Origin of the sequence: Streptomyces erythrochromogenes, assembly GCF_040684695.1 — a bacterium.
GTDB lineage: Bacteria > Actinomycetota > Actinomycetes > Streptomycetales > Streptomycetaceae > Streptomyces > Streptomyces erythrochromogenes_C.
The window spans coordinates 1-57413 of sequence record NZ_JBFBGM010000010.1 but is presented as its reverse complement, the minus strand read 5'-3'; the positions used below and the strand labels follow the sequence as shown (position 1 = coordinate 57413).

The 57413-nt window shown below is 69.3% G+C and carries 54 protein-coding genes and 2 pseudogenes (1 of these 56 running past the window's edge); 41 read left to right on the top strand and 15 right to left on the bottom strand.

Going from position 1 to position 57413, the window contains the following annotated elements; translation table 11 throughout:
* The 26 genes and pseudogenes from AB0O53_RS17185 to AB0O53_RS17060 all read left to right on the top strand — a co-directional run.
* On the top strand, positions 1–548 hold the 3' portion of the coding sequence (locus tag AB0O53_RS17185; protein ID WP_365196401.1) for a phage portal protein. Its footprint begins 871 nt before the window's first position; 548 of the gene's 1419 nt are visible here — the last part of the coding sequence; the start codon falls outside the window, past its left edge; it ends in the stop codon at positions 546–548.
* 122 nt (positions 549–670) lie between these two features.
* Positions 671–1528 (top strand): VG15 protein, encoded by an 858-nt coding sequence (locus AB0O53_RS17180; protein WP_365196398.1) that lies wholly within the window; start codon positions 671–673, stop codon positions 1526–1528.
* Between the two features lie 14 nt (positions 1529–1542).
* Complete coding sequence (locus AB0O53_RS17175; RefSeq protein ID WP_365196395.1) at positions 1543–2115, top strand: hypothetical protein; 573 nt, start codon at positions 1543–1545, stop codon at positions 2113–2115.
* A 99-nt stretch (positions 2116–2214) separates the two neighbouring features.
* A complete protein-coding gene (locus AB0O53_RS17170) occupies positions 2215–3171 on the top strand; it encodes a major capsid protein (RefSeq protein WP_365196392.1) in 957 nt (318 codons plus the stop codon).
* Positions 3172–3346: 175 nt separating this feature from the next.
* A complete protein-coding gene (locus AB0O53_RS17165; protein ID WP_365196390.1) occupies positions 3347–3904 on the top strand; it encodes a hypothetical protein in 558 nt (185 codons plus the stop codon).
* Positions 3901–4245 (top strand): hypothetical protein, encoded by a 345-nt coding sequence (locus AB0O53_RS17160; RefSeq protein WP_365196387.1) that lies wholly within the window; start codon positions 3901–3903, stop codon positions 4243–4245. The genes AB0O53_RS17165 and AB0O53_RS17160 overlap by 4 nt, the downstream gene beginning before the upstream one ends.
* On the top strand, positions 4242–4490 hold the full coding sequence (locus AB0O53_RS17155) for a hypothetical protein (RefSeq protein WP_365196384.1): 249 nt from the start codon (positions 4242–4244) through the stop codon (positions 4488–4490). The genes AB0O53_RS17160 and AB0O53_RS17155 overlap by 4 nt, the downstream gene beginning before the upstream one ends.
* A gap of 453 nt (positions 4491–4943) precedes the next feature.
* On the top strand, positions 4944–5498 hold the full coding sequence (locus AB0O53_RS17150; RefSeq protein WP_365196381.1) for a phage tail tube protein: 555 nt from the start codon (positions 4944–4946) through the stop codon (positions 5496–5498).
* A gap of 56 nt (positions 5499–5554) precedes the next feature.
* Positions 5555–5866: a hypothetical protein gene (locus AB0O53_RS17145; protein ID WP_365196379.1), complete on the top strand. Its 312-nt coding sequence runs from the start codon at positions 5555–5557 to the stop codon at positions 5864–5866.
* Between the two features lie 385 nt (positions 5867–6251).
* A complete protein-coding gene (locus tag AB0O53_RS17140) occupies positions 6252–8645 on the top strand; it encodes a phage tail tape measure protein (RefSeq protein ID WP_365196376.1) in 2394 nt (797 codons plus the stop codon).
* Positions 8646–8649: 4 nt separating this feature from the next.
* Positions 8650–9885, top strand: coding sequence for a hypothetical protein (locus tag AB0O53_RS17135; RefSeq protein ID WP_365196373.1), 1236 nt, complete (start codon positions 8650–8652; stop codon positions 9883–9885).
* Positions 9886–10262: 377 nt separating this feature from the next.
* Positions 10263–12119 carry a hypothetical protein gene (locus AB0O53_RS17130; RefSeq protein ID WP_365196370.1) on the top strand — a complete coding sequence of 619 codons (1857 nt, stop codon included), beginning with the start codon at positions 10263–10265 and terminating at the stop codon, positions 12117–12119.
* 14 nt (positions 12120–12133) lie between these two features.
* Positions 12134–12388 carry a hypothetical protein gene (locus tag AB0O53_RS17125; RefSeq protein ID WP_365196367.1) on the top strand — a complete coding sequence of 85 codons (255 nt, stop codon included), beginning with the start codon at positions 12134–12136 and terminating at the stop codon, positions 12386–12388.
* Between the two features lie 88 nt (positions 12389–12476).
* A complete protein-coding gene (locus AB0O53_RS17120) occupies positions 12477–13187 on the top strand; it encodes a peptidoglycan-binding protein (RefSeq protein WP_365196364.1) in 711 nt (236 codons plus the stop codon).
* A gap of 81 nt (positions 13188–13268) precedes the next feature.
* Positions 13269–13511 (top strand): hypothetical protein, encoded by a 243-nt coding sequence (locus AB0O53_RS17115; RefSeq protein WP_365196362.1) that lies wholly within the window; start codon positions 13269–13271, stop codon positions 13509–13511.
* Positions 13508–14083, top strand: coding sequence for a deoxynucleotide monophosphate kinase family protein (locus tag AB0O53_RS17110; RefSeq protein ID WP_365196360.1), 576 nt, complete (start codon positions 13508–13510; stop codon positions 14081–14083). The genes AB0O53_RS17115 and AB0O53_RS17110 overlap by 4 nt, the downstream gene beginning before the upstream one ends.
* Positions 14084–14217: 134 nt before the next feature.
* Positions 14218–15054, top strand: a complete 837-nt coding sequence (locus AB0O53_RS17105; protein WP_365196357.1) for a hypothetical protein — start codon at positions 14218–14220, stop codon at positions 15052–15054.
* A gap of 78 nt (positions 15055–15132) precedes the next feature.
* The gene (locus AB0O53_RS17100) at positions 15133–15828 is read left to right on the top strand and encodes a recombination directionality factor (protein ID WP_365196354.1); all 696 of its coding nucleotides are present in this window, start codon (positions 15133–15135) and stop codon (positions 15826–15828) included.
* A complete protein-coding gene (locus AB0O53_RS17095) occupies positions 15809–16408 on the top strand; it encodes a DNA cytosine methyltransferase (RefSeq protein ID WP_365196351.1) in 600 nt (199 codons plus the stop codon). The genes AB0O53_RS17100 and AB0O53_RS17095 overlap by 20 nt, the downstream gene beginning before the upstream one ends.
* A gap of 283 nt (positions 16409–16691) precedes the next feature.
* Positions 16692–16943, top strand: a complete 252-nt coding sequence (locus tag AB0O53_RS17090) for a hypothetical protein (RefSeq protein ID WP_365196348.1) — start codon at positions 16692–16694, stop codon at positions 16941–16943.
* A gap of 512 nt (positions 16944–17455) precedes the next feature.
* Positions 17456–17986, top strand: coding sequence for a hypothetical protein (locus tag AB0O53_RS17085; RefSeq protein WP_365196346.1), 531 nt, complete (start codon positions 17456–17458; stop codon positions 17984–17986).
* The gene (locus tag AB0O53_RS17080) at positions 17973–20408 is read left to right on the top strand and encodes a phage/plasmid primase, P4 family (RefSeq protein ID WP_365196343.1); all 2436 of its coding nucleotides are present in this window, start codon (positions 17973–17975) and stop codon (positions 20406–20408) included. The genes AB0O53_RS17085 and AB0O53_RS17080 overlap by 14 nt, the downstream gene beginning before the upstream one ends.
* Before the next feature lie 182 nt (positions 20409–20590).
* Positions 20591–21100, top strand: a pseudogene (locus AB0O53_RS17075) (3'-5' exonuclease family protein); the annotation flags it as partial.
* A gap of 78 nt (positions 21101–21178) precedes the next feature.
* Positions 21179–22333, top strand: coding sequence for a DNA polymerase (locus AB0O53_RS17070; RefSeq protein ID WP_365196599.1), 1155 nt, complete (start codon positions 21179–21181; stop codon positions 22331–22333).
* 429 nt (positions 22334–22762) lie between these two features.
* Positions 22763–23569, top strand: a complete 807-nt coding sequence (locus tag AB0O53_RS17065) for a sigma-70 family RNA polymerase sigma factor (RefSeq protein ID WP_365196341.1) — start codon at positions 22763–22765, stop codon at positions 23567–23569.
* Positions 23566–23757, top strand: coding sequence for a hypothetical protein (locus AB0O53_RS17060; RefSeq protein WP_365196338.1), 192 nt, complete (start codon positions 23566–23568; stop codon positions 23755–23757). Before AB0O53_RS17065 ends, AB0O53_RS17060 begins: the two co-directional genes overlap by 4 nt.
* Positions 23758–24738: 981 nt before the next feature.
* Here AB0O53_RS17060 and AB0O53_RS17055 read toward each other — a convergent pair.
* Together AB0O53_RS17055 and AB0O53_RS17050 are read right to left on the bottom strand one after the other, a co-directional pair.
* A complete protein-coding gene (locus AB0O53_RS17055; RefSeq protein WP_365196335.1) occupies positions 24739–24954 on the bottom strand; it encodes a DUF397 domain-containing protein in 216 nt (71 codons plus the stop codon).
* Positions 24951–25784, bottom strand: a complete 834-nt coding sequence (locus AB0O53_RS17050; protein ID WP_365196332.1) for a helix-turn-helix domain-containing protein — start codon at positions 25782–25784, stop codon at positions 24951–24953. Before AB0O53_RS17050 ends, AB0O53_RS17055 begins: the two co-directional genes overlap by 4 nt.
* A 103-nt stretch (positions 25785–25887) precedes the next feature.
* Between AB0O53_RS17050 and AB0O53_RS38405 the strand changes: the two genes are divergently transcribed.
* The 6 genes from AB0O53_RS38405 to AB0O53_RS17025 all read left to right on the top strand — a co-directional run bounded on the left by AB0O53_RS38405 (position 25888) and on the right by AB0O53_RS17025 (position 29770).
* The gene (locus AB0O53_RS38405) at positions 25888–26112 is read left to right on the top strand and encodes a DUF7848 domain-containing protein (protein ID WP_494517993.1); all 225 of its coding nucleotides are present in this window, start codon (positions 25888–25890) and stop codon (positions 26110–26112) included.
* Between the two features lie 58 nt (positions 26113–26170).
* Positions 26171–26593, top strand: coding sequence for a hypothetical protein (locus AB0O53_RS17045; protein WP_365196330.1), 423 nt, complete (start codon positions 26171–26173; stop codon positions 26591–26593).
* Positions 26594–26673: 80 nt separating this feature from the next.
* Complete coding sequence (locus AB0O53_RS17040) at positions 26674–26808, top strand: albusnodin family lasso peptide (RefSeq protein ID WP_365196327.1); 135 nt, start codon at positions 26674–26676, stop codon at positions 26806–26808.
* 76 nt (positions 26809–26884) lie between these two features.
* Positions 26885–28588 carry an albusnodin/ikarugamycin family macrolactam cyclase gene (locus AB0O53_RS17035; protein WP_365196324.1) on the top strand — a complete coding sequence of 568 codons (1704 nt, stop codon included), beginning with the start codon at positions 26885–26887 and terminating at the stop codon, positions 28586–28588.
* Entirely contained in the window at positions 28477–29211 is a 735-nt protein-coding gene (locus AB0O53_RS17030; protein WP_365196321.1) for a lasso peptide biosynthesis B2 protein, read from the top strand. Before AB0O53_RS17035 ends, AB0O53_RS17030 begins: the two co-directional genes overlap by 112 nt.
* The gene (locus tag AB0O53_RS17025; RefSeq protein ID WP_365196318.1) at positions 29204–29770 is read left to right on the top strand and encodes a GNAT family N-acetyltransferase; all 567 of its coding nucleotides are present in this window, start codon (positions 29204–29206) and stop codon (positions 29768–29770) included. Before AB0O53_RS17030 ends, AB0O53_RS17025 begins: the two co-directional genes overlap by 8 nt.
* A 55-nt stretch (positions 29771–29825) precedes the next feature.
* Here the strand turns inward: AB0O53_RS17025 and AB0O53_RS17020 are convergent, their stop codons facing one another.
* The 3 genes from AB0O53_RS17020 to lpdA all read right to left on the bottom strand — a co-directional run bounded on the left by AB0O53_RS17020 (position 29826) and on the right by lpdA (position 34038).
* Positions 29826–30083, bottom strand: a complete 258-nt coding sequence (locus AB0O53_RS17020) for a GntR family transcriptional regulator (RefSeq protein ID WP_365196315.1) — start codon at positions 30081–30083, stop codon at positions 29826–29828.
* A 922-nt stretch (positions 30084–31005) separates the two neighbouring features.
* Positions 31006–32469 carry a M14 family zinc carboxypeptidase gene (locus AB0O53_RS17015; protein WP_365196313.1) on the bottom strand — a complete coding sequence of 488 codons (1464 nt, stop codon included), beginning with the start codon at positions 32467–32469 and terminating at the stop codon, positions 31006–31008.
* 156 nt (positions 32470–32625) lie between these two features.
* Positions 32626–34038: a dihydrolipoyl dehydrogenase gene (lpdA, locus tag AB0O53_RS17010; protein ID WP_365196310.1), complete on the bottom strand. Its 1413-nt coding sequence runs from the start codon at positions 34036–34038 to the stop codon at positions 32626–32628.
* 84 nt (positions 34039–34122) lie between these two features.
* Here lpdA and AB0O53_RS17005 point away from each other — a divergent pair, with 84 nt between their 5' ends.
* The gene (locus AB0O53_RS17005) at positions 34123–35127 is read left to right on the top strand and encodes a LysR family transcriptional regulator (protein WP_365196307.1); all 1005 of its coding nucleotides are present in this window, start codon (positions 34123–34125) and stop codon (positions 35125–35127) included.
* Here the strand turns inward: AB0O53_RS17005 and treY are convergent.
* On the bottom strand, positions 35068–37341 hold the full coding sequence (treY, locus tag AB0O53_RS17000; protein WP_350993832.1) for a malto-oligosyltrehalose synthase: 2274 nt from the start codon (positions 37339–37341) through the stop codon (positions 35068–35070). The genes AB0O53_RS17005 and treY overlap by 60 nt on opposite strands.
* Positions 37342–37423: 82 nt before the next feature.
* Here treY and AB0O53_RS16995 point away from each other — a divergent pair, with 82 nt between their 5' ends.
* Positions 37424–38698: an MFS transporter gene (locus tag AB0O53_RS16995; RefSeq protein ID WP_350993830.1), complete on the top strand. Its 1275-nt coding sequence runs from the start codon at positions 37424–37426 to the stop codon at positions 38696–38698.
* Here AB0O53_RS16995 and glgX read toward each other — a convergent pair.
* Positions 38683–40797: a glycogen debranching protein GlgX gene (gene glgX / locus AB0O53_RS16990; protein WP_350994159.1), complete on the bottom strand. Its 2115-nt coding sequence runs from the start codon at positions 40795–40797 to the stop codon at positions 38683–38685. The genes AB0O53_RS16995 and glgX overlap by 16 nt on opposite strands.
* Before the next feature lie 285 nt (positions 40798–41082).
* On the opposite strand from glgX, the gene AB0O53_RS16985 reads away from it, so the two are divergent.
* From AB0O53_RS16985 to AB0O53_RS16975, 3 genes are all read left to right on the top strand, one after another.
* Positions 41083–42360 (top strand): DUF5919 domain-containing protein, encoded by a 1278-nt coding sequence (locus AB0O53_RS16985; RefSeq protein ID WP_136229580.1) that lies wholly within the window; start codon positions 41083–41085, stop codon positions 42358–42360.
* Positions 42361–42452: 92 nt separating this feature from the next.
* Positions 42453–43190 carry a 3'-5' exonuclease gene (locus tag AB0O53_RS16980; protein WP_350993827.1) on the top strand — a complete coding sequence of 246 codons (738 nt, stop codon included), beginning with the start codon at positions 42453–42455 and terminating at the stop codon, positions 43188–43190.
* A gap of 175 nt (positions 43191–43365) precedes the next feature.
* Positions 43366–46182, top strand: a complete 2817-nt coding sequence (locus tag AB0O53_RS16975; RefSeq protein ID WP_365196302.1) for a hypothetical protein — start codon at positions 43366–43368, stop codon at positions 46180–46182.
* Positions 46183–46239: 57 nt separating this feature from the next.
* Here AB0O53_RS16975 and AB0O53_RS16970 read toward each other — a convergent pair whose 3' ends face one another.
* From AB0O53_RS16970 to AB0O53_RS16955, 4 genes are read right to left on the bottom strand one after another with little or no spacing between them, the layout of a single operon-like run.
* Entirely contained in the window at positions 46240–47025 is a 786-nt protein-coding gene (locus AB0O53_RS16970; RefSeq protein ID WP_365196299.1) for an alpha/beta fold hydrolase, read from the bottom strand.
* Between the two features lie 46 nt (positions 47026–47071).
* On the bottom strand, positions 47072–47941 hold the full coding sequence (locus AB0O53_RS16965) for a phosphotransferase enzyme family protein (protein WP_350993821.1): 870 nt from the start codon (positions 47939–47941) through the stop codon (positions 47072–47074).
* Between the two features lie 23 nt (positions 47942–47964).
* Positions 47965–48876: an SDR family oxidoreductase gene (locus AB0O53_RS16960; protein WP_365196296.1), complete on the bottom strand. Its 912-nt coding sequence runs from the start codon at positions 48874–48876 to the stop codon at positions 47965–47967.
* The gene (locus tag AB0O53_RS16955) at positions 48873–49505 is read right to left on the bottom strand and encodes a TetR/AcrR family transcriptional regulator (RefSeq protein WP_365196293.1); all 633 of its coding nucleotides are present in this window, start codon (positions 49503–49505) and stop codon (positions 48873–48875) included. The genes AB0O53_RS16960 and AB0O53_RS16955 overlap by 4 nt, the downstream gene beginning before the upstream one ends.
* 118 nt (positions 49506–49623) lie before the next feature.
* Between AB0O53_RS16955 and AB0O53_RS16950 the strand changes: the two genes are divergently transcribed.
* The 3 genes and pseudogenes from AB0O53_RS16950 (at position 49624) to AB0O53_RS16940 (ending at position 53719) form a co-directional block, all read left to right on the top strand.
* The gene (locus tag AB0O53_RS16950; protein WP_365196291.1) at positions 49624–51888 is read left to right on the top strand and encodes an FUSC family protein; all 2265 of its coding nucleotides are present in this window, start codon (positions 49624–49626) and stop codon (positions 51886–51888) included.
* Between the two features lie 6 nt (positions 51889–51894).
* Positions 51895–53132 (top strand): annotated as a pseudogene (gene mgt, locus AB0O53_RS16945) (macrolide-inactivating glycosyltransferase).
* A 20-nt stretch (positions 53133–53152) separates the two neighbouring features.
* On the top strand, positions 53153–53719 hold the full coding sequence (locus AB0O53_RS16940; protein WP_350993812.1) for a DUF1697 domain-containing protein: 567 nt from the start codon (positions 53153–53155) through the stop codon (positions 53717–53719).
* A gap of 21 nt (positions 53720–53740) precedes the next feature.
* On the opposite strand, the gene AB0O53_RS16935 is transcribed toward AB0O53_RS16940, so the two are convergent.
* A complete protein-coding gene (locus tag AB0O53_RS16935; protein WP_350993810.1) occupies positions 53741–54121 on the bottom strand; it encodes a nuclear transport factor 2 family protein in 381 nt (126 codons plus the stop codon).
* A 62-nt stretch (positions 54122–54183) separates the two neighbouring features.
* Between AB0O53_RS16935 and AB0O53_RS16930 the strand changes: the two genes are divergently transcribed.
* Entirely contained in the window at positions 54184–55185 is a 1002-nt protein-coding gene (locus AB0O53_RS16930; protein WP_365196284.1) for a ketopantoate reductase family protein, read from the top strand.
* 13 nt (positions 55186–55198) lie between these two features.
* Here AB0O53_RS16930 and AB0O53_RS16925 read toward each other — a convergent pair whose 3' ends face one another.
* The 3 genes from AB0O53_RS16925 to AB0O53_RS16915 all read right to left on the bottom strand — a co-directional run.
* Positions 55199–55954 carry a sirohydrochlorin chelatase gene (locus AB0O53_RS16925; protein WP_350993806.1) on the bottom strand — a complete coding sequence of 252 codons (756 nt, stop codon included), beginning with the start codon at positions 55952–55954 and terminating at the stop codon, positions 55199–55201.
* Between the two features lie 14 nt (positions 55955–55968).
* Entirely contained in the window at positions 55969–56853 is an 885-nt protein-coding gene (locus AB0O53_RS16920) for an ABC transporter permease (protein WP_350993804.1), read from the bottom strand.
* Positions 56840–57413 (bottom strand): ABC transporter ATP-binding protein (locus AB0O53_RS16915; RefSeq protein WP_365196281.1); only part of this gene is annotated, 574 nt, incomplete at its 5' end. The genes AB0O53_RS16915 and AB0O53_RS16920, both read right to left, overlap by 14 nt.

Below are 57413 nucleotides of genomic sequence, written 5' to 3'. Positions count from 1 at the left end.
AGAAGCCCGGGGCGCAGATCGCTGAATTCACAGGGGCCAATCTCGGCGGATTCCTGGACGTGATTGGCACTCTGGTCGAGCACATCGCCGCGCAGACCCGAACCCCGAGTCGCTATCTGGTGGGGCGGTTGGCCAATATCGCAGCCGATACGCTCGATGCCGATGAAGCCGGACTAGTCGCCAAGGTGCGGGAGCGTCACCGGTACACGGGGGCAGCGCTCCGCGAGATCATGCGGATTGAAGCGCTTGCAGCGGGTGAGCCGGCACGCGCCGAATCGCTGCGGCTCGGTGAAGTCGTTTGGCGTGACCCGCAGTTCCGGAGTGACGCGCAGTACGCTGACGCGCTCACGAAACTAAAGGCGATCAACGTTCCCGATGAAGCCCTTTGGGAGCGGATCCCCGGAGTGACCCCGGACGAAATCGAGCGATGGAAGCAGATGCGCACGGATGCTGCGGGGGCGATTCTCGGGGGCAATGTGGCTGCCCTATTCGGCCCTAAGCCTGACGTGGCCGAGGATCCTGCGGACGAGCTGCCCGAGGCTGCCTGATGCCCGCTGCAAGCGAGTTGGCAGCGGATCGGTACACCGAAGTGCAGACAGTGTCCCGGGGCGTTCTGGAGGCGATACAGGGTCTTTGGCGGGATGTTCCCGCAGACCGGATTCTCTCCGCGATGCAGGGTGAGACAGGGCGGGCGATCCTCGCCGCGGTGACCGCTGGTCAGCTGTCGGTCGTGCAAGGGGCTCAGGCTTTCGTCGGGGCCGCCATGGCCCTACAGGGTGCCGCTGCGGCCCCTCTCGGGCTGCTCGACCCCGCGGCCCTGGTCGGTATCGCTGCGGACGGTCGGCCCCTCGCCACTCTGCTGCAACTGCCCGCCATCACAACGGCTCGGGCACTGGTAGCCGGCGAGAGCGCCGAACTTGCGGCAGCCCGGGGGCTTACCCAAATGGCCATGATGGCGAGCACGCAGATAGTCGATGCGTCCCGTGCTGCTACTTCCATCGGCATGGCAGCACACCCGCGCTGCATTTCGTACGTACGAGTGGTGCGGCTGCCTGCGTGTGCACGGTGCATCATCCTGGCCGGTCGTCAGTATTCCTACTCTACGGGCTTCAAGAGGCACCCCCGCTGTGACTGCGGCATGGAGCCGATGACCGATGCCGAGTGGAAGGCGAGCAAATCGCCCGAGGACCTTTTCCGCGAGATGAGCCCCGAGGAGCAACACAGGAGGCTCGGCGCGGCAGGGGTCAAGGCCCTTGAATCCGGCGCTGATCTAGGGCAGATCATCAACTCTCGCCGGGGAATCGCCACGGCTACCACGGGGCGGGGCCCGATGGCTGTTACTACCGAGGGCACCACGAAACGCGGGCTTGGCGGTCAGGTACTCAATGCCGGGTTTGAAAAGAGGCCCGGACAGCGATACGAGCGGGCGAAGGAAGCCCGCTTGATGCCCGAGACGATTTTCCGGCTCGCTGGAGACAACCGCGAGCACCAAATAGCGATGCTCAAGAAACATGGCTACATCGTTTAACAGGGGGATTACCGATGGCAGATGACCCGCAGAACACCCCGGACAACGATCCCGAGGTCAAGCCCGAGGGGGCGCCCGGTACGGCTACCGGCAGTGAACGGCAGCGCGAGGCGGGCAAGGGCGCCGAGGGCGACCAGGCCGACGCGGTGAAGACCGCCGAGACTGCCCGAGCGGCTGCCGAGAAGCGCGCGAGCGAGGCAGAGCAGGAAGCGGCACGGCTCCGCCGGTCGAATGCGGCAACCCGGGGCACCGACCTTGACGCACTGCGCGCCGAGGTGCGGGCCGAGTTCACGGAAGCACTCGTTCGCGCCGAGCTGCGCGCGGCTGCTGCGGGCAAGCTGCGTGATCCTGCGGACGCTCTTGCGCTGCTGGACGTGGCCTCGCTTGCCGGCTCCGGGGGCGATATCGACGCTGCCGCGGTGGCTGCTGCCGTGGACCAGCTCGTCAAGGACAAGCCCTATCTTGCGGTCGCCGACCAGAATGGCCCCGCCCCGATGTGGGGCGACGTGGGCGCCGGTCAGCGAGAGACCGCGGAGCCCGAGCCGGCGACCCCGCTTGACCGTCTGCGGCGCGCGTACACCGCTTAACCGCACCACCGCAGGAACGATCCTGCCACCCATTCCAGGGGACGCACCTAATTGGTGCCTCCCCTTTTTTCATGCCCAAAATCAGGGGGAAATAAGCAAATGGCACTTACTCTTCCCGAGGCTGCCAAGCTCAGCACGACCGATCTTCAGCGGGGCGTGATTGAGACTTTCGTACAGGAATCCAGCATCCTTGACCGGCTGCCGCTGCTCACCATCGAGGGCAATTCCTACGCTTACAACGAGGAAGCGACTCTGCCCGGCGTGCAGTTCCGAGCGGTAAACGAGTCGTACGCCGAGAGCACCGGCACCGTGAACCAGAAGTCGGAAAGCCTGGTCATCCTCGGTGGCGACGCCGACGTTGACAAGTTCATCGTCCGCACCCGGGGCAATCTCAATGATCAGCGTGCGATTCAGACCCGCATGAAGATCAAGGCTGCTGCCTACAAGTTCCAGGATTCCTTTTTCAACGGTGACGTTGCGACCGAGCCCAAGGGCTTTGACGGTCTGCGTAAGCGTCTCACCGGTGGTCAGGTGATTTCGGCGGGCACGAATGGTGCTCCGATCGTGGGTGATTCCGCGAACGACAGTCACGCGTTCTTCGACCGACTCGATGAGCTGGTGGCCACTGTGCCGGGTCTGACCAGCGCGAACGGTGCGATCTACGCCAACCGCAAGGTAATCAGCAAGATCAAGAGCGCTGCCCGCCGGCTCGGCGGTTATGAAATGGTCAACGAATCGCTTACGGGCAAGTGGATTCCCACCTACAACGGCATTCCACTGCTCGACCCGGGTCAGACTGCCGCGGGCGCTGACATTCTCCCGCAGACAGAGACTCAGGGCACCGCAACCGACGCGTCGTCCGTTTACGCGGTGCGGTTCGGCCAGGCCGAGGACGACCGCGCGGTGACCGGTCTCACGAACGGCGGAATTCAGGTGACGGACCTCGGCGAGCTGGAGTCCAAGCCGAGTTACCGCACGCGGATTGAGTTCTACACCGGTCTTGCTGTGTTCGGTGGCCGTGGTGCTGCTCGCCTTAACGGCGTCCTCGCCAAGTAATCCAGGGGGTTAGCATGCCGCCGCGTAAGCGCGCAGTGTCCACGCCCCGGATTCCGCACACGGATTCCTGCGGTGCCCCGGAACGGGTCGAGTCCTTCCCGGTTCTCGATTCCTCCGGGGCCCCACGGACCGTGCGGCGCTGTCTGGAGTGCGGCACTCAGGAAATTGAATAGGGGTGCCCGTGGTACTTCCCGCACTGGCCACCGTGAACGAACTTGCGGCGTGGATGCAGCGGGAACCGGCCGAGCTGCCCGAGGGGGCCGCCCTGCTGCTCGACACCGCGTCCGCGATCGTTCGCGCCGAGGCGCGGCAGCGGTTCACCCGGGGGACGACGACGGTTGCTCTCGCCCCGCAGGACCAGGTGGTCACCCTGCCCCAACGGCCGGTCGTGGCGGTCGAGTTGGTTCGCGCCGGGGGGCGCGTGCTGCGTCCGGATGAGTTCCGGGTGTGGCGCGATGAACTGTGGCTCGCCGGGCGGTTCGGCTCCGTGGTGGTCACGTACTCCCACGGATACGTGACCGTCCCGGCGGACGTACGGGCCATCGTGCTCACGCTCGCCAGCCGGGTGCTAACCAACCCGAGCGACTTGCGGCAAGAGAGCGTCGGCAGCGTGAGCGTGACCTACGCGGCCGAGACGATCGGCGCGAGCCTCGCCCCCATCGAGCGGGACCAGCTCGCCCGGTATCGCCCTCGGGCTGCCGTGGTGCAGCTCGGGAAGGGGCGGCACTGGTGACGCTCCACTACACACAGACGGTCGTGATCCTCCGAGCCCCGCACGTCACCGACCGGTATGGCAACGCCACGTCGGAACGCGACTGGTCGAGCGCCACCAGGACGACCGTCCGCAGGGTGTCCGTCCAGCCCGACACGTCCACCGAGGACGGTGGGGACCGCCCTGCGGTGACCACGGGCCTACGGCTGACCACGCGCCGAGGGGTCGATATCGACCTGACCCCCGGGGATCGGGTGGTTGCCGTGGGCCGGCTGCTGGAGACCGACGGGGACGTTGCGCGGTGGGTCGTCGGGGGGCGACTGCACCACATCGAGGCGAGGCTAAAGGAGGTGGTCGGATGACGCGCTTCCGGCCGAACCGAGCGGCCATTGCCGCACTGATGAAGTCCGACCAGGCGCGAGCTGCCGTGGTCGCACATGCCGAACGTATCGCGGAAGCGGCAGCCGGCGAGGGCGACGACTTCCGCACTGACTCGGGCATGACCGGGGCTCGGTGGCGAGCCGCTGTGATCGGCAACTACGCCAAGCACCGCGACGCCGAGGGGACGCGCGCAAAGCTGCTTCGCGGGCTGGACAGTGCCAAGTGAACCGCCCCGTAGTCGTCATGCCGGACGCTGTGGCCGTAGTGACCGCCTATCTCCGCGGAGCCCTCAAAATGCACGGGAGGGCCGTCCCGGTCGTCTCCCGAGTTCCGTCCCCGCGGCCCCGTGAATTCGTCCGGGTGCAGCGCGTCGGGGGCACGCAGCAAACCCCCGTGTCGGACCGCCCACGGCTGGATATTCACTGCTGGGCCGAGAGTGAGTCCAGCGCGTCAGACCTTGCCGCGCTCTCCCGCGGGCTGGTCGGCGCCATGCCGGGTGTCCGCGGCGGGGTCACGGTTTACCGAGTGCAGGAAGTCGGGGGCCCGATGTGGCTGCCCGATGAAAAGAGCAGCGCGGCACGGTTCGCATTCGCCGTGGAAATCCACATGCGCGGGCGGGTGCTCGACACCCCCGAGCCTGCTGCGTAAAACCCACTCAATTACTTACAGGGGGATACCCATGCCTCTTTCCGCTAATGCGGTCCGAGTCGCAATTACCGGAGCCGCGTATGTCGGCCCCTACAAGACCACAGGTCTACCGACCGATGCCACGACCGCTTGGCCGGCTGCCGTCAAGGATATCGGCTGGATTTCCGACGACGGCATTACCGAATCCAACTCGACGGATACGAACGAGATCAAGGGTTGGCAGGGCGGGCAGACCGTCCGGAAGGTGATTTCGTCCAGCGAGGTCACGTTCTCCTTTACTGCGATCGAGACCAGCAAGTCCGTTCTTGAGCTGTACCACAAGGGCTCCAAGGTCACGTCTGCTTCCGGCAAGTCCGTTCTGAATATCAAGGCTCCGGGACCGGACCGGCGTGTATTTGGCTTCGATGTCGTGGACGGCGATTCCCTGATCAGAATTGTCGTTCCGGACGGCGAGGTCACCGAGACCGGCGATATCACGTACAAGGGCGATGAGGCCATTGCCTACGAGCTGACCGTGACCGCCTATCCAGGTGCGGACGGAACCGTTGCGATCAAGTACAGCAATGATCCTGCTTGGGCCGCCTAGCAGAAACGTTCCACCAGCACGGCACGGCACAGCACAGTTCCACGGGGGATAGTTCCATGAGCACGACTTTTAATCTTGATGTTTGGGTGCGCGAGGCCAAGCGGGAGCCTTTCCGATTTACTCTTGCCGACCACGAATACAGTATGCCGGCTGCGGGCGAGCTGGATAAGGCGATCCTGTCCAAGGTCAACCTTTCCAGTCCTTCCGCGGCGGATATCGAGACCCTGCTGAAGGCCGGTCTCAATTCTCAGTGGGCACGCTTCAACGAAGAGCCCGCACCGATCGCCGCTCTCGGTGAGCTGTTCCGCCAGTGGCAGGCACACGAGGGCGCTCCGCTGGGGGAACATTCGGCCTCTGCCGACTCCTGAGTGAGCACGGGGAGGCCATAGAAAGCGATCTCCAACGCTACTACGGCACCGATATCCGGGACCTTTACCGCCCCGGTTCCGATCTCACGTGGCGCCGCCTGCGGGTCCTGGTTGCCTACCTGCCCGCGGATTCCGCCCTTGCCCGCTCGATGGCCGGTGAGGATGCGGGCTGGTCGCTGGAAACACACCTGCTCGCGGCACTTCACGACCGCCTCGCCGAGGCAAATTGGCAGCGCGGAAATACGGGGGCGAAAACACCGACTAGGCGCCCGACACCGATTCCCCGTCCTGGGCACAGACCCGAACGGATCGGAGGAACCCGCCGGAACCCGCAGGAAGTCGCCGCGGTTCTTGCACGCCTACAGCCCTCCGGGGGTGAGGCGTAATGGCTGCCGTAGAAGTTGGCATGGGCTATGTGTCTGTAGTTCCCGAGGTTCAGGGCTTTGCCGCTGAGCTTGACCGCCAGGTCACGGGGCCCGCGGACGCTGTGGGACAGAATGCCGGACAGGCAGCCGGCCAGGGATTCACCGGCAAGATGGGCGGAATCCTTAAAGGTGGGTTGGCTGCTGTCGGCATTGCCGCTGCGGCCGTCCTCGCCAAGGGATTCACGGACGCCCTGGATCAGACCCGCATTGACGGAAAAATTCAGGCGCAGCTCGGAACTACCCCAGCCGAAGCAAAACGTTACGGCGAGGTAGCCGGGCAGCTCTATGCGCACGGAGTCGGTGAGAGCGTCCAGGATGCCGCGGACGCAATTGCGGGGGTTATGCGTTCCGGCATCCTTCCGCCGGATGCGACCAACGCGCAGATCGAATCCATAACGGGGAAGGTCAAAAACCTCTCCGATACGTTCGAGCTTGACCTAGGCCAGACCAGTAACGCAGTCGGTCAGATCCTAAAAAATGGTCTGGCCAAGGACGGTACGGTTGCTCTCGACATCCTCACCGCTGGAATGCAGCGGATGGGTCCGAGGGCCGACGATATGGCGGATACGTTCAACGAGTATTCGACCAAGTTCCGCGACCTCGGTTTGTCCGCCGAGGAGGCCATGGGGCTGATGTCCCAGGGTATGCAGGCAGGTGCTCGCGACACGGACACCATGGCCGATGCCCTGAAGGAATTTCAGATCCGGGCCACGGATGGCAGTAAGTCGAGTGCCGACGCGTACCAGGCTATTGGCCTGAACGCGCAGGAAATGACCCGCAAGATTGCGGGTGGTGGGGCAGGTGCGAAGCAGGGCCTACAGCAGGTTCTCGATGGCATCAAGGCCATTAAGGATCCTGCCGAGCAGAACGCGGTGGCGGTCGGGCTCTTCGGTACTAAAGCCGAAGACCTCGGACGCGCGCTTTTTGCAATGGACCCCAGCACGGCCGTAAAGGCTCTGGGGGATACCGCGGGTGCGGCAAACCGTATGGGTGACGCGCTGCACAACAATGCGTCAGCCCGGCTGGAGCAGTTCAAGCGGACCGCGCAAGTAGCAATTTCCAACTTCATCGGTAATCAGGTCTTGCCGCCGATGATCTCGCTGGCATCCACGGCAAAAAACGTGCTCGCGCCGGCACTGGGCACCGCAAAGGATTTTGTAGGCGGGTTCCTGTCGTCTTTCTCTTCTGGCTCCGGAGGGGCGGCCGTAGTTTCGTTCGGGCAAACCTTGCTCGGACTCGGCGCCACGGTACGAGACGATCTTTCACCGAGTCTTTCCGCGCTCGGCCAGCAATTCCGAACGAATGTCCTGCCCGCCCTGCAAGGGGTCTGGTCGGTTGTCTCCGGACAACTCGTTCCGGCGTTCATGTCGTTCTATTCGACTCTCTATAGCGCGCTCGCTCCTGTTCTGACGCGCATTGCGTTGATTTTCACGGAAACCGTGCTGCCCGCGGTAATGCGGATCTACACAGCGATTTACGAGAACGTGACGCCCATCCTGGCGGCTCTCGCGCAGTTCATTACGACGCGGGTGAATCCCGCCGTTCAGATGATCGGTGAAAAGCTCCGTCAGCTGGTGGAGAAAGCGCAGCCGGTTATCTCGGTTGTCGTGACCCTGATTGAGTGGCTGGCACGTCTGGCCGCGAACGTTCTCGGCGCGGTAATACCGGTCGTGATCCGGCTCGCGGGTCCCGTGTTCTCGCTGCTGTTCTCAGCCGTAGGAACTGCGATTGGCTGGCTCGGCAACATCATCGGGTGGATAGGATCCCTCGGAACTGCCTTTGTCAACGGAGCCCGATGGGTGGGCGAGTTCGCCCGCAACTCCATTGGAAAAGTCGGCGAGTTCACAGATTGGATGCGTGGCCTGCCGGGCCGGATCCGGGATTCTCTGGGGGATTTTGGACGCCTGCTCTACAACAAGGGGCGGGATCTGGTATTTGGCCTCTGGGAGGGTGTGAAATCCCTCGGAGGCTGGTTGCGGGACACGCTTGTTGGCTGGGCGAAGTCAGCAATTCCCGGGCCCATTGCCGACGCGCTCGGAATCCACTCGCCCTCGCGGCTGATGCGGGACGAGATCGGACGTTGGATTCCGGGCGGTGTCGTAGAGGGAATCGACGACGAACAACCGGCACTCGATGCACGGATCAGGTCCATGGTGACGGTGCCGGACATCGGCTCGGTGCGGGCAGCCGGCCCGGTCCGCCTCGCTCGCGAATCCAGTGCGAAGGATCGGGCCCTTGCGGCAGTGCTGCGGGCCCTGGAGGCCGACCAGGGGCGAGAGATCGTTCTCAGGGTCGGCGAGCAGGAGATAGCCCGCGCGGTGGCATCAGGGCAACGTCAGCTAGCAAGGAGGTGAAACCTTGAATCTGTGGATCGGGCGCGCTGGTGCCATGCGCGAAATCGCCGACGGGGCCGCGGAGTTCGACCGCTCGCCGGATCTCGGCGTGCAGGAATTCCGCTCGCTTGGCGGTGGCGTGACTACCTGGGCACCCCCCGCAGCACCCCGCCGGCTGTCCCTCTCCTGGGAGTCCATGCAGGCGGAGGACGCGTACCACCTTGACCGTTTGGCGCGACGGGTGGACGGTCCGGGGCCTATTCACGTGATTGACCCCGGTTCGGAGAATTGGCTTTCCTCCTCGCTCGGTGCGGGAAGGATTTCCCTTGCGGACTACAGCGAGTGGGTAGCCGACGCGACGATGATTCTTGATCCGGCACCGGTCGATTACGACGTCATGCGGGTCTCGTTGCAAGCAACTAGCGGCAATCGCCGCATCATCTTTCGGCGCCCCGATGGATCCGCGTACCCGGTTACTCCGGGAATGCGGGTCGCATGGTGGGTGCCGGGGATGGTGGGTGCTCTCAACGATATTCGAATCTACACCTACACATCGGCGAAGCAGGCGGGTTCGGTCGGATCGTTCGGGGCGGGCCCCGCCAACATTGACCGGCCTTTCATTTTCACGGTCCCACAGGGAATTTCACACATCGTGCCTGTGATGTGGTTCGGCAAGCTCTTTGCCAACCTGCCAATGTCCGGCGCCTACCTTCGACAGGCACGGCCCGAGGACAGCACCAGCCGCACCAGCACCCGGCAAGCGTTCAACGCTGCTGTGCAAGGGGGCACCGCGGCCGTTTCCGCGTACACCGCGGGAACCGGGGTCACGCTCTCGGTGAGTGGCGGTAAGGCCATGCTCACGAGTACGGGTGTGGCCGGCTCCGCGTTGAACTTCGGCGGGGCCAAAACCTACGGGGTGACCCCCGGAGAGATCGTTTCTCTGACGCACGCGGTTCCTGGTGCTGTGACTCCGGTCCTGGTGTGGACGGACAGCGAGGGCGAGACCGTGTCTCAGTCCCGCGACACCCTGATTGGTCGCGCTCCCGAGGGGGCCGCCTACGTCTGGCCTCGCGTGGAAGTGGGGGCGGTAGCGACCGCTACGGCGATCGGTGCTGCCTCGCTGGAGATCACGAGTGCACCTGAAATCCCACCAGGCGAGGGCACCAGGCCGTACAGCATCACGGGCTACTCGGTGGCCCCTGCCCCCGGACGGGTCCGCGAGCGGGATGTGTCCCTAGAACTGGTGGAGGTGACCGAATGAAGTTGCTTATGCCCGGGGCCGCACAGTGGCTCACACGCGGAGAGCGGTACGCCTCGCACACCTCCCGGCTCGCAGGGCGGGTCCTCGGGGCTCAGGTGCAGAGCTGGTCTCTAGACCGGGCGTACGCCACCGACCTGCCCGACGCGATGCGCGCGTTTTCCGGCAGCTCCGCGGCACAGCTTGACCTTCGGGTCTCGGGGACGGGCGGGAAGACCGCTCCGGCCCTCTACGGCCCTTGGGCCCCTCGGGCCACAGGGGATATCGCGAGGCCGGGACAGAGCGTCGTGCATGACTGGGGAATTGGGCCCCACCCGATCCCGCAGTTCCGCGGGACGGTCCGGGCCCGGTCTGCTGTCTCAGGGGAAGACACGGTGCGGGTGTCCGCGCTGGACGGAGCCGAGCGGCTGCGGCAGCCGGCCCGACTGCCCCGCCCTGATGGGGTGCTGGACAACAACCTTGGCTTCGGACAGGTCACGTCGTGGGTGGCCTCACCCGTGTGGACCGTGGACCACCTGCTACGGCTCGGCGGGATCCACACCTGTCCGCCCCCGAGGTCGTCGGCGATCTTGTACGCCTCGCTTCACGGTGGACTCGCCGCCAACATCGGCTATCTACACACCCACACCGGGACGTGGACCGATTGGCAAAAAAAGGATTCTCCGTTTGAGTCTGCCGCGGAAGCTGAGACCACCCCGCAGAGCGTGACCTATATCCCGCGACTGAAACCCGTTAACCGGCGCACTGACGGTCTGTGGCTCGAATTCTGGGCTAACACGCAGGGCCACATGGTGACGGACTCAATTGTCCGGCTTAGTATCACGTGGCTGGCAAATGGCGGGACACGCCACTTCACCATCATGGAAGTGAACTTCACGACGGGGAAACTGACCGCGTGGAACGGCACCAATATCGATCACACGAAGAACCAGGCTCTCCAGTGGACGCATACACCGCTTCAAACTTGGGGAACTTTCCATGTCGGCTGGTGGCTCACGTGGTCTACCAGCGGTGTCCCGACCATTGCGCCGGTGATCACTGACAGCAGCAACAAACCGGTTGTCTTTTCTGACGCTGTGCTGTCCACGACCCCCTGCCCGCCGGGCAACTTCGAAGATGTCCGGCTGACGCTTCAAAATCTGCGGGCAGAGGCTTATCAGATTTCACAACTCGCATCCAAGCCGAGCGGATACGCAGCCGTCACGCAGACCGGGAGTTGGAAGCGCGGGGCCACCCTCGATATCCCGACGCTGCCCATGGAGACGATCCCACAGGCTCAAGGAAGCGCATGGGAGATGATCACACAGATTGCGAGGGCCACCCTTGCCACAGCCGAGTTCGACAGCAACGGCTACTTCCGATGGCGGGACTACAGCCGATGGGCCACGCCACCGACACAACCGAATCTGACGGTCTCCTCGGTTCGCGAACTCGCAGGGCTGGAGCTATCCGAGGAAATCGACGCATGCCGTAATCACGTCGCAGTCAAGTGGGCGAATTGGTCTCGTGTGGTAGGCGACAACGTTGCGACGGTCGGCGAGAACCGACCAGGCACAGCGATTGCGGCCGGGGCCACACTCACCCGGACGTTCACCATCGGAGAAGATCAGTGGGACCCCCGCACGCCGAACACTTACGTGGACCCCATGACGGACTGCGTGTCCATCCGAGCCACAGCCGACAGTGCGTCCGCAGGGGTCTACGGCGCCGTTGAAGTCACTCTGTTGCGGGACGGGGGCACGGTCACGCTGACCATGCGCAACAGGGCTTCCACCACGGTCTACTACCACGGGGTTACGGCCCTTGCGCGGACCACAGCGTCCGGCAGCCCGTCCGGCCCCGCTGATGCCCTTGCGACAGTGCAGAACCGCACTTCGCAGACTGCCCACGGCGTGCAGACCTACGAGCACCAGGGAGCCGGCTGGATCCAGTACCGGGAAACCGCCCTCGAATTGGCCAACGCAATTCTGTCGGCGGGAGCGTACCCGATTCCGGCGCTGCAATCGGTCGAGATTCTTCCCGATCCGCGGCTAGAACTTGGGGACGTGGTACGCGTCGTGGACACCACGGGGGCAGCACTCGACACCCTCGCATGGGTGGTCGGAATCAAGGCAAGCGGGGAAGGGGGGCGCATTGTGCAGAGCTTGGCGCTCCGCGGAACGCGGGCAAACGGAGTTCCGGCAGACACAGGGCTGACCCCCGATCCGCCGGTTAACCCGGACGCGCCCCCGCCATGAACGAGGGGGACTTGATGACAGAGCGAGAGCAGGAAAACCGGCTCGGCGTGGTTGAGATCGGCGCACGCGAAATCTATGACGAAGTGGTCGGACTCCGAACCGACATGCGGTCCGTCGCCGAAAAGGGCGAGGAGCTACGGGCGGACGTGGACGACCACGAATCCCGAATCCGCGACCTAGAGCGGTGGCGGTACGCGCTACCGGTGGCCGCAGTTACAGGAGTTGTAGCCGCAGGGGTCACCGTAGCGAAAGCGACCGGCAAGGCATAGCAGAACAGGCAGCACAGAAGACGAGCCCCGTTCCGGAACACCGGGTGGGGCTTTTTCATGCCCAAAATCAGGGGGAATAGTGGGAACCGTGGACGCAATGATCAGCGCTGCCACAGCGGCACTCGGGTACAAGGAAGGTCGGAACAACAGCACGACGTACGGGAAGTGGTACGGGCTGAACTACAACCCGTGGTGCGATATGGCGGTCAGCAAGTGGGCCGAGGACAGCGGCAATGGGGCCGCAGTCGGACGGTTCGCTTATTGTCCCTCGCACGTGAATTGGTTCAAGGCGCGCCGACAGTGGATCGGCAGGAACAGCCCGGCGAAGCGCGGGGACATCGTGTTCTTTTCCTGGGACGGGGGTCCGATCGCCGATCACGTCGGCATCGTGACCGAGGACTCCGCCCCGGGCTCGCCCGTCCGCACTATCGAAGGCAACACCAGTTCCGGCGCCGCGGGCTCTCAGGACAACGGGGACGGGGTGTACCGGCGGAGCCGTCCTCGGTCCGTGATCCTCGGGTTCGGTCGCCCTGCGTACGACCAGCCGCGTGGGTTCGCGCCGTTTCCGGGGACGGCCTGGTTCAAGGGCAACCCCCGCTCGCCGCTGATCACTGCCATGGGCCGCCGGCTGGTCGCCGTGGGGTGCTCCGCCTACTCCGAGGGCCCGGGGCCGCAGTGGACCGACGCAGACCGCAACTCATACGCAAAGTGGCAGCGCGCGCAGGGGTTCACCGGTACCGACGCGGACGGGTGGCCCGGCAAGGCCACGTGGGACGCGCTCAAGGTACCCGCGGTCTGACCACGGTCCCTCTCAGCGGGGACCAGCTCGGGAATGCGAACGCATCCCGTCCACACTCAGCAACTCTCAGGGGGAACAACTATGCAGTTCATCAAGACCCATCCGGCCCGTATCTACGCGGTGGCCGTGGCCGCCCTCGCCCTGGTGGCGCACTACGTACCCGAGCTGCCGTCCGCGCTGATCCTCGGTCTTGCGGCGGCCGTCCTCGGTACCGGTGAGGCTGTCCAGCGCACCGAGGACCGGAAGACCGCGGGAGCCGTCGCGGAGCACCAGGCCGACGACCAGGCCGACGACCAGACCGACGCCGACGAGCTGCCCGCGTGAGCTTTCGGCACGTCGCCTTGATGGGTCGGGCACGCAGCGGGAAGGACACCGCGGCGGCTCGGCTCGTCTCGGCCCACCAGTTCGTACGCGTCGCGTTCGCGGACCCGCTGCGCGAGGCAGCCATGTCCCTGGACCCGATCGTTGGGGCCGACGCGTCGGTGTACGGGGCCCTGCCGATCCGGCTGTCTGATCTCGTGAAGCGGTACGGGTGGGAGCGCGCCAAGACGGAGTACCCGGAGGTTCGCAGGACCCTTCAGCGGCTCGGTGAAGCAGTGCGCGAGCACGATCCGGACTACTGGCTCCGCCTCGCGCTCGACAAGATCCGAACCGCCGACCGGTGGGGGCTGCCCGTGGTCGTCACGGACTGCCGGTACCCGAACGAGGCTGCTGCCCTACGTTCCGCGGGGGCGCTCCTTGTTCGGGTGGATCGGCCCTCGCTCGATCAGCACCGGGGCGCCGAGCACATCAGCGAGACCGCGCTAGCCGGCTACCGGCCTGACGTGGTGCTTACCAACGGCGGAACGGTCGCCGAGCTGCACCAGGCCGTTGACCGCCTCGCGGTCCCGCGCTGACCACAGCGTGACGGGGTGGCGAGAGTGGCCCCTAGCCCCTCTTATCTCTGTTTTTTCTAGCGTTCCAAAAAACAGGTTAGAACCGTCACTCTGCCACCCCTTTGCACACCAACTCAAACCCCGAGGGGACCCCCATGCCTGGAGCCATCCGGACTATCAAGCGCGGTGGCTCGCGCTTCTATATCAGCCCCGAGACCGCAGAAAAGGTCCCGGGTGTCACTTCCATCGTCGGGATGCTTCCTAAGCCGTTCCTGACCTTCTGGGCGGCCCGCATGACCGCCGAAACGGCCGTCGAGAACCTGGACGCCGTACGCGCCATCGCCGAGCGGGATCCCGCCGGGGCAATCGACTTCCTACGGAACTCGCACACCCGGTACACCAGCCTCCGGGCAAAAGTCGGCAGTGACGCGCATGACCTCTTTGAGCGCATGATCCGGCTGGAGGAAATCGGGCGGGTGCATCCCGACCTTGAACCCTACCGGCTCGGATTCGCTGAGTTCCTGCTAGCGGTCCGTCCGCAGCTTATCCGCGCTGAAGATGTCTGCTGGTCGGATGAGCACCAGTACGCGGGCTCTTTCGACGCCATTGTCCGTGTCAGGCTCGGCGAGGATGGAAAGCCCGACCACGAAAATGGCGAGTGGCACACGCTGCTAGTGGACTGGAAGACATCAAAATCTGCCTATCCGGACGTGGCCCTACAGCTCTCGGCGTACGCGCATGCTGACCGGATCGTCTCCCCGGATGGCACGTCTGAGCCCATGCCGAAGGTTGATGGTGCGGCGGTTCTCCACATCACGCCGGAAGGCTGGGTATTCAAGCCTGTCCGTATTGACGAAGAAATCTTCAACGTATTTCTTACGTTGCGGCATGTCTTCCACTGGGACCGGGACCTGTCCAAGACGGTATTTGGTAGCCCGATTGCTCAGAGCGTTCGCCGGCTCATCACCGGAACGCAGCGCCGAGCGAGCTAACTTCAAACTTTCATCGCAGGGCGAAGCCGAAAACGGCCCGCCCTTTTTTCATGCCCAAAATCAGGGGGATTTTAGCACATGGCACTTCGCATTTTTGAGACCGACCCGAACGCCAAGCCCAAGCAGATTTTTTCCGACGACACGGTTGGCCGCTTTCACGGAGGGAAGCAGGTGGACAATCTTCCCGTCGCTCTTTCCGAATGGCGGGTGACGACCGGCGACCCGGAAGTTGCCGCGGCTGTCTCTCAGCTTTTCGGCGGTGCTCCGGTCGAGACCGATTCCACTTCGGAGAATTTCATTGAAATTCTGACGGCCGCAGACAAGGTCAAGATTGTTCTTTCCGGCCCTGACGCCATTGCGTCCGATCTGAAGCTTTGGAACGGCTCTGCGCTTATCCACCACTGTGACGGTGTCGAGTTCCTTTCGCCCGATGAAGACCGCGGGAAGCTTTGCCGCTGCCCTGAGCTGATGGAGGATCGCAAGGCTGCTGCCAAGGCCAAGCGGGGTCCCTCTCCGAGCATTGCAGTAACGTTCCGGCTGGCTGATGACTACGAACTCGGACTTTTCCGCCTCCAGACGGGTTCTTGGAAGCTCGCCGAGGTACTGCATGAAGTCGAGAATGCTCTGAACAAGGTCGACGGGGAAGCACTGGCAACCCTTGAACTTGAGCTGGTCGAGTACACCACCAAGAAGGGCCGGGATGTCAGCTACCGCAAGCCGACAATCCGCGTTCTGAAGTCCTGGAACGACGCGGTTGCCGAGCCGAAGTTCTAGCCGGCCGAGGGGGGCCCGGCTGACCTTCGGGACCCCTCTAAGCAAGGGGGTAGGAACAATTCCGATCCTGGAACTGTGCGCGGGCTATGGGGGGATTGGTCGCGCCGTAGAGGCTCTGACCGGCGACAGGATCAGGTACGTGGCGGAAGTGGATCCGTATGCGTCCCTGATCTTGGCCACCCGCTATCCGCACGCACCGAACATCGGCGACATTACAGAATTTGATTGGTCCACGCTGAAAGATCAGGTGGACATTGTCACGGCAGGATTCCCCTGTCAGGACATTTCTAACGCAGGTAAGCGGGCGGGGATTCATGGCGAGAGGTCGGGTATCTGGGAAAGCGTCCTCGGGGCCGTTCGCGTTCTTCGACCACGGCTCGTTTTCTTGGAGAACGTATCCGCCATCCGAAACAGGGGCCTCGCGCACGTACTCGGGGGGCTGGCCGAGATCGGGTATGACGCTCGCTGGTGTTGCCATAGGGCGTCCGCAGTTGGAGCCGCCCACCACCGAGATAGATGGTTTCTCATCGCTGCCCCTGCTGCCGACTCCGCTAGCGTCGGACGCATCCAAAGGTCCTGATTTTGCAAGAGATACGAGACAGGGAAGCGGCGGGCAGGATCTCGTTACCGCGGTAGCGCGTCTTTTCGACAAGGAGCGGGCACACAAGCTGTTCAAGACTCCGACCGCGAATTTGGGCACCAATGGGGCACCGCAGCATCCCGATAAGCGGCGTGCTGGTGGGCATGGTCCCACCCTAGACGATGAAGTCTCATTCACCCTGCCCGTAGATCCTGACGTAGCCGAGGAAACCCCGGGCGCCTACCACAGCCCGCCCGAGTGGTGGGCCGAATACGGTCCTGCCGTGCACCGCTGGGAAACTCTCATGGGCTCGCCGGCCCCGATCCCGGTTGAATTCGGGCCGCGCGGTGGTCGCCGCCTCGCCGCGGTATTCGCCGAGTGGCTGATGGGGCTGCCCCGAGGTTGGGTTACGCACATCCCGGGCCTGAACCGCTCTCGGCAACTCAAGGCAGCCGGCAACGGCGTGGTTTCACAGCAGGCATTCGCGGCGTATCTGCATCTACTGAACTACAAGGAGGAGGCCGGGAATGGGTAAGCGGGGGATCGTCTGCGACTACAGCGGCGAGGAATTGTATCCGGGGGACCTTATCGCCTACGCGGCGCGGCAGGGTGTCCGAGTGCGCATGGCTGACGCGATTGTTGATCGGGTTATTTTCCCGTTGGTTGAGGGACGGACCAGGCCGATGCTGCGCGTAAGGCCGACCGGGATTGAGTCCGGATTCGCCAAGCGGAAGTCCCTCCGGAAGGAGTGGATCAGCGCCGAGCATGTCCGGCTAGTGGTGCCCGGCGAGCGGGACCAGTAAGACGTACGAAGAAGAGGGCTGACTGCGCTGTGAGGTGTGGTCGGCCCTCTTTGCGCGGGGGGAAGCATGATTTACGAGATCAGAGCAACGAGTGCGCCACCACTCGGAGATATTCGCGAACTTGGGGCGGGGGACGTTCTATACCTGCTGCCGGACTGGAAGCAGCGGCCGGACTGGATTCGGTATATGGCTGCGGCTGCTCACGCCATGGGCCGAGGCTGCGTGATCCACCAGGGGGCCGACATTGTCTAACCCGAACAAGGCCAAGGGGACCGCATGGGAAAGCGCCATCCGGGACTACTTGAACTATGAGCTTGACCTAGTCAACGACTACGGGACGTTTTTCGACCCGATGAGCGGTGAGAACATCCGCCGGGCGGCGCAGGAAGGTTCGAGGGATGTTGGAGATATCCACGCGGCACCGTTCGTGCTGGAAGCGAAGAACACAAAGCGTCCCGCCGTGCCTACCTGGATCCGACAGGCAGAGAGGGAAGCGGAGCACGCAGGATTTCCCTACGGGCTGGTCGTGCGGAAGGTGAGGTTGCAGCACACCCACATGGGCCGTGTGCACGTTTCCGTTCGTACGTGGACCCGGATCCGGCTCGCCCTCGGAATGAGCACCAGCGCGTTCCGCGAGCTGTACGGCTGGTCTGTCTCCCTCCGGGGGCTCGACACGTCGCGGTGGTACCTCACCACCACCGTGAGGGAGCTTGCAGACCTGATCCGCGATTACCGCCGCACCGTTCCGGGGGTGAGCGCACGTGCTCTTCGGTGATCTGCTTGCCCGGTTCGAGTCGGTGTCCAGCGAGGCGGACGGCGGTTACGCGGCCCTGTGTCCCGCGCACCCCGACTCGCGGCCCTCGCTGCGGGTATGGCGGGGCGAGGACAACAAAGTCCGCCTTACCTGCCGTGCGGGCTGTCCCACGGCCGACGTGATTACCGCGGTACGGCTCGGGTGGGGGGACCTGTTCGATGCGACCGGCCCGGGTGCCACCGTTCCGGCCGAGCGGCCCGAGCTGGTGCCCGTCGCGCACACGGCGGCCCTCGCGGCGTATGCGGACCGGTGCTCGCTCGCCCTCGGGGATTTCGCCGGCGAGTGGGCCGAGCGGGCACGGGCCTACCTTGGCGACCGGTTCGGGCTTGACCTGGAGAGCGCCGCAGACCTCGGGATCGGCGTGGACGATGGGCACCAGGGTGCCGACTTCCCGCACCTGTCCCGCGCCTACCGGGCCTTTGCCCGTCTGACGGTTCCGCTCCGCGGGTTCGACGGAGTAACGCGCGGCCTACAGGGGCGGGACCTGACCGGGGACTGCCCCGGGCGGTGGGTGTCCCTGATGAACCCCCGCGGGTACCGGTGGGCCCCGTACGGGGTCATGCGCGGTCAGGGCGGATACGGAACGGTCCTGATCACCGAGGGCCCCGGGGACGGGCTCACAGCCGTGGCCGTGGGCTATGACGCGGTGGTGGTTCGCGGGGCCTCGCTCGCCGGCTCGCCCGAGCTGATTGCCGAACTCGCCGAAGGCTTGCGGGGGCAACTCGTCATCGTCTGCGGGGACTCGGACCGCGCGGGCAACGGGTTCTCGGCACGGCTCGCCGAGGGCCTGACCGCCCACGGGGTTACGGCCCTGGTGCTCGATATCCCGCACCCGGGCGACGACCTGACCGACTGGCGCGAGCGGAACCCCGCTGCGTTCCCCGCCGAGCTACACCGCGCGGTCAAGGCGGCCCGACCTGCGAGGGACACCGCCGAGCGGGAAGCGGCGGCCCGTACAGCGGAGTTGGCAACCCGGACCGGGGCCGACACCGTGTCCCGCGACCAGGGCGCGGAAGCGGCGGACATCCTCGCCAAGCTCGTTTCGCAGTACGGCGAGAGCGACGCCATGAACGCTCACGCGCTGGTCGCGTGGTCGGGCGGACGCATCCGGTACGCGTCGGGGCTCGGGTTCTACACGTGGGATGGGCGGGTGTGGGTGCGCTCGGACATGCGGGTCCGGCAGGAAATCCACCGCATGGGGGCCGCCCTGGTGCTTGCGGGGCAAAACCAGCTCGCCCGGGGCTTCACCATGACTTCCCGAATTGACGCGCTGCTGACCGAGTTGTGTTCCGTCCCCAACGTGTCCATTGCGGCAACCGATTTTGACGACCGCCCCGACCTGTTGAACTTCCGCAACGGTACGGTCGATTTGCGTACGGGCCGGCTCCGCCCGCACGACCAGGCCGACCTACTGACGTACGGGCTCGATATCGAATACGACCCGAACGCGGAGTGTCCGCGGTGGGAAACGTTCCTCGCCGAGATCTTCCCGGGCATGCCCGAGATGCCCGCGTACATTCAGCGGCTCATCGGCTACGGCATCACCGGGCACACCACGGAGCAGGCATTTGGTGTTCTTTGGGGCAAGGGCGCCAACGGAAAATCGGTTCTGGTGGACACGGTCACATCGGTGTTCCGGTCCATCACGCGAACCACGCCGTTTGCAACGTTCGAGGAGCGCAAGAGCGGCGGCATTCCCAACGATGTTGCAGCGCTCCGCGGATCTCGTCTCGTCATGGCGTCCGAGGGCGAGGCCGGCAAGGCCATGTCGGAATCCATCCTGAAGCGGGTCACCGGTAAGGACATGATTTCGGCGCGGTTCCTGCGGCAGGAATACTTCGAATTTAAGCCCTCTTTCCTGCTGCTGCTCGCCACGAATCACAAGCCGAAGTTTCGGTCCCAGGATGAGGGGCTTTGGCGACGGGTCAAGTTGCTGCCGTTCAAAAGGTGGTTTGCGCCTGACGAGCGCGACCCTGATTTGGACCGGAAGCTACTGGCCGAGTCCGAGGGCATTGCCGCGTGGGCGGTAGCCGGAGCAGTGGCCTGGTACCGCGAGGGCCTGAGAGACCCGCAGGTCATCACGGGTGCCTCGCAAGAGTACCGAGAGACCTCGGATCCGCTCGCCGGGTTCATTCCGGGTGTTCTCGAATGGGCTGACGAATCCGTTGTGATGAACGGCAACGACGCATTCAACCATTACCGCGACTGGTGCGAGGCCGAGAACCTGCCTGCTAAAGAGCAGTGGACCCGTCGGGCGTTCTATGAGGCTATGGAGGAACGCGGGGCAGTGCGAAAGCGCACCAACAAGGGAATTGCACTTGGCTGCCTGCGCGTCGCTGACGAAAGCCCCGATGCGGTCGGCCCGGGGATCTTCGGCAAGTAAACACACAGCACGCAAGGGGGCTGCTCACCTTAACCGGTGGGTGGCCCCCTTTTTGCTTTCGGGGGAAAGCTTGATTGAGATACGCCACGACGTGGCCGGCGAGACCATAACCGTCCACGTGCCCGAGACGGAATCAGACCTAGTCGCGTTCAGGGAGTGGCTTTTACCGGGCGCGAGCGCGGGGCCCCATTGCCGTTGATACTGAAACAACAGGGCTAGAGGTATTCAGTCCATCATTTCGTCTGCGCACCGTGCAATTCGGTGATGAGCGCGACGCGTGGGTGATCCTTTACGAGCGGGGCGGGTATCACGAGTCGTACGCTCGTGACGCACTGCTTCGGTGCGGGGAAATCCTCATCCACAATGCTTCCTACGATTGGCTCGTAATCGGGCAGTGCGCGGGAATCCCACTGGAAGACCTCGCACCGCGCAGCACGGATACCCGAATTCTTGCAGCCCTCATTGATCCGCGGCAGCCCTCCGAGGGCGGGGCGGGGACAGCACTCAAACCGCTTTCGGCGAAATGGATCGACCCCACGGCACCGGATACGCAGGGCGGTCTTACCAAGGTTTTCAACCGCCTTGGATTCACCAAAGAAACCGGATGGGCGGGAATCCCGCTCACGCATGAAACTTATTTGCTCTATGCCGGTCTCGACGTGATATTCACGGCTCGGCTAGCCCCTGTGCTTCGCCGCGAGCTGCACCGGCTCGGCGTGCGCCCCGAGCTGGTGACGTACGAACACGAACTAGCTCGGCTCTGTGCGGTCATGCAGCGCCGCGGGCTGCTGGTGGACCAGGAGTACGCGAAACGGCTTGCCCGCCGGCTCGCCGAGGAAGCCGAGACTTACGGAGCCGTTGCAGCGCGGTACGGGGTCGTGTCGGTGGGCAGCCCCGCACAGGTGGCGGAAGCCCTCGCGGGCATGGGGGAGACGCTGACCGAGCGGACCGACTCGGGCGCGCTCAAGGTGGATAAGGCCGTCCTGCTGCCCCTCGCGGACCTTGACCGGGACTGGCAGCGCATCGGGGCCCGCGAGCCAAATCCCCTTGCGTACGCGGTGCTTCGGGCCAAGAGGGCGAGCAAGTGGGGCGGGACGTACGCCGAGCGGTTCTTGACCAAGCTCGATGCCGCGGGTCGGCTGCACGCAGTGATCTCGCCTTTGGCGGCACGCACGGGCCGCATGTCGGTGACGGACGGGCTGCACCAGCTTCCGAGTTCGGACTACCTGATCCGGCGCGCGATCCTCGCCGAGCGCGGACACGTCATGGTTTCCAGCGACTTTCAGGCAATCGAAATGCGGGTCCTCGCCGCCCTTGCCAACGTCCGCCAGATGAAGGAGGGATTTCTAAGCGGTGGAGAAAAATTCGATATCCACACTTACACTGCGCGCCTAATCAAGGGCGAAGCTGCCACGCCGCGGGATCGCAAAGTTTTCAAGGGAGCCGGGTTTGGAAAGGTATATGGCGGCGGGGTCAAGACCATTGCGAGGCAGACCGGGGCGACCGAAGCGGAGATTGCGCAAGCGGTAGCCGCGTACGACCGTGCATTTCCTGAGATTAAGCGTGCGTCCTCACGGTGGCAGCGTGAGGCTTATCAGAACGGCATGGTTTTCGTCTCGGCTGTCGGCCGCAGGCTGCCACTCGATCGGGACCGCAGTTACGCCGTTGTAAATTATGCCTGTCAAAGCGTCGCCCGCGATGTGCTCGGGCAAGCCATGCTGAATATCGAGGCTGCCGGCCTGCTGGAGTATTGCCGCCTGCCAATTCATGATGAGATTTTGGCGTCGGTCCCGGCTGAAGATGCCGAGGAGATGGCGCGCGAATTCAAGCGCTGCATGACGTGGACCCTCTACGGAGTGCCCATCGAAGCAGACACAGAAATCGGCGGCCGGTCGTGGGGGTCCCTCCACGGAGCCGACTACTGAAGGATCCGCCCCGTGCGGATATTCAGTTCGGGCAGATGGTTGTACGGCTACGCATCACAGCCCGGTCACAAGGCGTTGATCATCTAGGGCTCTCCGTCACCGATTGTTGAAATCAGCGATAACGATTTCACCGAACGTGCTGTATCCGTAACGGCTCCACAGTCAATGAGGGGTGTTCTGTCCAAGACTGCCCCAAAGCGCCTGTTCTTTCCGATTGTTCACTCAATGATGCATTCCTAGATTCGTTGCCACGCAGCGATTCGGCAATGCGCAAGCCCCGTCCTGCTAATCCGGGACGGGGCTTTTCCATGCCCTTTTCAATGCGCATTCAGTCATGGCCTCGGGCCCCTTGTGGGCCCCGTGCGCCCTGTTCCGGGAAACCTCCGCCCTCCACAGAGGGCAAAGCCACCCGAGCACGGAGCACGCCCCATGACGCACTTCACCGCGGAGCAGATCGCAGCGGCCAAGGAAAATGACATCGAAGCGGTTGCCGCACTGATTGCCGAAACCGAAACGCTCGTACAGCAGCGAGCCAACGAGTACGCGAAGCGCGCGGGTCGGGTGGACGCCGATCTTGCCGACGATCTTGCGCAGGCCGGACGGATTCGGATATGGGAATGCCTCGCCAAGTTCGACGGGGACACCCCTCGCGAGTTCATGTCTTACATTGACAAGGCCCTCCATACGGCCATGTCGGAGCAGCGGCGCACGATTCGCCGGCCCGGGGTTTCTGAGCGTACAGCCCGAGATTTTGAGCTTGCCATCACCCTTGCAGGCGGGTACCCGTACGACGCGGTACGCATCGCGTGCACCGATGAAATGGGACCGCGGAGGATGACCCGCGACCGGGCTTATGCGGCACTGCTTTCCTGGCTCGGCACGGATTCCCTGGATCGCCCTTACAACGCAGGGGAGTTCGGGCAGGAATTCACCCTCGGGGACGTGGTGGCTGCGGAAGTTGGTGTGCCCTCGGACCTTGTGGAGTCCGCAGACCACGCGAGTGCGTCCCGCAAGGCAGTCCGTGAACAGGTGCACCGGACGTTGGGGCTGCTGAGCGACAGGCAACGCCATGTACTCAAGGCGGATCACGGGGTTGCCCCCGTGGGGTTCTACGGGGACGGGCCGGACGCGGTGCTTGCTGAAGACATGGGGGTGACCCCGTATCAGGTCAAGCAAGCTCGGGTGAAGGGCAAGGGTCGGTTCTCGGAGCTGTACCAGGCCGGAGCCGCAGCGTGATCCGGCTGCCTGCCCGCGACGGCGAGACTGTCGAGATCACCCGCAGCGGCGCCCTGGTGGACGTGCATGTCCGGGACCGCGAGGGCCAGACCGTCGCTACGGTGGTCCGCCCGGCCGGCGACCCGTTGATAGCGAAGATCTTGCATGGGCATGCCGCTTATGCCCGCTTGACCAACTTCCCGGCCTAATGGTGGGGTTGTCGTTCCTGCCCCACTCGTGTGCAGGTGATTTTACGCCAACTGCCATGCATGGATATCACTTTGAGTGACATCTAGTCCCTATGGTTCCGCAGGGAAACCCTCGCTCCGGCGGGGGTTTTTCTGTTTTCCGGAGCGCCATGGATTTGGTAACGAATCGATCACGTCTGGTCTAGACCTACAACTAATCCGCTGGTCAGACAGTCAAGGTGCCGGATGAGTGCGTGATCCTGTCGTGATATCGAACGTGATCAAAAACGATTCCCGGTTGTCAGTGCCTCGGGATACAGTCCTCCCCATGGTTACGCACAGCGAGAGGTTTGCCGTTGAGTCGTACGTGATCATTCCGGCCACGGGGGATCGCGGGTGGGGGACTGACGGGACATGGCAAGAGTGTCCCGACATGCCCGGAATTGTGGGGGATGGACTTGTGTGTTCGTGTGAGGGGCTGTTCACGGTGGTCAGCACCGCGGGACAGATGGTGTCCCGGCTGCTGGGAGGTCCGTATCCCAGCTTCCGACTGCTGACGCGGTACCGGCGAACGGGCGGGCTGGCCGGCTCCGCTCAGTACGTCCGAGACAGCCGAACCGGGCTGTGGGTGCTGTGGGATGAAGTGTGGACAGCTTGCGAGTGGGGGCAGCACGGGCCCCGCACCGTCGGCAGCTCGACCATGGGGGCCGCAGCGTGAGCACACGCGTTTTCGTTGGCGGGCACGGGGCCCGCGAGGATGCTGCCGCGGAGATGTTCCGTCTGGCTGCTGCGCTCCGCCGTACCGGCCTGGTGAAGCGGTATGGAGTCAGCACGCGCCGGATCGTCGGAAGTCGTGGCGATGATGGGTGGGGTGTCTACCTCACCGACCGTACCCCCGACCAGGCTCCGCCCGTTGGCCTGTCGATTTCGTCCCTGGCTGCGTGATACGGCGAGGCCCCGCCGCTCGATGGGGAGTGGCGGGGCCCTGGTGGTGTGTGCTGGTCAGACTGCCCCGAGCTGGTCAGCCTTGACGCTCGTGACGAATGAGCTGAAGGCGGGGGCGGCGAAGCTGAGAATCGGGCCGCCGACCATCTTCGAGTCTCGGACCGGAACCAGGCCGAGGGGGCCGGAAAGGTTGAAAGCGACTTCGATGCACTGGCCGCCGTTGCCGCTGTACGAGGACTTGAACCAACGAGGGGATTCGGTCGTGGTCGTCACGGGGTGCCCTTTCGTAACTTCTTGATCATGGCCACTGATGCCGCCTGGGACAGCGATTCGGCCTGTAGCTGATGGTAGGCCGTCAGCATGGGTATGACCGCCGCACTTTCTCGCTCCAGGTGGCCGCGTTGAGACGACTCCGCGTAGGACAGTAGCGAGCGATCGGGCATCGTCAGCACGGTGATGGGCAGGCTGAACGGGCGTCGTGCACCCATGCTGAACGGGGCGACTTGCAGAACGGTACTCGGCCGCGCGGCGAACTCAATCAACCGTTCATACTGGGCGGTCATGATCCTTGGCGATCCCATCGGGCGCAACAAGCATCCTTGATCAAGAACGATGTGGATCAGTGGTGAAGGGGCCCGAGCCGCCAAGACGGCTTGCCGACGCGCAACCAGCTCCACCCGTTCGTTGGCCTGGTCAACCGTGATGGCCTCCCTGCGAACGGCGTCAGCCTCCAGGGCTGTTGCGTAGGCGGGGACCTGAAGGAGCCCAGGTATCACGCCGACCTCATACAGCCGGATTTCTGCTGCGCGTCCCTCATGGGTGACGTACTCGGGGAACCCTTCAAGGAGCGCGGTGTGTCGAACCGCTCGACTCTGGCGGACCAGCCGGTCACCGGTCCCCAGGGCTCTGTCTCCACTTGCGGCAAACCGTTGAGTTGGTGACCGGCGACCATTTTCTACAGCGGAGATGTGCGCCCCTGAGCACCCCATTCGCTCGCCTAGCTCATCCTGTGTCCAACCGCGCTCATCTCTCAAGCTGCGTAGAAGCACGCCAAAGGCAGCAGCCGGGGAACGCTCCGGGTCGAGATCCTTGCGGTTGGCCATGGGACTCCCAACTTGTCTGTCAATCACCGTAAGTTGAAGACAACTTGAGCCTAGGCCACGCTGATGCTCCCCGGTAGCGACACTGCTACGGAGAGGAGCAGCCGTGGGTACGGCTTTTCGGCACGTCAAGCACACCATCCGGCGACACCCGGGCACCGAAGCGACCGTAGGAGCACGGTGCCTCAAGATCGACTGCGAGTGGACGGCCCGGGACGGTCTCACCGTGAAGGAATGTGAGTTGGCCTGTCTCGGTCACTCGGGCAGAACCGGGCACCGCTCGTTCCAGCGCACGTTCACGGACATGGCGGTTGTGGAGCGCGAACCGTGACGGCAACGGCACCAATCGCCACGTTGCAGCTCTGATCGCACACAGAGAGAGAACGCTGATGCTCAGACGCTACGTGTGCGGTGCCATGTCTCAACTGCCGCAGGATCTCGCATTCGCTGCACTCCACATCGAGGGGTTCGCCCTCGGGGCCCCGGAGTCGGTGACTACAGATCTGCGCTGCACGCTGGAGCACACGGCCGGCCCCCATCAAGACATCGTGCGGCCCCTGCCCGACGACTCCGCGGTGTGGGCCGAATGGGTAGGGGACGAGCCGCCCGAGGCTCTAAGGGTTCGCCTTGACTGTCCCTTCACCGATGACGAGCCGGGCGGAACCGGGGACGGATGCTCGCAGTACAAGGCACACCCCGGAGGACACACCTGGCAGGTCATCGACGTACTGCATGCCGCTGTGGAAGCCATGGCGCCCGAGATCCTGCGCGGTGCGGGCTACGGCCTGCCCGACGACACCGCAACCCCCTAGATTCCCGCCCTGGCCGTTCATGGCTCCCCCCGACGACCAGGGCGGGTCCTGTCCCAACGATTCGGAAAGGAGGGAAACGCATGGACCAGGAACCCAACACGGGGATGTCTGAAGAGCTGGACACCCCGCCGGTAATCGTTCTCGGTGACGCTGCCGCGCTGACGCGGGGCGCTACGTCGGAATCCACGGAGTCGAAGCAGACCCCGTACAGCTAGACCAGTTCCCGGCGGCCCCCTGCGGGAGTGATCCCAATGGGGGCCGCTCGGGTTCAGCCGTGGAAGGGATGACTAGATGCAGAAGCACACGGCACGGTGGTACGGCGGACGCGCACCAGGCAGCCGAGCCGCCCCACTGCCCGCAGGAGCGCGCGTGCTGTGGCACGACCCTGCGCTATGGGTCTGTGGAGACTGGCAGCGGGAGCACATCCGAACCGTGGAACTCGGATCCGCGCGAATCGCTGTGCTCGGCCCCTGCTCGGCGACCGTCCACGACATTGCCCGTGCTCTTGCCGCTCCCGATCTTGCAGCGATCGTGCGGACGTGGGCAGGCTCGCACACGGTGGTTCGTCTGACCGAGCGGGTCCGCGTGGAAGTGGTCGCGGACACAGGGGCCGCCTCGCCCCTCTATACGGTCAGCACGCCGGACGGGCCGGTGTGGGGGTCCAGTTCCCTCGCCCTGTCCTCACTCGCCGGCGGACGCGTCGATCTCGGGTGGCTCGCTGCGTTCCTGCGGGACCGGCACAGTCCCGCCGCGGACCGAAGTGCGTGGACTGGAGTGGCCCCCGTTCCCGCGGGGCATTTGCTGACGCTCGGCACCGAGGGCGGTCCGTCGGTTACGCGCTGGTGGTCGCCAAGGAGGCGCACGCCCCTGGATGCATCGGAAGCGCTGCGGCACGCACTCGGCGAGGGGGTTCGGGCTCGGGTCGCGGGGGTGTCGGTGTCCTCGGACCTTGCTGGGATGGACTCCACCACGGTCACGCTGCTTGCCGCACAGCACGGGACTGTTACCGGCATGACCGCGCACCCGAGGGACATCGCCAGTGGCGGGGACCTGCGGTACGCGCGGGCTCTGAGCGTTCCGGGTCTGAAGCACTTCCCGTTCCCGTTGGACGCCCGGCACTTGCCGTTCACGGCAACCGACGTGCTGTTGCCTGCTACCGACGAGCCGGCCCCGTCAACAGCCGTGTGGGCGATGTTCTCGGACCAGCTCGTCACGGCTGCCGCTGCCGGATCCGTCTGTCACCTGACCGGGGACGGCGGGGACAACCTGTTCTTGTCCACCCCCGCGCATCTGGCCAGTCTCGCCCGTAGCGGGAACTGGGTGCGAATGCTCGGGGACGCGAGGGACTGGGCCCGGTTACGCCGCAAGAGTCCGCGACCGCTGATCGCTGCCGCACTGCGGGGCAATGCCTACCGGATAGGCCGTGCGAACTTCGGGCGTCCCCCGTGGCTTGCTGCACCCGTACCAAGGGTGGTTGCCCCCTCGGGCACCGATCCGGACATGGCGTTGGTCACCGAACTCCGCACGGTGGCACGCTCGGCGCACTCGGAACACCAGCTCGCGGACGCGCTCGGCCTTGCACTCCACAACCCCTACTTTGACGGCGCGGTCCTGGACGCGGTGGTCTCGGCCCCAGTGGAACAGCGCTACTCGGCTCGGCGGTACAAACCGATGCTCGCCGACACGTTCGCCGATCTGCTGCCCGACGCGCACCGCACCAGGGCCGCCAAAGGACTCATGGTCGGCGACTTCCACCTAGGGCTACGGACGAACCGAGCCCGCGTGCTGAGCCTCGCGGACGGGCACCTAGCGGCCCTCGGACTCATCAGGCCGGAACCCCTGCGCGCAACGGTTCACGCGGCTGCCCTCGGGGCGGAAACCGTATGGCCCCCGCTGCTGTCCGCCCTCGCAGCCGAAATGTGGCTGGAGGCCGTGAAGTGCTCGCCCGGAACCGAGTGGGCACGCCCCGTACAGGCCCCGGCGGGTGCACAGTGAGCCGAGTCAACACCGTGGTTGCCCGTGCACCCCATGCATCCGTGGTGATCAATTACGACACGGGCCGCACCGAGCTACGTCCTACCTTTGATGCTGTAACTGCACTCGGGGCAACCGTAGTTCACCTGCCCGAGACGGTTCTGACATGGGGAACCGTAGAACAGTCGGCAGCCCCGCCCGAGCCGGCTCCGGCACCGCTACGGTGGCGAATCCTCGCGGTGCCGGTAGTCCTCGCTACTGCCGCAGCGGGGGTCTGCGGTCCCCGCCGGAACCGGTTCTCGCGGCTTGTCCGCCTCGCGTGTTCGGGGCGTGACCTACGACCGGCCACGGTGGGGCAGGCTCGCCACGCTGTCCGGGCCGTTCGCTGGGCCGCTCAGTGCATGCCGATGCGTTGGGCGTGCTTGGAGGACTCCGCGGCTGCTGCACTCGCACTGACAGTCGTTCGACGCCGCGCCGAGTGGCGACACGGGGTAGCAGCGGACCCCGTACGGCTGCACGCGTGGATTGCGGGCCCGGACGGGGCTCCGGTCGAAGAACCGGCGGACACCGCCCTGTATACCCCCACCTACACACCAGACGGCCCCGGAACGGCACGGGCCACCAGGAGGTACGACCGTGAGTGAAGCGCATATCCTGTTGCGCGGTGAAACCCTCGCCCTCGCCATGCCCCGCGCGGACATGCTGCCCGAGTACCACAAGTGGGAGAACGACCCCGCGACCATCACGGGGTACGGAAACCAGTGGGCGCAGGCATGGGAGGTTCGCGCCGCCGGATACGAGCGGCAACGGGGCAACGACCGATTCCAGCAGTTCGAAGTGGTCCGGCTGGACGACAGCACGCCCGTGGGAATGACGATTCTGGAAGTCAACACCTACGTCCGCACCGCAGAGTTCGTGATGGTTCTCGCCCCCGAGGAACGGGGGAAGGGCTACGCGAGCGAAGCGGCTCGGCTCACGCTGGATTGGGCGTTTCACCTCGCCCACCTGCGGGCGGTGTGGCTCAAGGTGTTGGAGCCCAACTCGGTCGGAACCCGCGCGTACGAAAAGGCGGGGTTCCGTTCCGCGGGCCGGCTGCGACGCTCCGGATTCTGGCTCGGCAAGCCCGTGGACGAACTGATCATGGACGCCGTGCCGGAGGACTTCCCTGGGAAATCCGCCGTTGCCGCCATCCTCGGTGACTGACTTCAGCGCTCCGGGCTCTACTCGCTGCGCACACGGGTGGAGCCCCACCGAACCGCTAGTCGTTCCCGCTGGCAGGCTCGGTCACATATGACCCCCTGCCCGTCACGGTGAAGATCAGTCCGCGTTCCCGAAGTACCGCAAGCGCAGACCGAGCCGTGTTCCGAGCTACCCCGTACCGCTCCGTCAACTCCTTCTCGGACGGAAGCGGCCGACCAGGGGCCAAGACGCCGGAGGCGATTTCCGCGGCAAGGTCCGCAGCAATCTGCCGGTAGGGGGGCTCCGGGGCCCGGGGGTCGATTTCGCGCGCTGCCATGGGCGGAAGCGTAGTCAACCCGCCTAGCTCCAGCCATCATCTAGACATGCTTGAACATGCCTAGACGGACCTATACAGGTTGGCCTAGCGTCAGGCATGAAAACGCCCCGGGGACCGCTTAGGACCGGTCCGCCGGGGCTCCGCCGATCAGCTAACAGGAGCTGAAACGACATGCGCGACTCTATCGCCCGTGCACTGCTGTGGGTACTGCGGACACTCCTGCCCGCCCGAGGACGACACGCGGCAGCCCCCATCCCTGAGCCGACGACCCTTCCCCGTGTGATCTGCGCTCCGACCAGCCCGATTCCCACTCACGTCCTGGCGCGCTCGATTCCGTCCCCGTGGCTTCACCGCATCGGACCGTGGCTGCTCGCCCGGGAAGCCGAGCAGACGATAGAGCTGGGCGTGATCCGCGAACGTCGGCGCGCTGTTGAGTACGCGGCTCAGGGCGTGGACTACCCGTACACGTACGACGGTGCCCCGTTTCCCGCGTCCGCGTTCACTGCTGCGGTGGTTTCGGCGTGACCCGGGACGGACTGACCGCAGCACCCCCGACCGGTGATGTAGCGGTGTGCGTGGCCTGTAAGAAGATCACGACTGCCCCCGTGGCAGTACGCGAGATCCAGAGCACCAGCGGCCCCGGAACGACGTTGTGGGCCTGCCCCGAACATGCCGAGGAACTTGCCCCAGGTCCCATGCCGGGCGAGCGGGGAACGGGCTGGACACCCTCCCCGGTGCTGCCCCACCCCCCGGAGTAGCCCGGTAGGGCCGCAGAGGAAGCCCCGTTCGGCCAAGTGTCGGGCGGGGCTTCACTTCTGCTCGGCGTGCACTAGTCTCAGAAGCGGTACTGAGGAGCATCGGGGAACGAGGGGGCGATCCGGTTCTACGACCGCCTCGGCGCCGCATCGAACCCCAAGTTCCGTTACGCCCTGCCCGTGGCGCGGCCGGCCGCCACGAGCTTGTCGTAGGCGGCCAGGACCGTACGGGACTGGTGCTCCACCTGGGTGGCCACCGGGATCCAGCGGGCCCCGAACCGGGCCGCGAACTCCTCGCACCACCCGGTGACCAGCCGGTCCAGTCCGGGCGCCGCCGGATGCCCCTCGGCGCGCAGCACCCGCAGCAGCATCGCCGCCGCGCGCAGCGACAGCCGCCGCCCGAAGGCGTCGATGCTGGCGATGTACGCCGCCGTGGCCTCGGTGGGGGCGCCGGCGCCCGTCCACTCGGCGGTGATCCGCGGGATCAGCGCGAGCGTCCAGTCCACCGCGCGCAGCAGCGCGGCCGCGGCCGGGTCCTCGTAGGGGCCCGGACCCGGCCGGTCCCGGTCCCGGCCGTGGGTCTCCTCACGGGCCGCGCCGACGAGCGCGGCGTCCGCCGTGAGCCGCCCGGCCAGCATCCGCAGGGCCCCGCGCGGGTCGGGGTGCGCAGTCGGATCGTCCACCAGGTCGGAGGCCCACATGGGGACTTCGACGATCGCGGTGGTGCCGTCGTACCGGTGGGCGTGGTACCAGGTGCTCAGCCGGGTGTCCTCCGGGTGGAACGCCCCGGCGGCCTCGCTCCCCGGCTGCGGTATCACGAAGATCCCGGGCCCGGGGGAGGGCCAGCCGGCCGCGTCCGAGGCGCCGTTCTCCACGGGGATGCGCAGCTCGGCGGCCGACGTGCCGAACGGCTCGGCGAGGCCGGGTACGTCCCGGGTGAGCTGCACCCAGGAGCCGCCGAGATCGGTGGCGTGCAGGGAGACCTGGAGGACGGGCCGCAGCTCGTCGATGAGCGCGAGCAGCGCCAGGGTCTCCGGCGGCAGCCGGTCCGCGGCCAGTAAAGAGGGCGCCCACTCGGGCTGTTCGGGTCCGGGCGGCCGGTAGAACCACCGGTGGTAGTCCAGCAGCGTGTACGGACGGGGCGTGCGGTGCAGGTCCGCGCCGTCCGGGTCGGCGCAGAGCAGGAAGTGCCAGCCGCAGCCCGCGCGCGGCGCGGGGTCGCGCAGGAGCCGGCGGGCGAGGGAGAGCGCCGTGGCGCCGCCGACGGGCTCGTTGGCGTGCGCCCCGGCGACGACGAGGACGTTACGGGCGTCCCCGCGCGCCGGGCCGCCGTCCCCGCGCGCCGCGTCGGCCGAACCGCCGGAGCCGTCCTCGCGCGCCGGGTAGGCCGGGTTTACGGGGCCGGTCGCGCCACCGGAGCCGTCCGCCCGTGCCGCGGCGACCGGGCCGCCGGGGCCCTCGGCGCCGCCGGGGCCGTCCGTGCCGGGTCCCGAGGTCGCCGCGACGGACAGCACCCAGATCGGCTGCCCGGCCCGCGACGTGCCGGCCTGGCGGAGCCGGACCTCGCCGGGGTGTTCGTCCGCCAGAGCGCGGGCGGCCAGCCCGAGTTCCTGCGGTGTGGGGTAGCACATGTCACGGAGGAGAGTCACAAGGGATGCCATGCCCGCCGGGCCCGCCCCCTACTGCTGCGCGGGCCCCGCAGTTCCCCCGAACTCCGGCGAAAGCCCTGGCCAAGGCTATGCCGCACCCTCCCCGCACCCTCCCCGCACCTCCTCCGGCCCCGCGCGCTACCGCTGGTGCAGACCGCGCCCCGCCAGGCTCAGGAACGCCTCGCCGACCGCCTCCGAGAGGGTCGGGTGGGCGTGCACGTGCCGGGCCACGTCCGAGGCTTCCGCGTCCCAGCCCACGATCAGCTGGCCCTCCGCGATCATCTCCGACACGTGCGGCCCCACCAGGTGCACCCCCAGCACCCGCCCGTCCCGCTCCGCGACCACCTTCACCGTGCCACCCTGCCCGTGCACCATGCCCTTCGCCACGGCCGTCAGCGGCATCGTGTTCACCACCACGTCGTACGCCGCCTCGCGCGCCTGCGCCTCCGTCAGCCCGACGGCGGCGGTCTGCGGCGCCGAGTACGTCACCCGCGGCACCGCCGCGTAGTCCACCGGTGCGCCGGCCACCCCGGCCAGGGTCTCGGCGACCAGCAGCCCCTCCGCGAAGGACGCGTGCGCCAGCCCGAGCGAGGGCGGCGGCAGCAGGTCGCCCACCACGTGGACGCCCGGGACGGCCGTCTCCAGCCGCGACCAGTCGGCCGGCGCCACGAACCCGCGCCCGTCGGCCGTCAGCCCGGCCGCCGCGAGGTCCAGCCCGTCGGTGACCGGGACCCGCCCGACCGCCACGAGCAGCCGCTCCGCCCGCACCTCGCGCAGTTCCCCGCGCACGGTGCGCACGACCGCCCGCACACCGCCCTCCGCGAGCCGCTCGGCCCCCTCCAGCCGGGCGCCGGTCTGTACGTCGATCCCGCGCTTCTTCAGCCCGCGCGCCAGATGGCGCGACACGTCCGCGTCCTCCAGCGGGACCAGCCGGTCCGCCGCCTCGACCAGGGTCACCGCGCCGCCCATGGACCGGTGGAAGGAGGCGTACTCCACCCCGATCGCCCCGCCGCCGAGCACCAGCACCGAGGCCGGCAGCCCGGGGGCGAACAGCGCGTCGTCACTGGTCACCACCGTGTGTCCGTCGGGCTCCAGACCGGGCAGCGTGCGCGGCCGGGACCCGGTGGCCAGCACGATCCCGCGGGTGGCCGTGAACTCCCGCCCGTCCTCGGCCCGTACCGACCTCGGGCCGGTCAACCGCACGGAGCCGCGCACCACCCGCACCCCGGCGTGCTCCAAGTGCCCCTCCACACCCCTGTGGTTGCGGGAGACGATGTCGTCCCGGGTCGCGGTGAGCGCGGCCCAGTCCACGGACTCCACGCTCGCCCGCACCCCCCAGCGCTCGCGCGCCTCGGCGACGCCGTCGACCAGTTCGGCCGCGTGCAGCATGGCCTTGCTGGGGATGCACCCCCGGTGCAGGCAGGTCCCGCCGACCTTGTCGCGCTCCGCCAGCAGAACGGTCAGGCCCAGGGCCGAGGCGCGCAGGGCGGTGCTGTAGCCGCCGGTGCCCCCGCCGATCACGATCACATCCACGGTGCTGTCGTTGGTCATGTCCCCAGCGTGCAGCGCCCGTTGCCCTCCGGTCCAAGGAAATGATCTTCTGGTTGCCATGCAGGATGTTTATGCTTCGGGGCCATGAGCCTGCGCCAGATGGAGTACTTCCTCGCCGTCGTGGAGGAGTCCTCCTTCACCCGCGCCGCGGACTCCCTGCACGTCACCCAGCCGGCGCTCTCCCATCAGGTCAAGGCCCTGGAGAGGTCCGTGGGCGGGGCCCTGCTGGAGCGCATGCCGCGCGGGGTCCGGCTCACCGCCATGGGCCGCGCCTTCCTCCCGCACGCCCAGCTCGCCGTGCGCAGCGCCCGTCAGGCCGAGCGGGCCGCCCGGGCCGCGGCCGGGGTGGCCGGCGGTGAACTGCACCTCGCCACCGTGCACGCCGTCGCCGTCGGGCTGCTGCCGGGCGTCGTGGCACGCTGGCGGGCCCTGCACCCCGGGGTGTCGCTGGTGCTGCGCGAATACGGTTCCACCGAGGCACTGGAGGAACAGCTGGAACGGGGTGTCGCCGACCTCGCCGTGGGGCCGGAGCCCGCGAGCTGGACCGGCCCGCTGCTCCGCCTCGGCCGGGAGGAGCTGGTCGTCGTCGTCCCCTTCGACGATCCGCTGGCGCGCCGGGGCTGCGTCCGCCTCGCGGAGCTCGCCCACCGCGACTGGATCCGCTGCGCGATGGAGCCGCTCGTCGACGGCGTTCTCGTGCTCGACCGGGCCTGCGGCGAGGTCGGCTTCACCCCGCGCACGGTGCTCCGTACCGAACACACCTCGACGGCCGTGCGGATGGCGGCCGCCGGGGTCGGCATCGTCATGGCCCCGGCCCACATGGCCCGGGGCGCCGTCGGCGAGGACTGCGTCCTGCTCTCCCTCGACCCGCCGTGGCACCGGCCCCTGGCGGTCTTCTCCCGGGTCCCGCTGACCGGCGCGGCCGCCGCCTTCGCGGAGCTCCTGCGGACGGCCGGCGGGCCCGGGCCCGCGGCCACCGGGCCGGCCGCCACCGGGCCGGCCGTCATCGAGCCGGTGGCGGCCGGTGCGTCACCGGCGGACCCAGACCCCCACCGGGTGGTCGTCCAGCAGTGTGGCCACCCCGGCTGAGCCGCTGTGCGCGGCCGCGGCGCTCCGCCCACCGCGCGCCGGCAGGACGGGCGTCCACGTGCCCGGCGGCAGGTCCACGCGGGTGTCGTGCCAGCCGCCCGACGCCGCCAGCCGGTGGGACAGCCGCGTGGCCGCCACCAGCAGGCCCGGAGCGCGGGTGAAGGCCACCAGGTGGCCGGCCGCCGGGCCCCGGACCGCGACGGGGGCGTAGCCGCGGAACAGCTCCGGCCGGTCCCGGCGCAGCCGCAGCAGCACCGCCGTGAGGGCCAGCTTCTCCTCGGCCGGGCCGTGCGGGACGGCCCCCGCGTCCAGCCGCGCCAGCACCTCGCGCGGGAAGTGCGCCGGGCGCCGGTTGTCCGGGTCTACCAGGGCCCGGTACTCGGTCTCCGCGCCCTGGTAGACCTCCGGCACCCCCGGCATCGCGAGGTGCAGCAGCGCCATGCCGAGCAGGTTCGCGCGGGCCGCCTCCGCGAGCTCCGCCGGCAGGTCGAGCGGGGCCGGGGCGTAGCCGGGGACGCCCGTCTCGTACTCCTCGTTCCGATCGGTCCAGCTGGTGTGCAGGGCCGCCTCGCGGACCCCCTTGAGCAGGGCGTCGGCCAGCCGCGGCACCGCCTCGGGAGCCCGGCCCAGCCCCAGCGCGGTCTGCCGCGCCACCCAGGCCAGGTGCGGGTCGGGGGCCGCGCTCTCCCCGTCCATCAGCTCCGGCGCCTGCGACAGGGCCGAGATCCGGGCCCTGACGTCGGCGCTGCGCTTGGTGTCGTGCGTGGACAGCACCGTGCCCGTCTCCGGCCAGTCCCGGGCCAGCGCGGCGCAGTACGCGTGGAACTCCTCGGGCGACACCGCCGGACGCCCCGGCTCCCCGCCCACCTCGGTGGCCGAAAGCAGCGGTGCGTACCGGTAGAAGGCCCGGTCCTCCAGGGACTTGGCGCGCAGGGCGGCCGAGGTCTGGGCGAAGCGGGCGGCGAAGGCGGGATCGCGCAGCAACAGCTCCCGTACGCCGGCCACCGCGGCCGGACCGGCCAGCTCGGCCGCCCGCTCCAGCGCCTGCGGCGGCAGCTCGGGCTCGCCGGGGTAGGGCCGGTAGACGGGAAAGGCGATCAGCAACTCACGTACGGCGGGAGCCAGTTCCGTGCCGGCCCGGCGCTCCAGCGCCCCCAGCTCGGCGGCCAGGTCGCCGGTCAGCACCTCCCGCGCGCAGGCCCGGGCGGTCTCCGGCCACTGCGGCAGACCGGTGGACTCCCCGTACCGGGCCGCCAGTTCCGTGGCACCCCCGGCGTCGGTGAACACCCCGTCGACCCGGTGCAGCGCGTCGTACCCGGTGGTCCCCGCCACCGGCCAGCCGGCCGGCAGCCGCTCGTGGCGCGCCAGGATCTTCTCGACCACCACCCAGCAGTCGTCGCCTGCGGCGGCCCGCAGCCGGCCCAGGTACTCCTCCGGGTCGGCCAGCCCGTCCACGTGGTCGATCCGCAGCCCCTGCGCGACCCCGTCCCGGACCAGCTCCAGCACCTTCGCATGCGTGGCCGTGAACACGTCCGGATCCTCCACCCGGACCCCGATCAGCTCGGAAATGGTGAAGAAGCGGCGGTAGTTGAGCGCGGTGGAGGTCTCCCGCCACCAGGCGGGCCGGTACCACTGGGCGGCCAGCAGCTCCGGCAGCGCCAGACCCTCGGTCCCCTCCCGCAGCGGGAACTCCTGCTCCCCGTGGCGCAGCACCCCGCCGTCGACCCGCAGGTCGCAGGAGTCCGCCGGCCCGGCGAGCAGCGGGAGCACCACCTGCCCGCCGCCGGCCTCCCAGTCGATGTCGAACCAGCGCGCGTACGGCGAGTCGGGCCCGTCCCGCAGCACCTCCCACAGCGGCCGGTTCAGCCGGAGCGGCGTCGGCACCGCCATGTGGTTGGGCACGATGTCGAGGACCAGGCCGAGACCGTGCTCCCGGGCCGAGCGGGCCAGGGCCCGCAGGCCGGGCTCGCCGCCCAGCTCGGCCCGTACGCGCGAATGGTCGGTGACGTCGTACCCGTGGGCCGATCCGGGCACCGCCTCCAGGACGGGGGAGAGGTGCAGGTGCGACACGCCGAGCGAGGCGAGGTACGGCACGGCCGCCTCGGCCGCCGCGAAGGGGAATTCCGGGCGCAGTTGGAGACGGTACGTCGACGCCGGGGTGACGGGTTTCGGAACATCAGATTCCGATGCGGGGGTCGGGCGCGGCTGGCTCATGAGAACGTACGTACCCAGCCTGCCGGATTCCGTGCCATGACCCAATGCATCCGAGTGACTGCGCCGGGTTAGTGTCGATCAAGTGGTCGGAACCGTCAACATCTATCGAAGCGTCATCGCCCTGACCGGGCCCCTGCTCCCGCTCGTCTCTTTCCTCGCCCGCCTCCCCGTCGCGATGTCCCAGTTCGGAAGCTTCCTGCTGGTCGCCCAGACCAGCGGCTCCCTGGCCACCGCGGGCATCGTGGGAGGCGCGCTCTCCACCGGACAGGTCCTCTGCGGACCCGTCCTCGGCCGGCTCGCCGACCGGCACGGACAGCGGCCGGTGGTCCTGGCCGCCGCCGCGGTCAACGCCGTCGCCACCGCCGCCCTGGTCGCCGGTGCGCTCACCCACCTCGCGACCCTCCCGCTCGCCGCGATCGGCGCCCTCACCGGCGCCTCCGTGCCGCTCATCGGGCCGCTCGCCCGGACCCGCTCCGTCGCCCTCGCCCACCGGGCCGAGGCCGACGAGGGCGTCGTGGGCGGCGTGCACGCGCTCGAAGGCACCCTCGACGAGGTCTCCTTCGTCTTCGGGCCCGCCCTGGTCGGACTCGCCGCCCTGATCGCGCACCCGGCCTTCGCCCTGGCCGGCGCGGCGGGCCTGGTCGCGGTCTTCGGCAGTGCCTTCGCCCTGCACCCGACCGCCTCCGCCACCGCCGGCTCCCCGGCGCGCGGACGGCGGACGGGCCGCCGGGTCCGGCCGCCCGCCGTGGTCCACGCCGTACGGGGCTCCCTCGCCCTCCAGGGCGTGATGTTCGGCGCCTGCCAGGCGGGCATCACCGCGCTCACCCTCCGCCTCGGCGTCCCGGACCAGGCCGCCGTCGTCTACTCCGCGATGGGCGTGGTCAGCGCCGCCGTCGGCCTCGCGCTCGGCGCGCTGCCCGCCCGCTTCGGCCTGCGGCTGCGCTGGCGGGTGGCGACCGGCGCCGCCCTCGTGCTCTCGGCGCCCCTGCTGGTCACCGAGAGCCTGGTGCCGCTGTACGCGGTCGTCACCGTACTCGGGGCCGCCTACGCACCCCACCTGATCACCGCGTTCGCGCTCACCGAGCGGGCCGTGGAACCGGCCAGGCTCGCCACCGCGATGGCCTTCGCCGCCAGCAGCCTGGTCGCCGGCCAGGCCGTGGCGCTCGTCGTCGCCGGGCGCCTCGCCGAGCGGTACGGCCCGGGCGGAGCCTTCGCCGTGGCGGTGGGCGCGGCCGCGCTCAGCCTGGCCCTCGCCCTCGTCACCCGCGTGCCCGCCGCCCGGCCGCACATCGCCCCGGCCGCAGAGCCGGACCCCGCCACGGTCGCCGGGCCGGCCCCCGCCTACGCCGGCCGCTGAAGCACCACCAGACACCGTCCCGTCAGCGCCACCCGGTCGCCGGCCGCGTACTGCGGCCCGGTGCCGGGTGGCAGTACCTCCGCCCGGGAGGTGTCCACCACCAGCCGCCACTGCGCGCCGTGCCCCGGCGGAACGGTGAAGTCCTGGGGATCCGCGCCCGCGTTGAACATCAGCAGGAACGAGTCGTCCGTGATCCGCTCCCCGCGGCTGCCCGGCTCGGAGATCGCCTCCCCGTTGAGGAACACGGTCAGCGCCCGCGCGTGCTGCGCCTGCCAGTCGCGCGCCCGCATCTCCTCGCCGTGCGGGGTGAACCAGGCGATGTCGGAGAGCTCGTCGTGCGTGCCCTCGACCGGCCGGCCGTGGAAGAACCGGCGCCGCCGGAAGACCGGGTGGTCGCGGCGCAGCCACACCATCCGCCGGGTGAACTCCAGCAGCGAGGGCGCCGGTTTGCCGGGCTCGGGCCAGCCCACCCACGACAGTTCGTTGTCCTGGCAGTAGGCGTTGTTGTTGCCGTTCTGCGTGCGGCCGAACTCGTCGCCGTGGCTGAGCATCGGCACCCCCTGCGAGAGCAGCAGGGTGGCCGTGAAGTTGCGCATCTGCCGTTCGCGCAGCGCCAGGACCTCCGGGTCCTCGGTCGGGCCCTCCACCCCGCAGTTCCAGGACCGGTTGTGGCTCTCGCCGTCCCGGTTGCCCTCCCGGTTGGCCTCGTTGTGCTTCTCGTCGTACGAGACGAGGTCGTTCAGGGTGAACCCGTCGTGGCAGGTGGTGAAGTTGATGGACGCCAGCGGGCGCCGCCCGTCGTCCTGGTAGAGGTCGGAGGACCCCGTCAGGCGCCCCGCGAACTCCGCGAGCGTGCGCGGCTGCCCGCGCCACAGGTCCCGTACGGTGTCGCGGTACTTGCCGTTCCACTCCGTCCACAGCGGCGGGAAGTTGCCCACCTGGTAACCGCCCTCGCCGAGGTCCCACGGCTCCGCGATCAGCTTCACCTGGCTGACCACCGGGTCCTGCTGGACCAGGTCGAAGAACGACGACAGCCGGTCCACCTCGTGGAACTGCCGGGCCAGCGTCGCCGCGAGGTCGAAGCGGAAGCCGTCCACGTGCATCTCGGTGACCCAGTAGCGCAGCGAGTCCATGATCAGCTGGAGCACGTGCGGGGAGCGCATCAGCAGCGAGTTCCCGGTGCCCGTGGTGTCCATGTAGTGCCGCGGGTCGTCCGACAGCCGGTAGTACGAGGCGTTGTCCAGACCCCGGAAGGACAGCGTCGGGCCCAGGTGGTTGCCTTCGGCGGTGTGGTTGTAGACCACGTCGAGGATCACTTCGATGCCGGCCTCGTGCAGGGCCCGCACGGCCGACTTGAACTCCAGCACCTGCTGGCCGCGGTCGCCCGACGCGTAGCCGTTGTGCGGGGCGAAGAAGCCGATCGTGTTGTAGCCCCAGTAGTTGCTCAGCCCGTCGTTGGCCAGCCGGTGGTCGTTGACGAACTGGTGCACCGGCATCAGCTCCAGCGCCGTCACCCCGAGCTTGGCGAGGTGGCCGATGACCGCCGGGTGCGCGAGCGCCCCGTACGTGCCGCGCAGTTCCTCCGGCAGATCGGGATGACGCATGGTCAGCCCTTTGACGTGGGCCTCGTACAGCACGGTGTGGTGGTACTCGTGCCGCGGCGGCCGGTCGTTGGCCCAGTCGAAGTACGGGTTCACCACCACCGAGCTCATCGTGTGCGGGGCGGAGTCCAAGTCGTTGCGCGAGTCGGGGCGCCCGAAGTGGTAGCCGTACACCGCCTCGTTCCAGTTAACCCTGCCGCTGATCGCCCGTGCGTAGGGGTCCAGCAGCAGTTTCGCCGCGTTGCAGCGCCTGCCGCGCTCCGGCTCGTAGGGGCCGTGCACGCGGAAGCCGTAGCGCTGCCCCGGCATGATGCCGGGCAGGTACGCGTGGCGGACAAAGGCGTCCGTCTCGCGCAGTTCGACGGCGGTCTCGGAGCCGTCGTCGTGGAGGAGGCACAGCTCGATGCGCCGCGCCGCCTCGGAGTAGACGGCGAAGTTGGTTCCGGCGCCGTCGTACGTGGCGCCGAGCGGATACGCCTGTCCCGGCCAGACCTGCATAGACAACGACTCTTCCCTCGGTATCGAAAGACTCCCGGATGATCCGGCGTGGACCGCGTCACTGCCAGATCTTCCCCGAAAGAGGGGCCCCACGCGCGGACTTGGGAGTGGTCCTACCGGGTGACCCGCAGAACCGACCGTCAGGTCGGCGGACTGTCGGTGCATCCGATAATGGGTCAATGGGCGGCCCGTGTGCGGGCCATCGGGCTGCACCGGGCCGCGCGCGCGGGATACCCTTCCGTGATCACTGGAGACGGGCGTCCAGACGCAGAAGGCGGTGCACGGGTGAGCTCGGGAGGTCTGGAGCTGCCCCCTGGTGACAGCAGTCACGAGGGTGGCCCGGCGGACGCCCCAGGTGGTGTCCCCGGCGGGGCGCCGACGGGGATCCCGGCAGGGGCGGTCTCCCTGGCGGGCGGGCCGGCGGAGGCCGGGAGCGCCCGGGCCGGCGCCGAGCTGGACTGGGGCGCGGAGGCCTGGAGCGAGGTCCGTACGCGGGCGCAGCGGGCCGGCCGGGCGTACATCTGGCTCAACCTGATCGAACAGCGGCTGCGGTCGGTGGTCGGCGCGGTGCTGCGGCCGATCTACGAACCGGTGCACGGCGGGGACGACTGGGTCGTCGCGGCCGCCGGGCCCGCCGGACAGGAGTGGGTGCAGCGGGCCGTGGCCGTGCGCGAGGTCAGCCGGCGCAAGGGCTACCTGCTCGACTCCGCCGACGACAACGTGCTGAGCTTCCTGACCCTCCCGCAGCTGCGGGAGCTGATGGTCCAGCACTGGCCGTGCTTCGAGCCGTACTTCGACGACCGGCGCGAGATCGAGCTGGCCCTGGACGAGCTGGAGGTCACCCGCAACGTCGTCTCCCGCAACCGGGCGCTGTCGCGGCCCGTGCTGGAGCAGGCGGAGCGGGCCTCGGCGCGGCTGCTGGAGGTGCTGGGCGGGGGCTCCGGCAGCCCCGCCGCCGACCGGCTGCCGATCGACGCCGTCGAGGACCTGGTGGGCGACCGGTACGCGGACGTCGTCTCGGTCCACCCGGACCGGGTGCGCCTCCAGCGCAACCTGCCCGCCGAGGACCTCTTCGGGGGCGCGCGGCGGCTCGACGCCATCGGGATAGGGCTCAACCTGCTGGTGCAGAACTTCTCGGGGCGAAGACTCGTCCGGCTGACGGAGGCGGGCTGCCGGGTGCGGCTGCTGTTCCTGAACCCGGCGAGCAGCGCGGTCAAACGGCGCGAGCGGGAGCTGGGGCTGCGCAAGGGCGAGCTGAGCCGTTCCGTGGAGATGAACATCCTGCACGTGCGGCGGGTCCGGGCGGGCCTGCGGGACCCCTCGCGCTTCGAGATCCATGTCTTCGACGAGACGCCGCGCTTCACCGCCTACCTGGTGGAGGGGCAGGCGTCGGGCATCGCGGTGGTCCAGTCGTACCTGCGGCGGGCGCGCGGTATGGAATCGCCCGTGCTGGTGCTGCGGGGCGGCGGCCGCGGGGTGCCCAAGGACGCCGACCACGGACTCTTCGCGACCTACCGGGAGGAGTTCGAGTCGATGTGGGAGGACTCCCGGCCGGTGTCGTGAGCACCTCCGGGCAGGGGGTGTCGCCGGGCTTGTCAGTGGCCCGTGGCAGGCTGAAACCCGTTGACCGAAGGTGTACGGGGGAGGGACGAGGGGTGGAGGACCAGCGCGGTATCGGGGGCTGGCACGGCCGGGTGCTGATCGGGTTCGACCTGGAGACGACCGGCACGGAGCCGGGCGAGTCGAGGATCGTGACGGCGGCCGTGGTCGAGGTGCGCGGCGGCGCGGTGCACGAGCGGCGGGGCTGGCTCGCGGATCCGGGGATAGCGATCCCGGAGGAGGCCGCGGCCATCCACGGGATCAGTACGGAGCGGGCGGTCGCGGAGGGCCGTCCGGTGCGGGAGGTCGCCGACGAGGTCGCGGAGGCGCTGGTCGCGCACTGGCGCACGGGGGCGGTGGTCGTCGCGTACAACGCGGCCTTCGACCTCACGCTGCTCAGCGCCGAGCTGGCCCGGCACGGGCTGCCCTCGCTGGCGGACCGGCTGGGCGGGGCGCGGACCGGCCCGGTGGTCGACCCGCTGACCATCGACCGGGCCGTGGACCGCTTCCGGCGCGGCAAGCGGACCCTGGAGGCCGTCTGCGGTGTGTACGGGGTCACGCTGGAGGCGGCGCACGACGCGGGCGCGGACGCGCTGGCCGCGGTCCACGTGGCCCGCGCGATAGCCGAGCGGCACCCGCAGGTGGCCGCGCTGACCCCGGCCGACCTGCACGCCCAGCAGGGCACCTGGCACGCCCGCTGGGCCCGGGACTTCCAGTCCTACCTGCGCCGCCAGGGCACCCCGGACGCGGTGATCGACACCGCCTGGCCCCTGCGCGACCTGGTTCCGGCCTGACCGGACGGGGCCCGACCGGACCCGTCGGGACGGGGCCCGGCCGGGCGGTGGCGGGCCCATGGATATTGGCCGCGCCGACCCCCGTACGGGTGTGCGACGATCGCTCGTCGCACATCACCATGGGGGGTCCATGAGAACCGCAGCGGCGTCGGGAAGACGCCCGATTCACACCGTATTGACCTGTCTGCTCGGCGTCCTCGCGGCGCTGCTGCTCCCGGTGGGTGCCGCTCAGGCCGCACCGGCCGCCGAGGACTGCGTCGCCGTCACCGAGGGGCGGTACGCCGGTACGTTCACCACGGCCGGGAAGACCCACTGCCTGGAGCTGCCGAGCCCGCAGGGCGCCCGGATCGCCGCCCTCACCTCGCGCGGCGGCGCGGGCCTGACCGTCGAGGTCGAGGTGGTCGACCGGAACGGCACCGCGCAGTGCACCGCCGGTGATCTGGTGCGGGGCGAGTGCGCACTGACCGGTACGGCACCGTTCCGTGCGCTGGTGCACGCCGACGGCACCGAGGCCACCGGTCCGTACGGGGTCCACTTCGTCCGCACGGACGTACTCCAGAAGGAGTGCGGGACGCTGCCCGCGGGGACGTTCGCCGACGACTCGGGGACGGTGCGGCTGGAAACCGGCAACGGCGTCTTCTCCCACTGCCTGACGATTCCGGCCGACGCGCACTCCACCTCCGAACTCCTGCGCATCCGCTACAGCCGGCCCGAGGACGCGGACCTGTTCCCGGACTACGCGATCACCATGATCGACACCGACGGCGACGGGCCTTCGTGCTACAGCCACCCCACCCCGGGCCAGCAGCTCCGGACCGACGGCCTCACCAGCTGCTCCTTCACCGCGGGCAAGGCCTACACCGTGCTCCTGGAGGGACAGGACGTCCCGCGCGGCCACATCCTGGACCGCCGCGACGTCACCGCCGCGGCCCGCGGCTGCGCCACCTCGGCCGCAACGACGGTCGGCGCCCCGGCACAGACCGGGACCTCCGGCCAGAGCGGCGCCCTGCGCTGCCACCGGGTCACCACGGCCGCCGCCACGGACCGGCTGCACGTCGACGTCCGGGACGCCCACGACAGCACGAACATGCTGATCATGGACAATGCCGGCGGCATCGCCTGCCACCCGCGGACCTGGGCGTGCACGCCCACCGGGTCCACCGGCTACCAGGTCGTCACCCAGGCCCCCGAGAACTGGTCCCTGCCTGCTTCGTACCGCCTCGACGCCTGGCGGATCGCCACGGCCGCCGGTCCCGCCGCCGATTGCAAGCGCGTCGAGTCGGTCGCGTACGGGTACGGTCCGCTGACCGGCACGCTCTCCGAGGAGCGGACCGGCGTGTGCGCCGTCCTGCCGAGCGTCTCGGGCGACCGGTTCAGGGCCGACATCACGGCCACGGACGGTGGGACGGACATCCCGGAGCCCTTGCTGTACACCAAGGCCGGGACCAACCTCTGCACGGGCAGGCCGTCCTCGTACGAGTGCCAGGGCTCCGACCAGGGCCTGTTCGTCCTCGCGCTGCCCGACCGTACGGAGCGCACGGCCTACCGCGCCGAACTCGTCTGCACCACCGCGCCTTGCGGCTCGGAGCAGGTGACCATCGGGACGATCACGCCGACCACCGTGCAGAGCGGTACGGTCGCCACCCTCACCCTGCAGGGCACGGCACTGGGCATGAGCACCACCGTCCAGCTGACCGGAGGACCGGCGCCGCTGACGGCCAAGACCGTCTCGGTCTCCGACGACGCCCGCACCCTGAAGGCGACCGTGGACCTGCGCACGGCTCCCGCGGGCCACTGGAACATCAGCGTGAGCGCGCTGAACCACCAGTACGCGGCGGGCACGCTGACGGTGACGCCGCCCCCGGTCTCCGGCCTGGGCACGTACAAGCCGGTCACGCCGGCCCGGTTGATGGACACGCGCAGCGGGCTGGGCGTGCCGAAGGCGAAGGTCGGCCAGGGCGGGACCGTGACCCTGCAGGTCGCGGGTGCGTCCGGGATTCCGGCTTCCGGTGTCACGGCCGTCGTGCTGAACGTGACGGCGACCGACCCGACCACGGCCGGCCACGTCTCCGTGTACCCCGACGGGACACCGCGTTCGAGTGCGTCGAACCTCAACTTCACGGCGGGGCAGACGATTCCGAACCTGGTCGTCGTCCCCGTGGTGAACGGGAAGGTCGGCTTCTACAACAACGCGGGATCGGTGGACCTGATCGCCGACGTCGCCGGCTACTACACGACGGACGGCTCCGGCTCGACCTACAAGCCCGTCACGCCGACGCGGTTGATGGACACGCGCAGCGGGCTGGGCGTGCCGAAGGCGAAGGTCGGCCAGGGTGGCACGGTGACCCTGCAGGTCGCGGGTGCGCCGGGGATCCCGGCGTCCGGTGTGACGGCCGTCGTGCTGAACGTGACCGCGACCGACCCGACCACGGGCAGCTATGTGTCGGTGTACCCGGACGGTACGACCCGGACCAGTGCGTCGAACCTCAACTTCACCACCGGGCAGACGATTCCGAACCTGGTCGTCGTCCCGGTGGTGAACGGGAAGGTCAGCTTCTACAACAACGCGGGATCGGTGGACCTGATCGCCGACGTCGCCGGCTACTACACGACGGACGGCTCGGGTTCCTCGTACAAGCCGGTCACGCCGGCCCGGTTGATGGACACGCGCAGCGGGCTGGGCGTGCCGAAGGCGAAGGTCGGCCAGGGTGGCACGGTGACCCTGCAGGTCGCGGGTGCGCCGGGGATCCCGGCGTCCGGTGTGACGGCCGTCGTGCTGAACGTGACCGCGACCGACCCGACCACGGGCAGCTATGTGTCGGTGTACCCGGACGGTACGACCCGGACCAGTGCGTCGAACCTCAACTTCACCACCGGGCAGACGATTCCGAACCTGGTCGTCGTCCCGGTGGTGAACGGGAAGGTCAGCTTCTACAACAACGCGGGATCGGTGGACCTGATCGCCGACGTCGCCGGCTACTTCACGAAGTAGCGCCGGAACCACCGTCCTTGCGCCGGCCGACCGGGCCGGCGCAGGGAGGGTGGACGGCTAGCGGGTCAGGAACGGGGCCAGTGCCGCGGTGAGTTCGGCGGGCGCGTCCATCGCGATGAGGTGCGCGGCCGTCGGGAACTCGACCAGGGTCGCCCCGGGGATCTCGGAGGCGTAGCGCCGGCCGATGTCCTGGAAGTCGGCGACGTCGAGCCCGCCGATCCCGACCAGGGTGGGGACGCGGATCCCGGACAGGTCGCCCCGTACGACGCCCTGGGAGTGCTCACCGACGACGTCCTGGTTCACCAGCGACGTGCGCACCGGCTCGCGGAGCCGGTCGGCCATTCCGGCGGCGACGTCCTCCCATGCACGGGCCGGACCACGCACCCACATCTCCAGGTTCGTGGCGACGGCGGCGTCCAAGTCGCCCGAGGCCAGGGCCCGCGTCTCCGCCTCGTCGTAGGCGATCATCTCCGCCGACCAGTCGTATCCCGGCCACGGCGCGGCCAGCAGCGCGAGGGAGTGGACCCGGTCCGGGTGGGTCAGGGTGAAGTCCACGGCCACCCGGCCGCCCCAGGACGCGCCCACGAGCCGGACCCGGTCGTGTCCGAGGTGGTCCAGGAGGCGGCGCAGGTCGTCGGTCTCCCTGAACGGCCCGCTCGGCGGCGCGGACTGCCCGAAGCCCCGCAGGTCGTAGCGGATGACGGTGTGCCGTTCCGCGAGGGCGGGGACGACCGCGTCCCACATGTGGTGGTCGGCGATCCCGGCGTGCACCAGCACGAGGGGCGGCCCGTCGCCGGTGACGACGTAGGAGAGGTGTCCGAGATCATCGGAGAGTGTGATCATCCGCAGATGTTCGCAGGTCGGCGCGGTGCCCACCACCCCCCGATCCCTAGAAGGAGCGCCACCGCGTCCGCGGGTCGCCGTCCCTGAGGGAGGCCACGCGGCGGCGGAACTCGGCCAGGGCCGCCGGGTCGGCGGGAGCGTGCTGGGCGACCCAGGCGCAGCTGGCCGTCTCGCGGGCGCCGCGCAGGACCGCGCAGCCCTCCCAGTCGCGGACGTCCCATCCGTACGCCGCGGCGAAGGCCTCGTACTCCCCGGCGGGCATCCCGTACCGGTCGCGGGACAGGGCCATCACCACCAGGTCGTGCTCGCGCAGGTCCACCGATACGGTCTCCAGGTCCACCAGGGCCGGGCCGTCCGGGCCGACGTGGACGTTGCGGGGCAGGGCGTCGCCGTGGACCGGGCCCGGCGGCAGGTGCGGGGACAGGCCCGCCACCTCCTGCGCGTAGCCGTCGCGGCGCGAGCGCAGGTACGCCGCGTCGGCCGGGTCGATGGCGTCCCCCGCCAGCCGCAGCCAGCGCTCCACCCCGCCCAGCAGGTCCCGCGCGGGCAGGGCGAACGGCGGCGCGGGCAGGGCGTGGACGGCCCGCAGCAGCACCGCCAGGTCCTCGGGTCCCGCGGGCCGCACCGCATCCGGGAGCCGGTGCCACAGGGTCAGCGGATGCCCGCCCACCAGCCGCGGCTCCGGCTCGGCCGCGCGGACCGCCGGGATCCCGGACGCGGCGAGCCAGTCGGCCACCGCCAGTTCGCGTGCGGCCCGTTCCAGCAGCGCGGCCTCCCGGCCCACCTTCACCACGAGGTCGCCGACGGCGAACACGGCGTTCTCGCCGAGCGCGAGCAGGACGGGCTCCGCGGATCCGCCCCCGCCACCGGTCAGGCCCGCCGCCGTCAGTACGTCCCTCGCCCGCGCCTCGTCCATGCGGCTGTTTCTACCACCGTCCGTCAGAGGGGGTCGCCGAGCGGGCCGTGCTCCTCCTCCAGGGACTTCGCCCAGTGGGCGGCGAAGTCGGGCCGGGTGCCGTCGGCGTCGGTGAACCCGTACTCCTCGTACAGGCCCCACGTGGCCAGTGCCCGGCCGGTCTTGGCCATGACCTGCGGGTCGGCGGCCAGTGCCGCGACCGCCCGGCCCAGGTACGCGGGGGACTCGGAGTGGGCGAAGTCGGGGTCCTGCGCCACGCCGTCGCGCCAGGTGGCCTCGGTGACGCCGAAGTGGTCGAGCATGGCCTCCGAACGCAGGAAGCCGGGGGTGATCGCCACGGCGGCGACGCCGTGCGGCCTGAGCTCGGCGGCCTGTGCGAAGGCCAGCCGGATCACCGCGGACTTCGCCAGGTCGTAGAAGAACGAGCCGCGGTAGCGGGCGGTGTTGCCGTCCGTGACCTCGACCACCAGGCCGCTCCCGCGGGCGACCATCAGCGGCAGCGCGAACCGGCTCGTGATCACATGGGTCTCCACCGCCTGCCGCAGCAGCCGCAGACCGGTCTCCAGGTCCTGCTCCCACAGCGGGTGTTCCCAGTCGGTCAGCGGGTCCCCGCCCCACACCGAGTTGACCAGGACGTCGAGGCGACCGTCCTGTTCGGAGGCGATCCGGTCGACGAGGGCCCGCACCTCCTCGGGACGGCTGTGGTCGGTGCGGACGGCGATGCCCCGGCCGCCCGCGGCCGTGACCCTCGCCGCCGTGTCCTCGATCGTCTCCGGACGGTCCAGGTGCGAACGCCCGGCGCCGCTGCTGCGCCCGGTGACGTACACCGTCGCGCCGGCGGAGCCGAGTGCGACGGCGATGCCGCGTCCGCCGCCGCGGGTGCCGCCGGCGACGAGCGCCACTGTGCCCGTCAGCGGGCGTAGGTCGGTCGTCATGCTTCCTCCGGTTCGTCGCGGTGGCCCGGCGGGAGGTCCGGGCGCTGGGGGAGATGCGGGCGCAGTACGGCGTCCAGCTCGCGGCGCACCCGCTCGGCGAGGCCGCCCCGGCGCTCGACGGCCCAGGTCAGGCCCGCTCCGGCGGTGATCGCCTGCACGGTGCCGGCCAGGGCCGCGGCGTCCGTCCCCGGACGGAGCTCGCCCGCGTCGGTGGCCTGCGCCAGCAAGTCCTCGATCGCCCGCCGCTGGGCCCGGTGAACGGCCAGGGCGCGTTCGTACAGCTGCGGATCGGTGAGGTCCGTGCACAGGAAGGCCAGGTGGTGGGCGAAGCTCTCCGGCGTGTCCATGTCCGCCAGGGTCTGCGACGTCAGCTCCGCCAGGGCGCCGAGCGCGGACGGGTGCGCCGTGCGCGCACGGGCGGCCAGCTCGCCCGCTTCCTCGGCGGACGCGTCGGCGAGCGCCAGCAGCAGGCCGCGCTTGGACCCGAACCGCTGCACGAGGGTGCCGGGCACCAGGCCGACCTCGCCGGCCACGGCCGCCAGCGTGAGCCCCGTCGGTCCCACCCGGCCCATGACCCGGGCCGCGGCCCGGAGGATCACCGCGTCCTCGACCCCGCGCGGGCGTGCCACGACCGGCCACCTCCTCCTCATTAATGAATGCCTGTTCATTCATTAAACCCTCCGGCCGAGGGCGCGGCAAGCCGGCCGGCGGGTGGTGGCTTCCGGTGACCGGCCCGATGCTGGAGTGGTGGGTGCCGAAAAAGACGTGAGCGCGGGCCGCGGCCCCAGCGGCGTGGCGCGGCGCGCGATCCGCACCACCCTCTGCGCGTGCGGCGCGTTCTACGTGTGCCTGTACGGGCTGGACCGGCCCGTGGCGGCGACGTACGCCCTCTTCGCCGTGGTCTCGATGGCGGCCCTCTCCCGCATCCCCGGCACCGGCGGCCAGCGGGCCGCCGTCCTGGTCAGGACCCTGCCGGTGGTGTGGGTGCTGCTGACCGCGGGCACCTTCCTCGCGGTACGGACCTGGACCGCCGTGGCCGGCATGCTGGTCATCGGCTTCGCCATCGCCTTCGTGGCGGCGGCCGGTCCCCGGGCGGCGGGCGCCGCCCCCGGACTCCAGCTGCTCTACATCCTGCCGTGCTTCCCGCCCTACGCACCCGACACCCTCGGCCAGCGGCTGGGAGGTGCGACCTTCGGCCTGATCCTGCTGATCCTCGCCGAGAAGTTCATCCTCCCCGAGCAGCGCGGCACCACCTACCGGGAGCTGGCCGCCGGGGCGGCCGGTACCGCCGCCCGCTTCGCCGCGGAGCTGGGCCGGCCCCCGTACACGCTGCCCGCGGCCGAGGTGGAGACCGCTCGCAGGACCGGCGAGTCGCTGCGCCCCCTGCACGTGGAGGAGGCCGAACGGCCGGCCGGGCCGGGCCTGCGCGACCGCGCCCTCGCCCACACCGGCCTGGGGGCGCGCACGCTGCTCGGGCGGCTGGCGATCCTGCCCCCGCCGCCTCCGGGGGAGCCGCCGCACCGGACCGGACAGCAGCTGCTGGAGGCCGTCGGCCGGTCCGCCGCGGAGACCGGAGCCCTGCTGGCCGGGACGGGCCGCGCGACCGCCGAGGCCGACGCCCTGCGGCGGCTGCGGGAAGAGGTGCGGGAGGCCGCCGCGCGGGAGTCGCAGCCGGTGCCCGCGGTACGCGGCCGCCGCCGGGCGGCGCTGCTGGAGGTGGCGGACGCCGCCGTGGCCTTCGCGACCGCCGCCGAACTGGCGGTCCGGGGCCGGCGCGCCCCGCTGCCCCCCGGGACCGACTCCGGCCGGTTCTGGTACGCGGGCCGCCACGCACCCCGCCTGTGGTGGCACCGGCTGGCGGCGCACGCCGGGCCGCGCTCGGTGCACTTCCAGAACGCCGTCCGGATCAGCCTCGCGCTGGCGGCCGCCCGCACGCTCGCCGGCGTGGAGTCGCTGCCCCACGGCTTCTGGGCGATGCTCGCCGTCCTCAGCCTCACCCGGACCACGGTCGCCCAGACCAAGGCGACCGTCCGCCAGGCGCTCGCCGGGACCCTGCTCGGCGCGCTCCTGGCCGCCGTGGTGCTGGCCCTGGTCGGCGGGCACACCACCGTCTACGCCCTCATCCTGCCCCTGGTGATGCTGGTGGCCTTCACGGTGGGGCCGGTCCGGGGCGTGGGCTGGGCGCAGGGCATGTTCACCCTCGTCGTGTCCTTCGTCTTCGCGCAGCTGGCTCCCGTCACCTGGCGGCTGGCCGGGGTCCGGCTCATGGACGTGATCATCGGCAGCATGGTCGGCGTCGTGTTCGGACTGATGGCCTGGCCTCGGGGGGCGCAGGCCGAGCTGCACCGTGCGGTCGCGCTGCTGCTGGCGCGGGAGGCCGAGACGGTCGAGGCGACCACGGCCGCCGTGGTCGCCGGCCGGCGGGACACCGCCCCCGACGACCGGGCGCTCCAGCTCGCGCTCTCGCTGGCGGAGAGCGCGTACGCGCAGCGTCAGAGCGAGCCGCGGGCGGCGCTGGCCGGCGCGCCCGACTGGCAGGCGGCCATGATCACGGGCCACCACGTGCTCTGGGGCTCGCGGAGGCTGCTCGCCCGCGCCGGCCCGGATCTCGGGCCGGGCAACGGGGAGCGGCTCAGCGGCCGGGCGGACGGTGTGGCCGCCCGGATGCGGGGTGCGGCGCAGCACGCGGCCACGATCCCGTCGGCGGACGCGTCGCACGGGTCGCACGGGTCGCACGGGGCGGGCGGCGCGGGCGCCGTCGCCGTCGGGCCGGCACCCGGTACCGGCGGTGAGGGCGGCGGCGCGGCGCAGGTGGTGGGGGCCGTCGCGCCCCCGGAGGCCGCCGCCCCCTCGGAAGTCGTCGCCCCTGCGGAGTTCTTCGCCGCCCAGATCTGGCTCGACTCGCTCACCCTCGACGTCGAGCGCGTACTGGCGCCCTGCCACGTCCCCGAGGAGGCCGGGGCCGGCGACTCCACCGGCGCGCCCGCGCCCCGCCCGCCGCGGTCGGCCTGAAAGAGATTGCACGAGACGTATCGTCTCGCTAGAGTCGGATCATGACCTCAGCCAAGCCCGCCCACATCGCCATGTTCTCCATCGCCGCCCACGGGCACGTGAATCCGAGCATCGAGGTGATCCGGGAACTCGTCGCCCGGGGCCACCGCGTCAGCTACGCCATCCCCGCGGCCTTCGCCGAGAAGGTCGCCGAGACCGGCGCCACGCCCGTGATCTACACCTCGACCCTCCCCACCGACGACGAGCCGGAGGCCTGGGGCACCGAACTCATCGACAATCTGGAGCCCTTCCTGAACGACGCAATCCAGGTCCTCCCGCAGCTCGCCGCCGCCTTCGAGGGCGACGAACCGGACCTCGTCCTCCACGACATCACCTCCTACCCGGCGCCCGTGCTCGCCCACCGCTGGGGCGTCCCCGCCGTCTCCCTCTCCCCGAACCTCGTCGCCTGGGGGGGATACGAGGAGGAGGTGGCCGAGCCGTTGTTCGCCGGGCTGAAGGCCTCCGAACGCGGGCAGGCGTACTACGCCAAGTTCGCGGCGTGGCTCACCGAGAACGGCCTCGACGACCAGGTCGACCGCTTCCAGGGCCGCCCCCGCCGCAGCCTCGTCCTGATCCCCAGGGCCCTCCAGCCCCACGCCGACCGCGTCGACACGTCCGTCCACACCTTCGTCGGAGCCTGCCAGGGCGACCGCAGCGCCACCCAGGGCACCTGGAACCGGCCCGAGGCCGCGCACGGCAAGAAGGTCGTCCTCGTCTCGCTCGGCTCGGCCTTCACCAAGCAGCCCGCCTTCTACCGCGCCTGCATCGAGGCCTTCGCCGGCCTGCCCGACTGGTACCTGGTCCTGCAGATCGGCAAGTTCACCGACGAAGCCGAGCTGGGCGAGATCCCCGCCGACGTCGAGGTCCACCGCTGGGTACCCCAGCTGGACATCCTGCGCCAGGCCGATGCCTTCATCACCCACGCGGGCGCCGGCGGCAGCCAGGAGGGGCTCGCCACCGCCACCCCGATGGTCGCCGTCCCCCAGGCCGTCGACCAGTTCGGCAACGCCGACATGCTGGCCTCCCTGGGCGTGGCCCGACACGTCCCGATGGCCGACGCGGACGCGGCCACCCTCCGCGAGGCGGTCCTCGCCCTCGTCGCCGACCCCGCCGTCGCCGCCCGCGCCGAGGAGATCCGGGCCGCCATGGCCACCGAGGGCGGCACGCACCGGGCCGCCGACCTCATCGAGGCCGAACTGTCATAGCCACCACCTAAGGTGCCCCCATGACGAAGAAGGCCACGGCGACGACGAAGTACGCGGCGCTGCTGCGCGGCATCAACGTCGGCGGCAGCAAGAAGGTCCCGATGGCGGAGCTGCGCTCCGTCCTGGACGGACTCGGGCACGGCGACGTCCAGACGTACCTGCAGAGCGGCAACGCGGTCTTCAGCAGCGCGAAGACCGACCCGGTGGCGCTCGCCCGGGAGCTGGAGAGGGCCATCGAGGGGCACTTCGGCTTCCGGGTCGCGTGCCTGGTGGTGGACGGCGCGTACCTGCGGGCCGTCGCGGACGCCTGCCCCTTCCCGGCCGCGGAGCTGGAGGGCAGGCAGCTCCACGCCACCTTCCTCTCCGAGCAGCCCGGCCCGGAGCGCTTCGCCGCGCTCGACCGGGCGGCGTTCCTCCCCGAGGAGTACCGGCTCGGCGACCGGGTCCTCTACCTCTACGCCCCCGACGGCCTCGGCCGTTCCAAACTGGCCGAGGCCCTCGCCCGGCCCGCCGTCGTCAAGGGCATCGACGCCACCACCCGCAACTGGAACACCGTCGCCAAGCTCGTGGAGCTCACCGGCCCCTGACCCCTGCCTTCCGCCCCGCGTCTACTCCTCCGGCACCGGCGTGGCCTGGTGGTAGTACATGCGCCAGCCGGCCCCGTCGTCAGACTTCCGCCAGATCGAACTCCGGCGCGCCCGGCGCCCGTCGATCACGGTCTCGTACGTGAGGTGCACCAGCCCCGGCGCCAGTTCGACCCCCGTCATGCCGGCGGGTTCGTAGTGCGGACCGTCCTCGGCGCCGCCCTCCAGGTCCGCCAGCGCCGCGAGCATCGCCTCCCGGTCCCACCGGCGGCCCGAGGCGCCCACCTCGACGAACTCCGGGTCGAGGAGCCGGTCCGCCAGCACCCCCGACGTCCGCACGCCCGGGCTCATCAACTGCATCTCGCGCGCGACCGCCTCGGCCACGCCTTCTTCGTTCCCACCCATGGGCCCATCCTGACCCGGCCCCGCGGACGACGGAGCCGGCGGGGTGTGCCAGGCTCATCGCCATGCGGTACATCATCATCGGCGCGGGCGCGGTCGGCGCCACCATCGGCGGACGGCTCGCGGAGGCGGGCGGCGAGGTCGTCCTCGTCGCACGCGGTGCGCACGCGCAGGCCCTGCGGTCCGACGGGCTGCGGCTCACGACGGCGGACGGGAGCCGCGTGCACCGGCTGCCGGTGGTCACCGGACCGGACGAGATGGGCGAACTGCGTCCGGACGACGTGCTGTTGCTGGCGGTGAAGACCCAGGACGCGATCGCGGCGCTCGACGCCTGGGGCGACGCGGAGGTCGCGGGCGGCGGCACGGCCGCCCAGCGGCTCCCGGTGCTCTGCGCGCAGAACGGCGTGGAGAGCGAGCGGCTGGCGCTACGGCGCTTCGCGCGCGTGTACGGGGTGTGCGTATGGCTGCCCGCCACCTTCCTGGAGCCGGGCGTGGTCTCGGCCCTGTGCGCCCCGCGGACCGGCATCCTGCACCTGGGCCGGGCCGCCGGCGGCACGGACGGGCTCACCCGGACCGTCGCGGCGGACCTCGCCGGGGCGGGCTTCGACGCCCCGCCCGTCGAGGACGTCATGCGGTGGAAGTACGCGAAGCTCCTGGGGAACCTGGGCAACGCCATCCAGGCCACGACCGGCCCGGAGCCCGACCCGGCGAAGGCGGCGCTGCTGCTGCGGGCCGTCCGCGAGGCGAAGGCCGCCTTCGGGGCGGCCGGCATCGCCTACGCCTCGGACGCGGAGCAGTCGCAGGCCCGCGACGGGAAGGTCGAGCAGCCGCCGGGCGTGCGCGGCGGATCCTCCTGGCAGAGCCTGGCGCGCGGCACGGGCTCGGTCGAGGCGGACTACCTCAACGGCGAGATCTCGCTGCTGGGGCGGCTGCACGCCGTGCCCACCCCGGTCAACGACGTCCTGCGGCACGCGGCGAACATCTTCGCCCGGGAGGGCCTGCCGCCGGGCGCCATGTCCATCGCGGACCTGACGGCCCTGGCCGACGAGGCCGCCGCCCGCGCGTAGGCCGGCCGGCGGCTCAGGCCGTCAGGGCCCGGAGCCGGGCCGGTGCCGCGGCGGCCGCGTCGTAGCGGCGCAGCAGCAGGAGGGCCAGTTCCGGGGCCGCGCCCAGGACGTCGGCCACCACGTCGGCGCCCGCGGCCTCGGCGCCGGCCGCGATGCGGTCCGGGAGCCGGCCGGGGGCGATGACGTACGGGGCCACCGCCACCCGGGCGAAGCCCTCGGCACGCAGGGCCCGTACGGCGTCCTCCGTACGGGGCAGAGCGGCGGAGGCGAACGCAGGCCGCACGGCGCACCAACCGGTGTGCCGCCACTCCCGCGCGATTTCAGCGATCACTGCGATCGCCTCCGGGTCCGTGGAGCCGGCGGACGCGAGCACCACCGCGGTGGTGGCGCGGTCCGCCGGGGTGAGGCCGGCTTCGGACAGCCGGCGTTCGAGCGCCTCGACGAGCAGCGGGGACGGTCCGAGGACGTCCGCCACCGAGACCGAGAGGCCCGGCAGGCGGGTCAGCGCGTCCGACAGCGCCGCCGGGATGTCGGCCTTCGCGTGGAAGGCCCGGGTCAGCAGCAGCGGCAGGGCCACCACGTCGCGGACGCCCTCGGCGTGCAGCGCCGACAGCACCTGCTCGACGCGCGGGGCGTTGAAGTCCAGGAAGGCCGTCTCCACCCGCAGTCCGGGCCGCAGCGCCCGCACCCGCCCGGTGAGGGCGTGCACGGTCGCTGCATGCCGCGGATCGCGGCTGCCGTGGGCGATGACCAGCAGTACGGGTCCCATGCGGCTCAGCCCGTTCAGCTCTTGACCAGCAGGCCGCGGCTGCGCAGGACGTAGCGCTCGACGGGGCTGAAGATCAGCAGGTCGATGGCGATGCCGACGACGAGGATGAGGATGATCGCGAGGAACACGCCGGGGAGGTCGATGTTGTTGCGGCCGTTCTCCAGGAGCTGGCCCAGGCCCAGGCCGAGGTCGGGGGAGGAGGCGATGATCTCGGCGGCCATGAGCGAGCGCCAGGAGAAGGCCCAGCCCTGCTTGAGACCGGCGACGTAGCCGGGCAGCGCGGCCGGCATGACCACGTGCCAGGCACCGCGCAGGCCCGTGGCGCCGAGCGTGCGTCCGGCCCGCAGGAACAGCGGCGGGACCTGGTCGATGCCGGAGACGAGCCCGTTGGCGATGGAGGGGACGGCGCCGAGCAGGATCACGGTGAACATCATGGCGTCGTTGAGGCCGAACCAGAGCACGGCCGGCGGCACCCAGGCCACCGACGGCAGGGACTGCAGGCCCTGGAGGATCGGGCCGATCGCGGCGCGCACGAACTTCACCCGGGCGACCAGCAGGCCGAGCGGGGTGCCGATGGCCAGGGCCAGCAGGAAGCCGAGCAGACCGCGGGAGACGGAGGTCCAGATGACCTCCAGCAGGGTCCCCTTCAGCCACATGTCGGACAGGCTGTCCCACACCGCGGAAAGGGCGGGCAGCTTCGTCTCGTCGGTGACCTTCAGGGAGACCAGGACCTGCCAGACCACCAGGACCAGGGCGACCGCGAGGAACGGCGGCAGGACCTTCTTCACCAGGACCTCGCGGACCGGCGTGCGGTGGGTCTGGACCGCGTCCAGGGCGTCGAGTCCGGCCTCCAGCCCCGCGAGGTCGTCCGTCTTCGCCTTCGTTTCAGTGCTGGCCATGGCGGCGGATCTCCCCACGCAGGTGTTCAGTGATCTCGAGGGACAGTTCCGCGACGTCGGCGTCCTCGATGCGGCGCGGCTGCGGGATGTCCACGGTCCATTCCTTGGCGACCCGTCCGGGGCGGGAGGAGAGCAGGACCACGCGCTGGGCGAGGCGGACGGCCTCGCGGACGTTGTGGGTGACGAAGAGGACCGAGAGGCCGGTCTCCTCCCAGATGCGGGTGAGTTCGCCGTGCAGGACGTCGCGGGTGATGGCGTCCAGGGCCGCGAAGGGTTCGTCCATGAGGAGCAGGCGGCTGTCCTGGGCGAGGGCGCGGGCGAGGGCGACGCGCTGGCGCATGCCGCCGGAGAGTTCGTGGACGCGCTTGCCGTGGGCGCCGCCGAGGCGGACGAGGTCGAGGAGGCGTTCGGCCTCGGTGGTGCGGTCGGCTTTGGCGACGCCGCGCAGGCGCAGGGCGAGTTCGATGTTCTTGCCGGCGGTCAGCCAGGGGAAGAGGGCGTGTTCCTGGAACATGAGGGCGGGGCGGCCGCCGGGGGTCTCGATGGTTCCCGCGGTGGGC

What these genes read in the sequence shown, in the direction of transcription:
- AB0O53_RS17180 (WP_365196398.1), top strand. Translation starts at nt 671, where the DNA reads ATGCAGGGTGAGACAGGGCGGGCGATCCTCGCCGCGGTGACCGCTGGT.
- AB0O53_RS17145 (WP_365196379.1), top strand. Translation starts at nt 5,555, where the DNA reads ATGAGCACGACTTTTAATCTTGATGTTTGGGTGCGCGAGGCCAAGCGG.
- AB0O53_RS17100 (WP_365196354.1), top strand. Translation starts at nt 15,133, where the DNA reads ATGGCACTTCGCATTTTTGAGACCGACCCGAACGCCAAGCCCAAGCAG.
- AB0O53_RS16920 (WP_350993804.1), bottom strand. Translation starts at nt 56,853, where the DNA reads ATGGCCAGCACTGAAACGAAGGCGAAGACGGACGACCTCGCGGGGCTG.
- AB0O53_RS17015 (WP_365196313.1), bottom strand. Translation starts at nt 32,469, where the DNA reads ATGTGCTACCCCACACCGCAGGAACTCGGGCTGGCCGCCCGCGCTCTG.
- AB0O53_RS17030 (WP_365196321.1), top strand. Translation starts at nt 28,477, where the DNA reads ATGGCCCCCGCTGCTGTCCGCCCTCGCAGCCGAAATGTGGCTGGAGGC.
- AB0O53_RS16925 (WP_350993806.1), bottom strand. Translation starts at nt 55,954, where the DNA reads ATGGGACCCGTACTGCTGGTCATCGCCCACGGCAGCCGCGATCCGCGG.
- AB0O53_RS16935 (WP_350993810.1), bottom strand. Translation starts at nt 54,121, where the DNA reads ATGGGTGGGAACGAAGAAGGCGTGGCCGAGGCGGTCGCGCGCGAGATG.
- AB0O53_RS16965 (WP_350993821.1), bottom strand. Translation starts at nt 47,941, where the DNA reads ATGGACGAGGCGCGGGCGAGGGACGTACTGACGGCGGCGGGCCTGACC.
- AB0O53_RS17150 (WP_365196381.1), top strand. Translation starts at nt 4,944, where the DNA reads ATGCCTCTTTCCGCTAATGCGGTCCGAGTCGCAATTACCGGAGCCGCG.
- AB0O53_RS17175 (WP_365196395.1), top strand. Translation starts at nt 1,543, where the DNA reads ATGGCAGATGACCCGCAGAACACCCCGGACAACGATCCCGAGGTCAAG.
- AB0O53_RS16940 (WP_350993812.1), top strand. Translation starts at nt 53,153, where the DNA reads ATGACGAAGAAGGCCACGGCGACGACGAAGTACGCGGCGCTGCTGCGC.
- AB0O53_RS16970 (WP_365196299.1), bottom strand. Translation starts at nt 47,025, where the DNA reads ATGATCACACTCTCCGATGATCTCGGACACCTCTCCTACGTCGTCACC.
- AB0O53_RS17065 (WP_365196341.1), top strand. Translation starts at nt 22,763, where the DNA reads ATGACGCACTTCACCGCGGAGCAGATCGCAGCGGCCAAGGAAAATGAC.
- AB0O53_RS17115 (WP_365196362.1), top strand. Translation starts at nt 13,269, where the DNA reads ATGCAGTTCATCAAGACCCATCCGGCCCGTATCTACGCGGTGGCCGTG.
- AB0O53_RS17045 (WP_365196330.1), top strand. Translation starts at nt 26,171, where the DNA reads ATGCTCAGACGCTACGTGTGCGGTGCCATGTCTCAACTGCCGCAGGAT.
- AB0O53_RS17070 (WP_365196599.1), top strand. Translation starts at nt 21,179, where the DNA reads ATGCAGCGCCGCGGGCTGCTGGTGGACCAGGAGTACGCGAAACGGCTT.
- AB0O53_RS17155 (WP_365196384.1), top strand. Translation starts at nt 4,242, where the DNA reads ATGACGCGCTTCCGGCCGAACCGAGCGGCCATTGCCGCACTGATGAAG.
- AB0O53_RS17105 (WP_365196357.1), top strand. Translation starts at nt 14,218, where the DNA reads ATGCCTGGAGCCATCCGGACTATCAAGCGCGGTGGCTCGCGCTTCTAT.
- lpdA (WP_365196310.1), bottom strand. Translation starts at nt 34,038, where the DNA reads ATGACCAACGACAGCACCGTGGATGTGATCGTGATCGGCGGGGGCACC.
- AB0O53_RS17035 (WP_365196324.1), top strand. Translation starts at nt 26,885, where the DNA reads ATGCAGAAGCACACGGCACGGTGGTACGGCGGACGCGCACCAGGCAGC.
- AB0O53_RS17040 (WP_365196327.1), top strand. Translation starts at nt 26,674, where the DNA reads ATGGACCAGGAACCCAACACGGGGATGTCTGAAGAGCTGGACACCCCG.
- AB0O53_RS16960 (WP_365196296.1), bottom strand. Translation starts at nt 48,876, where the DNA reads ATGACGACCGACCTACGCCCGCTGACGGGCACAGTGGCGCTCGTCGCC.
- AB0O53_RS17140 (WP_365196376.1), top strand. Translation starts at nt 6,252, where the DNA reads ATGGCTGCCGTAGAAGTTGGCATGGGCTATGTGTCTGTAGTTCCCGAG.
- glgX (WP_350994159.1), bottom strand. Translation starts at nt 40,797, where the DNA reads ATGCAGGTCTGGCCGGGACAGGCGTATCCGCTCGGCGCCACGTACGAC.
- AB0O53_RS17050 (WP_365196332.1), bottom strand. Translation starts at nt 25,784, where the DNA reads ATGGCCAACCGCAAGGATCTCGACCCGGAGCGTTCCCCGGCTGCTGCC.
- treY (WP_350993832.1), bottom strand. Translation starts at nt 37,341, where the DNA reads ATGAGCCAGCCGCGCCCGACCCCCGCATCGGAATCTGATGTTCCGAAA.
- AB0O53_RS16930 (WP_365196284.1), top strand. Translation starts at nt 54,184, where the DNA reads ATGCGGTACATCATCATCGGCGCGGGCGCGGTCGGCGCCACCATCGGC.
- AB0O53_RS17125 (WP_365196367.1), top strand. Translation starts at nt 12,134, where the DNA reads ATGACAGAGCGAGAGCAGGAAAACCGGCTCGGCGTGGTTGAGATCGGC.
- AB0O53_RS17005 (WP_365196307.1), top strand. Translation starts at nt 34,123, where the DNA reads ATGAGCCTGCGCCAGATGGAGTACTTCCTCGCCGTCGTGGAGGAGTCC.
- AB0O53_RS17170 (WP_365196392.1), top strand. Translation starts at nt 2,215, where the DNA reads ATGGCACTTACTCTTCCCGAGGCTGCCAAGCTCAGCACGACCGATCTT.
- AB0O53_RS17020 (WP_365196315.1), bottom strand. Translation starts at nt 30,083, where the DNA reads ATGGCAGCGCGCGAAATCGACCCCCGGGCCCCGGAGCCCCCCTACCGG.